General features: G+C 77.1%; 28 protein-coding genes (1 of these 28 running past the window's edge). 22 read left to right on the top strand and 6 right to left on the bottom strand.

Annotated features, from left to right (window positions below):
* The 5 genes from ACWGB8_RS06555 to ACWGB8_RS06535 form a co-directional block, all read left to right on the top strand.
* On the top strand, positions 1 to 8572 hold the 3' portion of the coding sequence (locus ACWGB8_RS06555; RefSeq protein ID WP_452210882.1) for a WXG100-like domain-containing protein. Its footprint begins 7736 nt before the window's first position; 8572 of the gene's 16308 nt are visible here — the last part of the coding sequence; the start codon falls outside the window, past its left edge; the stop codon is at positions 8570 to 8572.
* 74 nt (positions 8573 to 8646) lie between these two features.
* A complete protein-coding gene (locus ACWGB8_RS06550; protein ID WP_452210881.1) occupies positions 8647 to 9123 on the top strand; it encodes a hypothetical protein in 477 nt (158 codons plus the stop codon).
* Between the two features lie 178 nt (positions 9124 to 9301).
* Positions 9302 to 10792, top strand: coding sequence for a hypothetical protein (locus ACWGB8_RS06545; protein ID WP_452210879.1), 1491 nt, complete (start codon positions 9302 to 9304; stop codon positions 10790 to 10792).
* A 92-nt stretch (positions 10793 to 10884) separates the two neighbouring features.
* Positions 10885 to 14295, top strand: coding sequence for a right-handed parallel beta-helix repeat-containing protein (locus ACWGB8_RS06540; protein ID WP_452210878.1), 3411 nt, complete (start codon positions 10885 to 10887; stop codon positions 14293 to 14295).
* Positions 14292 to 15623, top strand: coding sequence for a S8 family serine peptidase (locus ACWGB8_RS06535; RefSeq protein ID WP_452210876.1), 1332 nt, complete (start codon positions 14292 to 14294; stop codon positions 15621 to 15623). The genes ACWGB8_RS06540 and ACWGB8_RS06535 overlap by 4 nt, the downstream gene beginning before the upstream one ends.
* A gap of 104 nt (positions 15624 to 15727) precedes the next feature.
* On the opposite strand, the gene ACWGB8_RS06530 is transcribed toward ACWGB8_RS06535, so the two are convergent.
* A complete protein-coding gene (locus tag ACWGB8_RS06530) occupies positions 15728 to 17191 on the bottom strand; it encodes a MinD/ParA family ATP-binding protein (protein WP_452210874.1) in 1464 nt (487 codons plus the stop codon).
* 437 nt (positions 17192 to 17628) lie between these two features.
* On the opposite strand from ACWGB8_RS06530, the gene ACWGB8_RS06525 reads away from it, so the two are divergent.
* Both ACWGB8_RS06525 and ACWGB8_RS06520 read left to right on the top strand, forming a co-directional pair.
* Positions 17629 to 17997, top strand: a complete 369-nt coding sequence (locus ACWGB8_RS06525) for a hypothetical protein (protein WP_452210873.1) — start codon at positions 17629 to 17631, stop codon at positions 17995 to 17997.
* A 335-nt stretch (positions 17998 to 18332) separates the two neighbouring features.
* Positions 18333 to 19055: a sigma-70 family RNA polymerase sigma factor gene (locus ACWGB8_RS06520; RefSeq protein ID WP_452210871.1), complete on the top strand. Its 723-nt coding sequence runs from the start codon at positions 18333 to 18335 to the stop codon at positions 19053 to 19055.
* 7 nt (positions 19056 to 19062) lie between these two features.
* Here the strand turns inward: ACWGB8_RS06520 and ACWGB8_RS06515 are convergent, their stop codons facing one another.
* Entirely contained in the window at positions 19063 to 22311 is a 3249-nt protein-coding gene (locus tag ACWGB8_RS06515) for a BTAD domain-containing putative transcriptional regulator (RefSeq protein ID WP_452210869.1), read from the bottom strand.
* Positions 22312 to 22594: 283 nt separating this feature from the next.
* Here ACWGB8_RS06515 and ACWGB8_RS06510 point away from each other — a divergent pair, with 283 nt between their 5' ends.
* The 10 genes from ACWGB8_RS06510 (at position 22595) to ACWGB8_RS06465 (ending at position 45227) form a co-directional block, all read left to right on the top strand.
* The gene (locus tag ACWGB8_RS06510) at positions 22595 to 25786 is read left to right on the top strand and encodes a BTAD domain-containing putative transcriptional regulator (protein WP_452210868.1); all 3192 of its coding nucleotides are present in this window, start codon (positions 22595 to 22597) and stop codon (positions 25784 to 25786) included.
* 362 nt (positions 25787 to 26148) lie between these two features.
* Entirely contained in the window at positions 26149 to 28641 is a 2493-nt protein-coding gene (locus ACWGB8_RS06505) for an ATP-binding protein (protein WP_452210866.1), read from the top strand.
* Between the two features lie 85 nt (positions 28642 to 28726).
* The gene (locus tag ACWGB8_RS06500; protein WP_452210865.1) at positions 28727 to 29860 is read left to right on the top strand and encodes a serine/threonine-protein kinase; all 1134 of its coding nucleotides are present in this window, start codon (positions 28727 to 28729) and stop codon (positions 29858 to 29860) included.
* 311 nt (positions 29861 to 30171) lie between these two features.
* Entirely contained in the window at positions 30172 to 31641 is a 1470-nt protein-coding gene (locus ACWGB8_RS06495; protein ID WP_452210863.1) for an MFS transporter, read from the top strand.
* 202 nt (positions 31642 to 31843) lie between these two features.
* The gene (locus tag ACWGB8_RS06490; protein ID WP_452210862.1) at positions 31844 to 33382 is read left to right on the top strand and encodes a non-ribosomal peptide synthetase; all 1539 of its coding nucleotides are present in this window, start codon (positions 31844 to 31846) and stop codon (positions 33380 to 33382) included.
* Between the two features lie 291 nt (positions 33383 to 33673).
* Positions 33674 to 36925: a non-ribosomal peptide synthetase gene (locus ACWGB8_RS06485; protein WP_452210860.1), complete on the top strand. Its 3252-nt coding sequence runs from the start codon at positions 33674 to 33676 to the stop codon at positions 36923 to 36925.
* The gene (locus ACWGB8_RS06480) at positions 36922 to 38100 is read left to right on the top strand and encodes an acyl-CoA dehydrogenase family protein (protein ID WP_452210858.1); all 1179 of its coding nucleotides are present in this window, start codon (positions 36922 to 36924) and stop codon (positions 38098 to 38100) included. The genes ACWGB8_RS06485 and ACWGB8_RS06480 overlap by 4 nt, the downstream gene beginning before the upstream one ends.
* 179 nt (positions 38101 to 38279) lie before the next feature.
* Positions 38280 to 40181 carry an AMP-binding protein gene (locus ACWGB8_RS06475; protein ID WP_452210857.1) on the top strand — a complete coding sequence of 634 codons (1902 nt, stop codon included), beginning with the start codon at positions 38280 to 38282 and terminating at the stop codon, positions 40179 to 40181.
* Positions 40182 to 40239: 58 nt separating this feature from the next.
* Positions 40240 to 42234: a non-ribosomal peptide synthetase gene (locus ACWGB8_RS06470; RefSeq protein WP_452210856.1), complete on the top strand. Its 1995-nt coding sequence runs from the start codon at positions 40240 to 40242 to the stop codon at positions 42232 to 42234.
* Positions 42231 to 45227 carry a condensation domain-containing protein gene (locus ACWGB8_RS06465; RefSeq protein ID WP_452210854.1) on the top strand — a complete coding sequence of 999 codons (2997 nt, stop codon included), beginning with the start codon at positions 42231 to 42233 and terminating at the stop codon, positions 45225 to 45227. The genes ACWGB8_RS06470 and ACWGB8_RS06465 overlap by 4 nt, the downstream gene beginning before the upstream one ends.
* Positions 45228 to 45323: 96 nt before the next feature.
* On the opposite strand, the gene ACWGB8_RS06460 is transcribed toward ACWGB8_RS06465, so the two are convergent.
* Complete coding sequence (locus ACWGB8_RS06460) at positions 45324 to 46472, bottom strand: winged helix DNA-binding domain-containing protein (protein WP_452210853.1); 1149 nt, start codon at positions 46470 to 46472, stop codon at positions 45324 to 45326.
* A gap of 232 nt (positions 46473 to 46704) precedes the next feature.
* On the opposite strand from ACWGB8_RS06460, the gene ACWGB8_RS06455 reads away from it, so the two are divergent.
* On the top strand, positions 46705 to 48957 hold the full coding sequence (locus tag ACWGB8_RS06455; protein ID WP_452210850.1) for a SpoIIE family protein phosphatase: 2253 nt from the start codon (positions 46705 to 46707) through the stop codon (positions 48955 to 48957).
* Positions 48958 to 49027: 70 nt separating this feature from the next.
* On the opposite strand, the gene ACWGB8_RS06450 is transcribed toward ACWGB8_RS06455, so the two are convergent.
* Complete coding sequence (locus ACWGB8_RS06450) at positions 49028 to 49822, bottom strand: metal-dependent hydrolase (protein ID WP_452210848.1); 795 nt, start codon at positions 49820 to 49822, stop codon at positions 49028 to 49030.
* A 284-nt stretch (positions 49823 to 50106) separates the two neighbouring features.
* Here ACWGB8_RS06450 and ACWGB8_RS06445 point away from each other — a divergent pair, with 284 nt between their 5' ends.
* From ACWGB8_RS06445 to ACWGB8_RS06435, 3 genes are all read left to right on the top strand, one after another.
* Positions 50107 to 51711, top strand: coding sequence for an alpha/beta hydrolase (locus tag ACWGB8_RS06445; protein WP_452210847.1), 1605 nt, complete (start codon positions 50107 to 50109; stop codon positions 51709 to 51711).
* Between the two features lie 173 nt (positions 51712 to 51884).
* Positions 51885 to 52802: an AurF N-oxygenase family protein gene (locus tag ACWGB8_RS06440; RefSeq protein ID WP_452210846.1), complete on the top strand. Its 918-nt coding sequence runs from the start codon at positions 51885 to 51887 to the stop codon at positions 52800 to 52802.
* Between the two features lie 40 nt (positions 52803 to 52842).
* Positions 52843 to 54471: an FAD-dependent oxidoreductase gene (locus ACWGB8_RS06435; RefSeq protein WP_452210845.1), complete on the top strand. Its 1629-nt coding sequence runs from the start codon at positions 52843 to 52845 to the stop codon at positions 54469 to 54471.
* Between the two features lie 54 nt (positions 54472 to 54525).
* On the opposite strand, the gene ACWGB8_RS06430 is transcribed toward ACWGB8_RS06435, so the two are convergent.
* Together ACWGB8_RS06430 and ACWGB8_RS06425 are read right to left on the bottom strand one after the other, a co-directional pair.
* On the bottom strand, positions 54526 to 55269 hold the full coding sequence (locus ACWGB8_RS06430; protein WP_452210843.1) for a Mut7-C RNAse domain-containing protein: 744 nt from the start codon (positions 55267 to 55269) through the stop codon (positions 54526 to 54528).
* A gap of 113 nt (positions 55270 to 55382) precedes the next feature.
* A complete protein-coding gene (locus tag ACWGB8_RS06425) occupies positions 55383 to 55688 on the bottom strand; it encodes a hypothetical protein (protein ID WP_452210841.1) in 306 nt (101 codons plus the stop codon).
* A 15-nt stretch (positions 55689 to 55703) separates the two neighbouring features.
* Between ACWGB8_RS06425 and ACWGB8_RS06420 the strand changes: the two genes are divergently transcribed.
* A complete protein-coding gene (locus ACWGB8_RS06420) occupies positions 55704 to 57602 on the top strand; it encodes a protein kinase domain-containing protein (protein WP_452210840.1) in 1899 nt (632 codons plus the stop codon).
* The last annotated feature ends 69 nt before the right edge of the window (positions 57603 to 57671 follow it).

The following is a 57671-nucleotide window of genomic DNA, read 5'->3' as shown; positions in this document are numbered from 1 at the left end:
CTACCCGCGGGAGATCCGCATCGGCACCGGTGAGGGCACCCAGGTCGCTCCGCTCTGGCCGGACGCCGGCGGGGACCGCTTCGCGGCCTTCCCGATCGTCCCGCGCCCCGAGCCGCACGACGTCACCGCCCACGTGGCGGAGCACTGGCCGCACCCCGAGGGCACACCCGTCCCCGAGCAGGCGCACCAGGTCGCCGACCTGTTGCGCAGGGCCCGCGACGGCGAGATCCGCCTGATCACCGCCTACTACGGTGCGAGCGCCGGCGACACCGTCGACCACAGCACGATGTTCGACCGCCTCCGCACGGCCGTGCAGCAGCTGGGGGGCGCCGCCCCCACCGTGCTGGTCCGCCTGGGCGGAGCCGCGCCGACCGGCGCCGACCTGGCGGTCCTCGCCGGACTCGCGGGCACCCCGGCGGGCGAGGTGCGCACGCTCGGACTGGGCCGCGTCACACCGCCCGTGATGGAACTGTTCCAGCGCTGGTCCCGGCTGGTGGTCACCGAGGGTGCCAACACCTGGCAGGAGATCCTCACCCTCGGCACACCGGGCATCTCGGCCCGACCCGGTGGCGACACCCGTCCATGGACGACGGCCTTCGACGACCCCGGATCCCACGGTGGCGGTCAGCGGATCGAGGCGGCTTCGCTGGCCCTGTCGAGGGGCCAGGAGGACGACATCGCCACGCTCGCGGACTTCATCCGCGACCTGGAGGCCGGCGACGGGCCGGTCACCCCGTACCTCGACGCCTGGCGCAGCGCGCTCACCGCCCCCGAGAACGACCAGTTCCGCCGGGCGCTGGACCAGTTGCTCGGCCCGATCCCCGGCGCCGAGCACTTCGCCCTGCCCGACCAGCAGCCGCAGCCCCGCCCGGACTCGCCGCTGTCGGCCGAGCGGCGGGCGGCGCTGCGGGACGCGGTGGTGCACCACGAGGGCTCGGGGGCGTTCCGGCTGGACGATCCGGCGGCCTCGCCGGAGGTGCGCCGGCGGCTGGCGGAGAGCCTGGACCGGTTCCCGGTGGACGAGCGGTTCTTCACCCTGGCGATGCACGCCGACGGTGACGGCGTCCCGCGTTGGCGGGACAGCGCGCTGACGCCCGCCGAGTTGGCCGACCTGCTGGTCACGCTGCGCGAGGACGGCGTGTGGGACGGCAGCAGGCCGCTGCAGCTGGCGGCGTGTTCGGCGGCGCGTGACGGTGACGCCTCGTACGCGGCGCAGACCTTGCAGGCGCTGCACGAGCGGCTGCCGGGGCTGGACCTGGAGATGTACGCGGCCAGTGGCGTGCTGTGGTTCGTGCCGGAGGTGCGGGCGCCGCACGTGGCGGACACCGCGGGGCCGGGGCATCTGGTGGTGGCAAAGCAGCCCGGCTTCGACCGCCACGGCCGGCCCGTCCTGGTCGAGGGCGGCAGCTGGCTGCACCTGAGCCTGCCGAAGGACGCGCCGCCCGCGGCCGCCCCCGCCGTGCAGCCGCTCGGTGCCCATCTCCCGGTCGGCACCGGCCGCCCGGTCACCGCGACCGACGCCCCCGCCGGCTACACCGTGCTGCGCACCGACCGGGACGCGGCGGGCACCACCGTGCGCACGGACGAGGAGGCCGTCGCACTGTCCGGGAGGAAGCGGGTCGGCGAGGGATCGCAGGACGCCGTCAAACGACCCAGGGTCGTGGAGGAGCAATCGACGGACTCCGACACCGACATGACGTCCAGCAGCGACGAGAGCCGGAGCGACAGCGACAGCAGTGACGAGGGCGGCGACACGCCGACCCCCTACGACCGGCTCATGGCCGGAGCGGAGGCCCGCAGGCTGCGGCTTGAGGCGCAGATCGAGCAGTTGGTCTCCGACGCCACCACCGTGCCCGCCAGGCTGAGGGCGACGGAGCGGCTCTCCGATGCGCTCGCCGCGCTCATCCGCCTCGGCCCGATCCGTTCGCCGCACACCGTGGACGCGGTGCGGCTGTTCGGCTTCCCCACGGCCGATCTCGCCGCGCTGGAAGGCCACCGGAACCTGCTCCTCGGCAACCCGCCCGCCCGACTCGGCGACGCGGCGTTCGCCGACCTCCACACCCGGGTCACCGCGCGCTTCAACAGTCAGGGCGGCAGCTTCACCGACAACTGCGAGTACCGGGCCCACGCCCTGGCGGAGATCGTCCACGAGCTGTACCCGGAGGTGGGTCGACACGAGCTGTTCAAGGTGTGGGCGATCCCGGAGCACGTGGGCGCGACGCTGCACCCGGAGTACCGCTGGGGCCACCACGTCGCCCTGCTGGTCCGTACCGAGGAGGGCGGTCGGGTGATCGACCCGCTGCTGTTCCCGACCCGGGCGGCCGCCGTCGACGAGTGGTCCGCTGCCGTGAACCCCGGGCAGCAGACGCCGATGCACACCATCGAGGCGTCCTGGGAGTTCCTGGGCCGGCCGAACCGGATGACGCTCGTGCCGGACACCGTGAGTGCGGACTCGGCGACGGACCACCGGCCGCAGATCGACGCCTGGAAGCACCCGGCCGGCCTCCTGCCCATGGACGGCGTGCTGCCCTTCGCGACGAACGGGCCCGTCGTCCGCACCGACCTCACCCCGGAGCTGCTCGCGACGCTCGACACCGACGGCGGGACGACCGACCCGGTGCGCGCGAACCTCGGGGTGTGGAAGGCCCTGCGGGGCGAGGTGCTGCAGCCCGGGCCGCCGCCCCGCCAGGCACCGGACACCGCCGCTCCGCAGCCCGGCCCCGACGCCGCCCCCACCGACCGGGAGGTCGTGCAGCAGCTGCGCGCGACGGTGCACCTGGGGCCGTCCGCCGGCATCAGGTTCTACGGCACCGGCACCGAGGGGCTGCAGGCCGTCGCGGGGCGGCTGGGCGAACCGGGCGCCACCGCCCTGCTGTTCACCACCGACCGGGGCCGGATCGACCGGATGTACACGCTGCTGCGCGCCGGCGACGGGCGGGTGCTGGCCGCCGACCCGCTGCTGCACACGGTGACCCCGGTCGGCGAGGTGCCCGCCCCCGACCGCCGGGCGAGCGTCTTCGCGCACGTCGAGGACGCCGCGGGCACGCCGCGGCCGGACGACGGGCGGTTCCCCGAGACGCTGTACTGGGACGAGGCGACCGACGGGCCCGAGCACGGGTTCGTCGCGGACCCCGCCCGCCCGTCCCGGAAGCTCACGGAGCTGGAGGGCTATCTGAACGTCGGCGGCGTCCTCCGGCGGGCGCGTCTGCTGCCGTCCGAGGTGATCAGCCGCGACGGAGAGTTCCTGACGCCGCGGCAGGCCGAGAACTGGCTGGCGCGGGCCGGGGTCCTGCTGGAGCCGCGCGACGTGGCCCCGCTGCTGGACTTCCTGGCACACGGCCCGCAGCGCGACTACGGCTCCGACGACCAGGCGCGGTTCCGGCAGGACGCGCTGGTCTTCAACGGCGAGCAGCAGCTGAAGGAGCAGGAGTTGCTGCTCGGCGCGGTGTCGGGCGCGGGCGCGTGGGTGGAGCGCACCTACCCGCCGGAGCGGTTCCGGTACCTGGGGCTGGGGCGCAGCCCCGCCGCGATCGTCGCCCACCTGCAGCAGCGGCACGCCGCGGTGTCCATGCCGCTGTCGAGCTTCCGGCCGGGGCCGCTGGATCCGGCGTCGGTGATCGCGGACGGGATGAGGACCGACCTCGGGGTGCCCCGGCCGAAGCCGACCGGCACCCAGTACGAGAGGCTGCAGCAGCACTTCGACCAGGCGCTGGGGACCTTCACCCCGGAGTTCCTGCACGGGCGGGACGTGCTGCTGATCGACTACGTCCAGGGCGCGCAGTCCCTCGTGGCGGCCCAGTACTACATCCAGGACCACCTGAGGGCCCGGGGGTTCGAGGGGAAGGTGGTCGCGCTCGCGTTCCACCAGGCCGTGGACGCGGGCCGGGTCCACAAGCTCGCCTCGGCGATCGGCGCGCCCCGGAACTGGTGGCAGGAGCCCCGCGACGCGCTGTTCAGGACCGGCGAGCGCCAGGAGTGGGCGGAGAGCTTCGTCCGCGTGTCGCTGGGTCCCGAGGGGCCGCTCGGCGATCTGGGGGAGGTACTGGGCCAGGCGTTCCGCAGGGAGCTCTTCGACGAGTACGCGCAGTACGGTTCGCTCAAGATCCTGGAGGCGGACGCCGCGTGGATCGGCGACGTGCTGCGGACGCTGGAGGCGGACGGCGACCTGCTGGGCGCCGACGGACCGCTGGGCGACCAGGGGCCCGTCCTGAGCGGGAGCCTGCGGGACGAACTCGTCGCCACCCACGACCCCGACCACGGGTCACGGATCACGGACGAGCAGCGGCAGGCCCTGCGGGGCATCGTCGACGAGGCGCTGCAGGGAGCCGACGAGCAGACCAGGTCGGCGATGGGCGGACTGCTGGACCGCCTGGAGCAGGCGTACGCGGCGGTCACCGTGCAGGCGAAGCGCGACCGTATCGAGGAGATCGTCGCGGGCGCGCTCCGGGACGGCATCGAGCACGGCGGGGCGCCGACCGCCTACCAGGTGCTGTGGGACGAGATCCGCCGCTTCAACGAGCAGTCGCTCTGGGGCACCCACCCGCTGGGCGAGCCGCTGGCCGCGTTCGGCGGCCCGGCCCGGGGGCGCTGGCTGAGCGATTCGGCGATGACCGCGGCCACCCGCAGCTCCCTGGCGGACGCGCTCTCGCGGCTCCCGGAGCGCGAGGGCGTCTTCCTGGTGGCCTTCCACACGGAGGCGACCAGCCGGCTCCCGCTGCGCGACGGGAGGGAGCTGGGCCCGAACGATCTGGTGGCCCTGCTGGCCGAGCTGCACCGGACCGGGGAGTGGAACGGGACGGACACGCTGCAGTTCGTCGCCTGCGGGCTCGGCACCGCGCGCGACGCGGACTTCGTGCCCGAGGTCATGCGCCTGCTGAGGGAACGCGGGCTGGGCGGGTCCGCCCTGGCCGCGGACCGGCCGGTGTGGTTCGTCCCGCGGGCGGACGGCACCGAGGGTCCCGGTGACCTCGTGGTCGCGGACCGGGTCGGCTACGACCGTGCCGGCCGGCCGGTGTTCACCACCGGCGGCCACTGGACGGAGTACCGGGCGGCGGACCCGGAGCAGCCCGGTGCCGCGCCGACGGTGGCGTCCGTCGTCCACGGGGCGTACCGGGCCGCCGAAGGGCCCGGGGAGGACCGGCCGCAGGGCTGGTCCCCGGTCGACGGGCACCAGGTGGCCACGGAACGGCCGGGCCGCGGAGCCCCGTTGCAGGACCGGCCGTACCCGGGGGCGATGAGGTTCGGCGACCCGGCGGACGACACCGCGGTGACGACCCGGGCGCGGACCGACGAGCCCGTCACCGCGGACCTGATCGAGCTGGTGCTGTCGGGCCGATCGACGGCGCCGGACCCGCGGTCCGGACCGCCCGCCCCCCGCCCCGACACCGACGGCCCGCGTCCGGACAACCCGCGCCCGGACAACCCGCGCCCCGACAGCCCGGGCCCCGACGTGCCGCCGGCCAAGCGGCAGCACACCATGGACCGCACCGCCGTCCCGCCGGCCGACCGGGGCGCGGTCGCGCCGACGCCCGACCGGCACCGGGCCCTGCTGGAGCACCTGGCCGAGGTACGGGCCGTACGGCCGGACGAGCCGCCGGCCGTCACCACGGAGCTCCTCGCCCGGCTCAACCCGGAGCGCGACGCCGCCAACTGCCTGGACGCCAACCTGGCGCTCTGGGACACCCTGGACGGCGACCCGCACCCCGCTGCGACCCGGGCCGACGGCCTGCCGGAGCGCGACGGCGTCTGGGAGGTGTCCCGCCGCCTCGGTCCGGCCTGGCACTACGGCACCGGCCCGGACGGGCTGCGGGCGGTCGCCGACCTGGTGCGCTCGGGCGGTCCGGGCACCCGGGCGCTGGTGCTCGCCGCCGAACACGGCACGATCGGCCACGCGTACACGCTGCTGCACACCGCCGACGGGAGCCTGCTCCTGGCCGACCCGCAGCAGCACACCGTGACCCCGTTCGACCGGGCCGCCGACCCGGCCGACGGGGCGAGCATCTGGGCGCACGTGGAGGACGCGGGGCACGAGCAGCTGCGCGGAGACGGCCGCTACGACGAATCGCTCTACTGGAACCCCGACACCGGGGCGCCCGACCACGTGTTCGGCATGGCGGACCCGCCGCGGCTGTTCGCCCGCAACCCCTTCCTGGAGCACAGCGACTGGAGGTCGAGGGCGGAGGAGTTCGAGCTGGCGGTCGCGGGCTACGCCTTCCGGCAGGCCCGGGGCGAGTGGTCGGCCGTCTCGCTGGCCCTGCGCCGTCTGCACACCGTGCTCAGCACCCACTACGGGCAGGCCTGGAACGACGACACCCACCTGCGGGAGGTCTTCACCCACGACGACGTGACCAGCTCCGGCCAGATCCGGCACGCGGGGCTGACCACCGCGGACATCCGGGCGATGATGGCGACCGGGAACCTCCGGGAGCAGTACACCGCGTTCTACAACGCCGCCTACTACCGGACCGGCGGGCCCGGAGAGGTCGCCGACGGGGTCGGTACCTTCAAGTCGGTGCTCCAGGACCTGTTCTCCCGGCCCGATCTGGGGGCCGCCCGGGACCTGGGCCTCGACGTGGCGAAGCTGGAGCCGTACCGCGATCAGCTGTACGGGCCGAAGCGCCGGTTCGTCGAGGCGGTGCTGTCGACTGTCTCGACCCGGCAGGCCGGGAACTTCTCGAACGACCCGTTCGCGCTCGGGAACCTGTTCGGCCGGGTGGCCGGGCTGGTCGCGAACACCGGCGAACTCGCACGCAGCCAGCACATCCGCTCGCCGCGCCCGGACGAGATGCTGAGCCCGAACCGGCTCAGCCCCGCGCGCTTCCTGCGGGCCGGGGCCTCGCTGAGCCCGCGCGAACTCGCCCTGCTCACGGAGCGCGAGGGCCTGCCGACGGTGCGCCGCATCGAACGGGAGATCCCGGTCGATGTCGTGCCGCGGCACCCGAACGGCACCCCGGACCGGGCCAGGCTCCTGCAGGAGCTGCCCGACGCCGTCGACCTGCACTACACCCTGGCCGAGGAACCCGCCCCCGACGGCCGGGTCGTGCTGACCGGGGCGACCGTCACGTTCGAGGGCAGGGAGATCCTGCGCAACCTGCGCGAGGGCGATCTGAGGGACGGTCCGGACGACGGCCCCGACCTGCCGCCGCTGCAGGGGCCGGAGTACCCGCTGGGCTCCATCGAGGGCGCGGCCCGCTACCAGCTGGACGAGAGCGGCACCTGGTACCGCGACCTCGCCGGCCGGGGCATCCCCGTGATCGGCGGGCTCTCCGGGACGACGACCCGCATGCTCAGCGCCTTCGACTGGCTCGGCGTCCCCGGGGCGCGGCGCGAGGACTTCGTCGTCGGGCTGGTCGGCTGGATGCTCCTGCCCCGCGACCACTCGCTCTACGAGATCCTCCGGGGCGCCCAGATCGCCGGCTTCCACGGGGTCGACGGCAAGACGTTCGACCTGACCGACGCGATGGCGATGTACCGCAGCCTCGACGCCCTGGGGCCGGAGTTCACCCGGGCGGCCCTGCGCGAGATCGCCCCGGACCGCATGCTGCCGCACGAGCACCTCTACTCCCAGGGGTGGAGGCAGGACGGCGGGGACGGCGCGCTGCACGCCCTCGGACGCGAGGCCGTCCGCGAGGCCGAGGAGTTCTACCAGGAGATCGTGGAGGGCGACCGGGACGACGACCCGTTCTTGCAGCGCTGGCTGAACGGGCGCCCGAAGGAGGAGCTGCTGGCGGACTTCCGCCCGCTCCACCTCCTGGCCGTCCGCGCCTACAGCGGGAACGACCACAGCCTGATCAACCGGATGCTGGAGTTCACGCGGGGCACCGCGAGCCGGCTGCCGCTCGTCGACGAGACGACCGCGATCCGGGGCCTCCTGGACGAGACGGTCCGGGCGAAGCTGGCCGACCGGACCCTCGACGTGCCGAACATGTTCTTCACGGACCCCGCGGTGCACGCGCTGTTCGAGGAGCACACGCCGGCGCAGCCGCCCGCTCCGACGGACCCGCCCGCCCGCCCCAAGCACCTCGTCGTCAAGGACATCAACGCACGGCTCCAGCAGCTCCTGCCGTCCGTGGTCACCGAGACCAAGCTCCACGCGATCATGCTGACCGAGGCACTGGAGGCGCTGCCGCCCGCCGGCGGGGTCGTCTACCGCGGTGACTGGGCCTGGGGCGGCGAGGGCAGCGGCGGCAGGTTCCTGAGCGATCTCCTCGACCGGGACACCCTCACCTTCCACACCTTCGCCAGCACCAGCACCGGCCAGGACGTCGCCGAGGGCTTCGCCCAGAAGGCCCCGGTCGGCGCGCACAGCCACCGGGTGCTGTACCGGCTCACCCTGCACGGGATCAGCGGACGGGACATCAGCTACATGTCGAGCAAGCCGATCGAGCAGGAGGTGCTGCTGCTGCCCGGGGCGCGGTTCCGGGTCACCGGGCGGACGAAGGTCGTCGACCCCGGCGACGACCGCAGCAAGGACTACGTGCTGATCGAGGCGGTGGAGGTGGTGCCGCCCGGCGCGGGCGGCGGCCAGGGCGGTGGTCAGAGCGATGGCCAGGGTGGCGGCCAGGGTGGCTGAACGGCGGCCGGTGCGGTGGCCGTTCCCGTGGGTGGGCGCCCCCGTGGGTGGGGCCGGGCGAAGGGGAAGCGGACGTGGAACGGGACGGGCAGCAGGGCGGGTTCCGGCTCGCGGCGGTGTTCGACACGGTGGACCCGGTGCGCGGGCCGGGCTTCGCGCCGGACCGGCCGGCCGTCGCGGACCCGGCCGAACTGGCGGTGCTCACCGCGTACCTGCGGGGCGGGGAGCCGGTGCTGATGACACCGGCGCTGATGGACGACGTGCTGGACGCCTCCCGCACGGGCGTCGTGCCGCTGAACTACCGCACCGACGGCGAGTGGATCTGGACCGACACCGTCACCTACTACCTGGAGGAGTACGCGGTGGCGCCCGAGGCGGGCCTGCTGGCGCACGTCCGGGCCGGGGGAGTGGCCGGACCCGGTCCGGACGCGGACACCGTGGCCCGGGCGGCGGCCTTCGTCCTGGACCCGCCGGAGCCCGCCGAGGCCGTGTGGCGGGCCGACGGCGACGGGCCCGCCGGGGCGGGCCGCGGCAGCGCGCCGACCGGCTGAACCCGGAGCGGGCCGCCGCCCGTGGGTACGGGAGGGACGTGCCCGCCGCGGTTTGTGGGACCGAGGGCGGGCGCGTCCCCCGTCGAGCACCGTCGTCGAGCGCCAGGGGGCCACAGTGGGCAGGGACCGGAACGGCCGTGGGGAACAGCCGGACACTCCGGACGGCGGCGGGTACCGCTTGCCCGCCGCCACCTGGGTGGTCCCCGGCGCACAGGCCGCCGAGGCGTCCGGGTCGGCGGACCCGGACTCCCCGGCGTCCTCGGGGCCCGCGGGGTCGTCCGGCTCCGCGGTGCCCGACGGTGCGGTACCCGCGCTGACCGGGGCGGAGGCGGCTGCTGCTCCCGTCTCCGCCCGGTCGGCCGGGGTCACGACGGGGGCGGTTCCCGAGGTCGCCGGGTCCGCCGCGGCGGAACCCGCGCCCGCCGCGGCCACGGCCACCGCCACGGCCACCGCCGCTGCGGCGGCCGGTGCGACGGCCACCACCACCGCGGCGGCCGGTGCGACGGCCGCAACCGCCACGGCCACCACCACCGCCGCCACGGTCACCACCGCCGCCGCTGCGGCGACCGCCACCACGGGCGGCGGGCCGCCGGCCTCCGCCTCCGAGGAGGACGGCCCGCGCCGGATCTCCCGGCCGATGATCGCCGCCGCGGCGGTCGCCGGGGTGGTGCTGGTCGGCCTGCCGCTGGTCTTCTCCCACCTCGGCGGCGAGGAGAAGAAGCCGAGCGCGGCGGGCCCGACCCCGGCCGGGTACAGCCGCACGGACGGCGGCGGCGAGGGCTTCGTCCCCGCCGTGGACGCGCACGGCAACGTCGGCGGTCCGGCGCTGCCCGAGAGCGGCACCCCGCAGCCGCCGACCGACGGGGCCACCGTGCCGGGCGCCCCCGCCCCCGCCGGGGCCCCGACCGACGGCAGCACCGCGTCGGCCGCCCCCGGGGCTCCGGCCGCCGCGGGCAACCCGGCCGGTGCCCGGCCCGGCGGCGGCGCCGGAGCGGGCGGCGGGCAGCCGGCCGACTCCCGGCCGACGACCGCCCAGCAGCCCGCCCCCGGGCAGCCGGCGCCGAACCAGCCAGCGCCGCCCGCCCAGTCGCAGGCGCCGGCCCCGGCCCAGCCCCCCGCCCCGGTCCAGCAGCCCGCCAAGTCCGCCGCGCCGACCTACCGGGCCGTCGCCGGGGTGTTCTGCACCGGCGGGAACACCACCACCCAGCAGTACGGCTGGTTCGACCGCGGCCAGGAGGGCTGGCGCACCAGCACCGGCGGCTGGAGCGGCGACGGCTGCAACGGCAAGTACAGCTCGGTGCCGATGTCCGGCGACGCCAGGAAGGACGACGGCAACTCGGTCGTCTGGACCTTCAACACCGCCCCGCTGGTGACCGGCAGTTGCAAGCTGTCGGTGTACGTCCCGGCCTCCGGCGACGTCAAGGAGGTCGGCGGCGCGCCCACCCACTACAGCGTGCAGCGCAAGTCGGCCCCGGGCACCGGGACGATCGGCGACTTCATCGTCAACCAGGTCGGCCAACGCGGCCAGTGGGTCTCCGTCGGTACGTACCCGCTCGCCGAGGGCAAGATCGCGGTGATGATGCACACCCGCGGCCAGGACTGGCAGGGCAGCACCAAGACGTACGCCCACCACGCCGCATCCGCGGTCAAGGCGGACTGCACCGGCTGAACCGGCCGAACCGGCCGCGGTTTCACCCTCCCCGGCCCCACCACCCGCACCACCCCGGCACGGCAGCCACGAACGACGGAGGAGAACGCACCATGACGCGCCATGTGCTGACGGTCTGTGCGGAGCAGCGCGACGGCGGCTACCGCACGATCGGCGAGGCGCTGGAAGCGGCGCGCAGCGGAGCGGTGATCAGCGTCCGGCCCGGCCGCTACGAGGAGAACCTGGTCGTCACCAAGATGGTGACCATCACCGCCGAGGAGGCCCGCGGCAGCGTGCGCATCGTGCCCCGCAGCGGCCCCGTGGTCCAGGTCGTCGCCGAGGCCGTCCAGCTCACCGGGCTCGTCCTGCAGGGGCGGGACGAGGAACTGCCCGCCGTCGACGTGCCGCGCGGACAGGCCGCCCTGGAGGACTGCGAGGTCGCCGGCAACTCCTGGACCGCCGTGCTGACCCGCCTCCAGGGCTCGCTGGCCATGCGCGGCTGCCGGGTCGTCAACCCGGCCGGCGCCGGAATCGTCGAGACCTCCAGCGGCACCAGCACCATCGAGGACTGCGTGATCGAGCACCTCGGCAGCTCCGCCCTGGTGATCGGCGAGCGCGCCGACCCGGTCGTCCGCAACTGCGTGCTGCGCGACGCCCGCGGCAACGGCATCTGCGCCAACGGCGAGGCCCGCGGCTCCATCGAGGACTGCCGGATCTCCGCCACCGACAAGCCCGGCATCGCCCTGGAGGAGAACAGCTCCACCCGGGTGCTGCGCACCGCCGTCGACGACACCGCGCTCGGCATCTACCTGGCCTCCGCCAACCGCGTGGTCCTGGAGGACTGCACGGTCGCCGGCAGCCGCGGCCACGGCCTGGTGCTGGCCGGCGGCACCGACCCGCTGGTGCGGCGGCTGCGGACCGCCCGCACCAAGGGCAACGGCATCCACGTCACCGGCCGCTCCCGGGGCAGCTTCGAGGACTGCGAGGTGTCCGGCGCCGAACCGGCCGGCCTGTTCGTCGAGGAGTCCGCCACCCCCTCCCTGGTCCGCACCGCCGTCCGGGACAGCGGCGGCGCCGGGGTCGAACTGGTCGGCTCCAGCGCCCCCGAGTTCGACCGGCTGGAGGTCCGGGGCGCGGCCGGCGCGGGCGTCAGCGTCCGCGACGGCGCCAACCCGCTGCTGCGCCGCACCGACGTCGCCGACGTGCGCGGCCACGGCGTCGAAGTGCTGCGCGAGGGGCGCGGCCGGCTGGAGTCCTGCGTCCTGGCCGGCACCGGGAAGGCCGCGCTGCGGGTCGCCGACGGCGGACACACCCAGGTCGGCGCGACCACCGTGCGCGGCTCCGGCGCGGCCGGCGTGGAGGTCGGCCGGGGCGGCACCGTCGCGCTGCGCGACTGCGACGTGGCCGACTCGGCCGGCGACGGCGTCCTGGTCGAGGACGGCGGTGACCTGACCGCCACCCGCTCCCGCTTGCACGGCAACCGCCGCAACGGCGTGCTGCTCGCCGCCGGCGCCCGCGGCGCCCTCAACAGCTGCGAACTGCTCGACAACACCCTGGACGGCCTGCGGTCCGACAGCGACGAACCCGTCCGGGTCACCGACTGCACCGTCGCCGGCAACCGCGGCAGCGGGCTGCGCGGCGGCGGGAACGGCACCCGGCTGGCCGTCGAGAACCTCACCAGCCGCGACAACGCCCGCGCCGACGCCTACGGCACCGCGACCGCCGCCGGCGCCCCCGGCCGCGGCACCCCCGCCCCGGCCGGCGCCGACGGCCCGGGCGGTTCCGACCGGGGCGGTTCCGACCGGCGCGGGTCCGAGGGCGCGGGCGGCCCCGCCGGCCAGGGTGCCGACCCCGCCGCACCCGCCGACCCCGAGGGCCCGCAGGCCGCCCTGGAAGCCCTGGTCGGCCTGGCCGGCGTCAAGGAGCAGGTCGCCACCCTGGTCAACCTCAACAAGCTCGCCCGCCGCCGCCAGCAGGCCGGCATGCCCGCCCTCCCGATGGGCCGCCATCTGGTCTTCGCCGGACCGCCCGGCACCGGCAAGACCACCGTCGCCCGCCTCTACGGCGCGATCCTCGCCGAACTCGGCGTCCTGCGCAGCGGCCACCTCACCGAGGTCGCCCGGGCCGACCTGGTCGCCCCCATCGTCGGCGGCACCGCGATCAAGACCACCGAGGTCTTCCGCGAGGCCCTCGGCGGCGTGCTGTTCATCGACGAGGCGTACACCCTGGCCGCCGGCGCCGGCGGCAACGGCCCCGACTTCGGCCGCGAGGCCATCGACACCCTGGTCAAGCTGATGGAGGACCACCGCGACGACGTCGTCGTCATCGTGGCCGGCTACGAGGAGGAGATGCGCGACTTCCTCGGCACCAACCCCGGCCTCGCCTCCCGCTTCAGCCGCACCGTCGAGTTCCGCAACTACGCCCCCGACGAACTCGTCACCATCGTCGGCCACGCCGCCGCCGGGCACGGCTACGAACTCGCCGACGACACCCGCGACGCCCTGCGCACCCACTTCGAACGGATGCCCAGGGGCGCCGACTTCGGCAACGGCCGGGCGGCCCGCAAGGTCTTCGAGGAGATGGTCGACCGCCAGGCCTCCCGGCTCGCCGCGCTCACCGAGGTCACCGACGCCGACCTCGCCCTGCTGCTCCCCGCCGACCTCGGCGAACCGGCCGCCGGCCGGGGCGGCGGCGCGGACGGCCGGGCCGGACTGCTCGACCGGCTGCACGGCATGGTCGGCCTCGCCGCCGCCAAGGAGCAGGTCGAGAACCTGGTCAACCTCATCACCCAGGCCCGCCGCCGGGAGGAGGCCGGCCTGCCGACCGCCCGGATCAGCCACCACCTGGTCTTCGCCGGACCACCCGGCACCGGCAAGACCACCGTGGCCCGCCTCTACGGCGCTATCCTCGCCGAACTCGGCGTGCTGCCCGGCGGCCAACTCGTCGAGACCGCCCGCGCCGACCTGGTCGGCCGCTACATCGGCCACACCGCCCAGCTCACCCGCGAGGCCTTCGAACGCGCCCGCGGCGGCGTGCTGTTCATCGACGAGGCGTACACCCTCACCCCGCGCAACGGCGCCGGCAACGACTTCGGCCAGGAAGCCGTCGACACCCTGATGAAGCTGATGGAGGACCACCGCGACGAGGTCGTGGTGATCGTGGCCGGCTACGAGGAGGAGATGCAGGGCTTCCTCGCCTCCAACCCCGGCCTCGCCTCCCGCTTCTCCCATCAGATCGCCTTCGAGCACTACAGCCCCGACGAACTCGTCACCATCATCCGGACCCTGGCCGAGGAGGCCGGATACGTCTGCGCCCCCGAGACGCTGGCCGCGCTCGGCGGACTCTGCGCCGCCGTCCCGCGCGACCGCAGCTTCGGCAACGGCCGCTTCGCCCGGCAGACCCTGGAGGCCATGATCACCCGCCAGGCCGGCCGGCTCGCCCGACTGGACGTCGGCGACCTGTCCGAGTTGAGTCTGCTGCTGCCGCAGGACATCCCGGGCAGCCTGCTCGGGAGCGCGGCGTGACCCGCCGACGGGCAGGCGCCGCCGCGCTGGCCGCGCTCTGCTGCTGCGCCGTCCTGGCCACCCGGCCCACCGTCGCCGCCGCGGCGGGTGCCGACCCCGGGGCGCTTCCGCCCATCGGCCAGACCACGGCCGCCGTCCGGCAGGACGGCTGCGTGAAGCCCTCCGACAAGGTCGTCGACCGGACCCCGTGGGCGCAGGCCCTCCTGCGGCCCGAGACCGCCTGGCAGCTCCACCGGGGCGCCGGGGTGACCGTCGCCGTGGTCGGCTCCGGCGTCGACGGCGCGTCCGGCGTCCTGGGCAACCGGCTCGCCCCCGGCACCCGGCTGCACGGCCCCGGCGGCGCCGACCGGGACTGCGTCGGCCACGGCACCTTCCTGGCCGGCCTGATCGCGGCCCGGCAGCAGGACGGCACGGGCTTCGCCGGGATCGCCCCCGAGGCCAGGATCCTGCCGGTCGCCGTCACCGACGACACCGGCGCCACCTCCGCCGACCTGCTGGCCCGGGGCATCCGGGCCGCCGCCGACGGCGGGGCCCGGGTGATCGCGGTCGCCGTGCCCGTCGCGGCCGGCGGCGACGACCTGGCGAAGGCCGTCCGGTACGCGGGCGACAAGGGGGCGCTGGTCGTCGCCCCCGCCGCCCCCGACCCCGGCGTGGCGCCCGCCGGGACGACCGTCGGCGAGGTGTTCCCCGCTGCCTACCCGGACGTGCTGGCCGTCTCCGACCTCGCCCCCGGCGGCACCCTCCCGGCCCGCGGCACCGGCGGTACGGGCGGCGCGAGTGGCACGGGCGGTTCCGGCGGTGCGAGTGGCGCGGGCGGTTCCGGCGGCGCGGACGGCGCACCCGGGTCCGCGGCCCGGCCGGCCGGCCGGATCGACCTGGTCGCCCCCGGCACCGCCATGACCGGCCCCGGTCCCGGCGGCAAGGGCCACTTCACCGGCTCCGGCCCGAGCTACGCCACCGCCGTGGTGGCCGGCACCGCCGCACTCGTCCTCGGCTACCGGCCGGAGCTGACCCGCGCCCAGCTCCTCGACCGCCTCAAGGCCACCGCCTACCACCCCGGCACCGCCCTGCCCGACCCCTGGCTCGGCTGGGGCACCGTCGACCCGTCGGCCGCCGTCGGCGCCGAACTGCCGCCCCCGGTCGCCGCCACCGCCCGACCCGCCCCGACCGTCGCGGCGCTCGCCCCGCCGACCCCGGACCCGGCGGGCGGCCAGGCCGCACTGCTGGCCGGCGGAGTGCTCGCCGGGACGGCCCTGGCCGGCGGCGCGGCGGCCGTCCTGATCCGGGGCCGCCGCCGCAGCTGGCAGCCGGGCCGCTGGAACGGGTAGGACCGGACAGGGCCTGGCCGGCCCGGGCGGCCCGCCGCGGTGGTTGCGGTGGTCGGTCCTTGGCCGCCCGGCGGGCCGCGACGCGGCCCGCCCGTGTCACGGCCTCAGGCCAGCAGGGACAGCCCGCCGGTGACGGCGGCGGCGAGCTCCAGGTACGCCCGGTGCGTCCGGGAGCGCAGCCTCGCCGGATCGAACTCCCCTCCCCGGGCCAGGTGTTCGTCGTACGGGACCACGACCACCGCGCGGCAGCGGCCCGTGAAGTGCCCCACCAGATCGTCCACCCCGACTGTCCGGCCCGCCTCCCGGACGCCGGAGACCACCGTGATGCTGCGGGCCGCCAACGCGCCGTAGCCGTTGCCGTACAGCCACTCCAGCGTGGTGTTCGCGCTGCTCGCGCCGTCGACGCCGGTGCTCGCGGCGACCACCAGCTGGTCGGTGACGTCCAGGACCCCGCGCGCGGCGTCGTCCAGCAGGCCGGTGCCGCAGTCGCTCACCACGAACGGGTACTGCCGCTCCAGGACGCCGATCAGCCGCCGGTAGCCGTCCGGGCCGAGCCCGTCCACCCCGGCCGGCCCCGGCACTCCCGCCAGCACCTCCAGCCCGCTCGGCGTCCGGGAGGTGAAGCGGCGGGTGTCCAGGTACCCGGTGATCACGGGCGCGGCGGCCAGCAGGTCGTGGGTCGTCGCGAGGTTCTCCCGGCGGATCCGGCGGCCCAGCGTGCCGGTCCCGGGCACCGCGTCGACCGCCACCACCTTGTCGTTGCGGGACTCCGCGAGGACGGCGCCGAGCCCCAGCGCCGCCGAGGTCTTGCCGACGCCGCCCTTGAGTCCGACCACGGCCACCCGCACGCCTCCGCGCAGCGGCGCGCGCACCGCCGCGAGCAACTGCCGCTGGTCGCGCTCGGCCTGCCCGAAGCCGCCGCGCCGTCCCCCGGTGAGGGCGGTGCGGGCGGTGCGCTCGGCGCGTCCGGTCAGGCCGGGGAAGCCGAACGGCCCTCGGCGCCGGGAGCCCGGCTCGGACTTGGCCGCGGGCACGGCGGGCACCGTGGGTACGGCGGCCACGGCAGGTGCCGCGGGTAGGGCCGGTACGGCGGGTGTCGCGGGCACACCGGGCGTGAGCGGTACCGAGCGGGTCACCGCCGCGACGACCGTCGCCCTCGGGGGGACGACTGCGACGGCGGGGGCGGCCGGAGGCGCTACCGCCTGCGGGGCGGCGGCCGGGCCGGGGCGGGCCTCCGGCGGCACCAGGACCGTCCCCATGGCGTCCAGCGGCCGGTGCCAGTCGGGTGGCCGGACCGGCCCGCACACCACGGTCCCGCCGGTGGTCCCGGTGGTCCCGGCGCCGCCCGTGGTTCCGGTGCCGACGCCGTCCGTGCCGTCCGTTCCGCCTGCGCTGTCCGCGCCGTCCGTGACGCCCCCGCCCGTGCCGCCCCCGCTCGGGCCGGCCCCGTCCGCCCGCGGGGCCGGGTCCGGCCACTCGGCGGGGGTGTAGTCGGGGGCGAGGGCCCAGCCGGATTCCTCCGTCAGCCGGTGCACCAGCACCCTCGCGCCGCGTTCCTCGGCCGCCATGCGTTCCTCTCCTGTCCGCTGCCGCGGCCCCGTCCGCCGGTGGCACGCAGCGCCCCCGAGGCCGCCGTCGTCGGGACCGTCCGACCTGGGGAACGGGGCGGGCCCGGCGAGCCGTTCACCTCCGCCGCGGCGTGCGCGCGCGGTGAACCGCCCCCGGCCGGGTGCCCGTTGAGGGGGAAGGACGTGATCACCGCCGGCCGCACCCGGAGGATCCGCCGCCCACCGCCACCCGCGCCGCACCGCAGCACACCGCCCGCCGAAAACCGGCTGCCGGGAGCCGCGGCCCTCGGTACCGTCCGGTGGGGACCTGTGTCGCCGCCCGCGGAACCGGGCGCCGCGCCGGTCCGTACGGCCCAGCCCGCACCGTGGCGCCGGGCCGCCGCACAACAGGGGGAGAAGTACCGATGACACCGGATGGGCCGAGAGCGCGTGCGTTCGTGGCATCCCTGGTGGCCCGGCAGACGCCGGCCGAACCGGGGCCGCCCGCACTGCCGGTCCCGCCCGCCCCGGCCGACGAGGTGATCGCCGTCGCCCGGCGGCTCGCCGAACGCGGCGGGCCCGCCGAACCCGGTCGGCCCGATCGGCCTGCTGGGCGCGGCCGGTCGGGCGGGCGTGACCACGCGGCGCCGCCGCCGGAGCTGGTCCGGCTGGCCCGGGCCCTGGTGGTGGACGAGCACCCGTCCGCACCGAGCTGGTCGGAGGCCGACCGGGTGCTGCTGGCCGCCTGGGTGGCCGTCCTGATCGAGCAGCAGGGGGAGGACGGCGTCCAGGAGCTGATCGCGGCGCTCGGGCCCGCGCCCGGCTGACGCGCCGCCGGGACGCAGCGACCCGGGCCGCGTGGGGACGAATCCCGGACGCGTCGGTCCCGAGCCGGTCCGGTCCTGAGCTGGTCCGGCCCGGGTCGGCCCGGTCCGTGTCGGAGCGAGTAGGTCCGAACAGGCACCCGCGCGGGCCGGGGCCGCTGCCCGTTCGGACCGGCACGACTGCCCGTCCGGCCGACAACCGGAACGGCACCCTCGCCGACCCCCGCCGGACGTTGGCGGGACGTTGGCCGTTCCTTGGCGGCCCCCGGGAGGGTGGCGAAGCCGCCGGGATTCCCCGGTCGGCCGTGCCGTGTCCAGCCGGACCTGAGAGGTCGAGCGTGTCCCAGCCGTCCGTCGCCCCGCCCGTGTCACCCGCCCGCCCGGCCGCCGCCGGACCCGCCCCGGCGCCCGCCCGCCCCGTGCTCGACCAGGAGACCCTCGCCGAGCTCTACCACCTGCACGGCGGCTACCTGCTGCGCGCCCTGCTGCGGGTGACCGCCGACCGCGGCAAGGCCGAGGACATCCTCCAGGAGACCCTGCTGCGCGCCTGGCAGCACCCCGAGGCGCTGGCGAGCGGCCCCGACCGGGCCCGCCCGTGGCTGCTCACGGTCGCCCGCCGGATCGCCATCGACCACTACCGGATGGCCGCCGCCCGCGCCCGCGAGGTGATGGGCGACACCCTGGAGGACCGGCCGCTCGTCGCGGACCCGTACGAGCAGGTCGTCGCCTCCCGCGACATCGGCCACGCCCTGGACGAACTGCAGCCGCACCACCGCGAGGTGCTGGTCGAACTGCACCTCAACGACCGCTCGGTGGCGGAGGCCGCCGCCCTGCTCGGCGTGCCGCCGGGCACCGTCAAGTCCCGCAACTTCTACGCGATCCGGGCGCTGCGCCCGGTCCTCGCCGCCCAGCCCGGCTACGCGCCGCCGCAGGAGCGCGCCGCACAGCGGGACCTCGCCGCCTCCGGTACGCCCCACCGGGCCGCCACCCGTCCCGCGGCCGCCCGTACCGCCCCGGCGCGGGCGGGGGCCGGCCGCACCGGGGCCACCGAGGCCGCGTGACGGACGGTCAGTCCGCCCGACCGGTGCCGGTCCGCGCCCGCAGTACCTCCTCCAGGATCCGGCCCGCCGCGCTCGCCGCACCGGCCTGCTCCCCGAACCGCCGGTGCAGGTCGACGGCCGCCCGCAGGTGCGCGACGGCCTCCGCCGCCCGGCCCAGCGACAGCAGGTGCAGCGCGTAGCCCTGCTCGCCGTAGGCGTGCAGGTGCAGCAGCCCGCTCTCCTCGCAGGAGGCCAGCAGCCGCCGCCAGGCCGGTTCGCAGGCGTCCCGGTGGCCGAGCGCCTGCAGGGCCTGCACCTCGGTGAGCTGCGCCCACACCACGACGACGGCGCAGCGGTGCCCCGGCAACCGGGCGGCGGCCTCCCGCGCGTGGTCCAGTGCCGCCGACGGGTCCTCCGCCAGCAGGCCGATCGCGGCGGCGTGGGCGAGCACATGGGCGAACTGCCGCGGATCCCCGGCCGCCTCGGCGAGCGCCACCGCCACCACCGGCCGTGCCTCGGCGGGCCGGCCGCGCAGCGCGGTGGCCATCGCCAGCGCGGCCAGCGCGCGGACGTGCACGGCGCCGTCGGCGGGCGTGGTGGCCGCAGCGGCGCGCTCGGCGGCCGCGACCGCCTCCTCCCGCCGTTCGAGACCCATCAGGGCGTCGGCGAGCGCGACGCGCAGCAGGGCCGCGCCGGTGCGGTGGCCGCAGCGCTCGGCGGCGAGGACGCCGGCGTGCAGGCACTCCAGCCAGGCGGTGAGGCGGACGGTGCCGTAGTACAGCGGGCCCGCCAGCAGGGCCAGCCGCCAGGCCCGCCCGGCGGCGGTTGCCTCGTCCGCGTCCCGCACGCCCCGGGAGGCATCGACCGTGGCTCCGGTTGTGTCGGCTGCGGCTGTGGCGGCTGTGGCGGCTGTGGCGGCTGTGGCGGCGCCGGCTTCGGCCGCTTCGGCCGCTTCGGTGACGAGGGCGCGGATCGCCGGTTCCTCGGCCCGGAACCAGGCGAGCGCGGCGGCCGGGCCCGGCGTGGCCGGGTGTCCCGCCGGAGTGGCGCCGGCGGGCGCGTCCCCGACCGGCGCTGCCTGGGCGGGCCCCGGGCCGGCCGCCGCGGCGGGGCCGTCGAGGGCCGGTGCGAGCCCCGGGTCCAGCTGCTCCCCGTACTGCCGGACGGCCGTCAGGTAGTGGTCCAGCAGCCGTTCGCGGCCGAGTCGGCGCTGCCGCTCCGGTTGCCCGGCCGCCAGCTCCGCCGCGAACAGCCGCACCAGCCCGGGCCGCCGGTAGCGGCCGGGCGCGGTCTCGACGAGCAGCTGGTGGTCGGCCAGCTCGCCCAGCGCGGTCCGGGCGGCGGCCGGCCCGGTGCCGAGCAGCGCGGTGGCGGCCGGCACGTCCACCTCCCGGCCCGGGTGCGCGGCGAGTGCGACCAGCAGCGCGGCGGCGTCGGCGGGGAGCCGCCGGTACGACGCCAGCAGCGCCGACCGCATCCCGATCCCGCCGCCCTCCAGGACGGACAGCCGGGCGCCCTCGTCGGCCAGTTCGGCCGCCAGGCCGGCGAGCGTCCAGTGCGGCCGGGCGGCCGGCCGCGCCGCGGCGACCCGCAGGGCCAGCGGCAACCCGTCGCAGTACCGGACGACGCGGGCGGCGGCGTCCGGCTCGGCGCGCACCCGGTCGGGCGTCAGCACGCCTTCGAGCAGCCGCAGGGCGTCGTCCTCGGGCAGCGGTTCCAGCCGGAGCAGGGCCGCGCCCTCGGCGACCACCAGGTCCGGCAGCGTGCGGCGGGCGGTGACCACGGCGGCGCAGTGCGGACCGGCGGGCAGCAGATCGGCGACCTGGTCGGCGCTGTCGGCGTCGTCGAGCACCACCAGCAGCCGCAGCGCGGTGGTGCGGGACCGGTAGAGGGCGGCGCGGGCGGCCCGGCCCTCGGGGAGTTCGGCCGCCGGGACGCCCAGCGCGAGCAGGAACCGGCCGAGCACCTCGGCGGGGTCGGCCGCCCCGCCGGCCGGACTGCCGTCGACGGAACCGCCGTGCGCGGGACCGGCGGTGTCGCCGGAGCCGCGGCTGCCGCGCAGGTCCGCGAAGAGCCGGCCGTCCGGGAAGGCCCCGGCCGCGTGGTGCGCCCAGCGGACGACCGTGGCGCTCTTGCCGACCCCGGCCGGGCCGACCACCAGGAGCAGCCCGTCGCCGCCGGGCCCGCCGTGGTCGGGGCCGTCGCCGTCGGGCCCGTCGCCGCCGTTGCCGTCCGGCCCGGGGCCGCACTCGCGGTCCAGCCGACCCGTCTCGTCCGCCCGGCCGACGAAGCCGACCGGGCGCCGGGGGAGCAGGCACGGCACCGGGCGGACGGCCGCGGGCTTCCCGGGCCGGTCCGCTCGGAGGCTGTCCTCGGGGGCGTCGTGCGGGGCACCGACCGGACCGCCCGGGCCGTCCCCCGAGCCGTCCGCCGATCCGTCCCCCGGGCCGTGGGCTGTGGCGCCGGACGGGCCATCGGATGGGCTGTCGGACGGGACCGTGTTGGGCCGCCGTGCGCCGCCGCCGGCCAGCACCTCCGCCAGGGCCGTCCGCAGGTCGGGGCCGGGCCCGATGCCCAGTTCGGCGTCGAGCAGCTCCCGGCTGCGGTGGTAGACCGCGAGGGCGTCCGCCGGCCGACCGGCCTGGTGCAGACAGCGCATCAGCAGCGCTGCGGCCTCCTCGCGCAGGCCGTCCGCCCGGACGAACCGGGCCAGCGGTGCCGTGGCGGTCTCGCCGGAGCCCTGCCGCAGGTGCAGCCCGGCCCAGTTGAGCAGCGCCGTGTCGCGGGCCTCGTCCAGTCGGGCCACCGCGTCCCGGTGCGGGTCGGTGTCGGGCAGGTCCGCGAGGGCGGCACCGGCCCAGAGGGCGAACGCCTGCTCCAGCAGCCCGATCGCCGCGGCGTCGCCCTCCGGCGTACCCGGTGCGGAGCGTTGGGCGGCCGTGGCCACCAGGGTCTCGAAGCGCAGTGCGTCCACCTGCTCGGGCGGGCCGGAGAGCAGATAGCCGGGTGCCCGGGTGTGGACGGCGAACGGGCCGCCGGCCAGCAGCTTGCGCAGCCCCGCGACGTGCCCCTGCAGCGCGGCCCGGGCCGTCAGCGGGGGCCGCTCGCCCCAGAGCAGCTCGCAGAACGCCTCCACCGGGACGACCCGGCCCAGCCGCAGCGCCAGCAGGGCCAGCACCGCGCGCCGCTGGGAGCCGGCGGGCGCGAGGGCCCGCCCGTCGGCGGTCCGCAGCTCGACCGGTCCGAGGAGTCGAATCCGCACACGTCCCCCTGTCACGTTCCGCACCGTACCGTCGGGCGGCGGCCGCGTCCTTCGCCGGGGTCGCAGCACACCCGACCCGGCCGGGTGCCCGACCGGACCGGCGCCCGACGGTTCGGCATCCGATCGGACCGGCGCCCGACCGTCCGGAAGCCCGACGGCCCGGGTGCCCGTGTGCGCGCGGTGCACTCGGACCTCTATCGTCTGACGCCGCGACCGGCAGTCCGGTCGTCGAGGTGACGGGCGGGTGCGACCGGGCGGCGGGGCCCGGGGCGGCACCGCCGGGGCGAGGAGGCGACGGATGCGGATCGAACTGCTCGGGCCGTTCACCGTGCGGTACGACGACGGTGGCGCCGCCACGCCCCCGTCGCCCAAGCGCCGCGCCCTGCTGGCCGCCCTCGCCGCCCGCCTCGACCGGCCGGTGCCCGTCGACGAGCTGATCGAACTCGTCTGGGACGGCAGCCCGCCGCCCACCGCCCGCGCCGCCCTCCAGGGCCACGTCGCCGCGCTGCGGCGGCTGCTCGACGACCGCCTGGTCCTGGCCACCCGCGGCACCGGCTACCTGCTGACCGGCGACCCCGGGCAGGTGGACGCGCTGCGCTTCCGGCAGCTCTGCGCCGGGGCCGGGGTGCAGCTCCCGGACGGCACCCCCGGCGGCCCGGCCCCGTACGGACCCCCGGCCGACCACGGCGGCCCGGGCCGCTACGGCTCCGATCTCCGGGGCCTGGGCCACCACGGCTCGGACTTCCGCGGCTCGGACTTCCGCGGCCCGGACTTCCGCGGCCCGGACTTCCGCGGCCCGGACCACCGCGGCCCGGAGGACCGTGCGCTGGGCCTGCTGCGCTCGGCACTCGACCTGTGGCGCGGCCCCGCGCTGGGCGGCTGCGGCTCCGCGCTGCTGTGCGAACGGCTCGCCCCCGGCCTCACCGAGCTGCGGCTGCGCGCCCTGGACCGGCTGGCGGACGGCCTATGCCGGGTCGGGCGGGGCGGTGAACTCGTCGCCGAACTCACCGAGGCCGTCGCCGCGCACCCCGCCCACCGGCAGCTCGCCGACCGCCTCCGCAGCTGCCTGGACCAGGCCGAACGGCGATCCGGGACTCTGTCCGAGCACCCGGTCGAGCACCGGACCTTCGGCTCGACCGGACACCGGAGCGGACCTCAGGACCCGCCGCCCGCCGTCCCATCGCCCGTTCTTCCGTCACCCGTTTTCCCGTCGTCCGCTGTCCTGCCGTCCGCCACCCCGTCGCCCGCCGCCCTCTCGCCCGCCGCTCCGAGGACCGCGGCCCCGCAGGCCGAACCCGCGCCCGCGCCTGCCACCGCCCGCTCCGCGCCCACCCTCGCCGGCCCGGCCGCCGCCGTTCCCGCCACGGCGGCCCGGCTGCCCCGCGGCGACCGCAAGTTCGCCGGCCGCGCCGCCGAACTCGCCCGGCTGGACGACACGCTCGCCCCCGGCCGGGAGCGGCGTCCTGTCCTGGTCAGCGGCCCCGCCGGCGTCGGCAAGAGCGCGCTGGTCCGGTACTGGGCGCAGCAGGCCGCCGACCGGTTCCCCGACGGCATCCTCCACGCCGATCTGCGGGGCTTCGCCGAGGCCGGACCGCGCGACCCGGCGGACGTCCTCGCGCAGTTCCTCACCGCCCTTGGCGAGGACGCCGGGCAGCTGCCCGCCGGCACCGACCAGCGCTCCCACCGCTACCGGGAGCTGCTGACCGGCCGCCGGATCCTCGTCGTGCTCGACGACGCGTCCTCGTACGAGCAGCTCGTCCCGCTGCTGCCGGACCCGCCGCCGGAGCACGCGCCGGACGGTGCCGCACCTGTCGCCGTGGTCACCAGCCGCAGCCGGCTCTGCGAGCTGGTGGTGCACGAGGGCGCCCTCCCGCTCCCGCTCGGCGCCCTCACCCCTGCCGATGCCCGGGGGCTGCTCGTCCGGGCCCTCGGGCCCGACCGGGTGGCGGCCGAACCGGAGTCGGCCGCCGCCCTCGCCCGGCTCTGCGGCCACCTGCCGCTCGCGCTGCGGCTGGCCTGCGCCCGGCTGGCCGGCCGCCCCGGCTGGACGCTCGGCGACCTGGCCGCCGCCCTCGCCGACGAACGGACCCGGCCCGCCGCCACCGTCCCCGCCGGCGGGGGTGTCGCGTCCGCCGTCGGGGCCGCCCTGGACCTCACCCTCCGGGCCCTGCCGCCTGCCGCGGTGCGCCTGTTCGCCCTGCTCGGCCTGCACCCCGGTGCCACCGTCGACGTGCCGACCGCCGCCGCCCTGGCGGCCGTCCCCGCCGCCACCGCCCGCGAGCTGCTGAACCGGCTGGACGCCGTCCACTTGGTCGAGGAGGAGGTGCCCGGTCGCTACCTCCGCCGCGAACCGGTCCGGGTGCACGCCTCCGGTACGGCCGCCGGGCTCCCCCACGAGGAGCGGCTCGCCGCCGTGGACCGGCTCACCGGCCACTGCCTCGCCGCCACCGCCGCCGCCTGCACCGCCCTGCACACCGGCGACGGTCCGCCCGCCGACCTGCTGCAGACACCGTGCGGGGCCTCCGCGCCCGAACTGCTCCCCGGTCCGCTCCCCGGTCCGCTCCCCGGTCGACCCCCGGGGGCCGGCCGGGCCTCGGCCGGTGCCTCCCCGCTGCCGTCCGGCTGCGCCGCGACCTGGTTCCGCGCCGAGGCGGACACCGTGCACGCCCTGGTGCAGCTCGCCGCCGAGCACGGCCGGGACGCCACCGCCTGGCAGCTCGCCCATCGGGCCGCCCTGCTCCACGAAGCCGTCCGGCCCGCCCGCGGACCCGGTGCCGGGCCCCGGACCGGCGGTGGAGGAGAACCCGCACCTGACTGCCGGGCGCAGCGCCGCTCCACCGCCGAGGCCGGCCTGCGCGCCGCCCGCGCCTGCGCCGACCCGGCCGCCGTCGCCCGGCTGACCGCGGACCTGGCGGTCGTCCGTACCGAACAGGGCGACGAGCGCGCCGCCGCGCAGCTCACCGACGCCCTCGCGGCGGCCGACCGGGCCGGCGACCCGCTGCTGCGCCACCACGCCCGCGCCCGGACCGCCGCCGCGCTGACCGCGACGGGCCGCCCCGACCGGGCCGTCCCGCTGCTCACTGACCTGGTGGCCGAGGCCCGCACCCGGGACGCCCGCCCGCCCGCCGAGCCGGGACCGCTCGCCCGGGCCCTGGCCGCGCTCGCCGAGGCCCTGGCCGCCACCGGCAGCGCGGTCGACGCGCTGGCCGCCGCCGACGAGGCCCTCCGGCTGCTGGCCGGCTCGCCCGGCCGGATCGAGACCGTGCTCGCCGCCCGCAGCCGCGCCCGCGCCCTGCAGGCCCTCGGCCGTCCCGGTGCCGCGCTCGACGCCGCGAACCTGGCGCTCGCCCTCGGCCGGGTCCACGGCGACCCACGGGTCCAGGCCCGCTCGCACAGCCTGGTCGCCGACCTGCTCGACGCCCTCGGCCGCACCGACGACGCCCGGGCGGCCCGCGAGGCGGCCGGGGCGAGCGCCGCAGCCACCCGCTGACGGACCGCCGGACCCCGACCGGCCGGATTCGGCCGGGCCCAGACCGCGGGACCGCACGACCGCCGGGCCGCTGACCGGCCCGACCGCCGGCCGCCGACCGGCCGGATCCGGCCGCCCGTCCGGGCCCCCGCCCTGCCCGAACGGGCAGACCGCGGGGGCCGGACGGACAGAAGGCCGCCGACGCGGCGGGCACGTCCGGTCCGCGGCGGTCCGGGAAATCCCACAGGCAGAAGCACAGGCAGTTCTGCGGGCGTCGCCGTCGGCACTTCCGCCGGCACGCGGTGCCCTGCCGCAGCTCGTGCATACTTCTGCCCATTGCCGACCGGTGAGAGACCACAACTGTGCGTAGTGAGGGGCGAGGCATGGCAACCGGGGCATCCACCGGCGGAACTGCCGGTACGAGCGACGACTTCTGCCTGCTGCTGGCCGAATCCCGCCTACGGGCCGGCCTGACCCAGGACGAACTGGCCCGGGCCGCCGGCGTCAGCCTGCGCGCCCTGGGCGATCTGGAACGCGGCCGGACCCGCGGCCCCCAGCGGCGGACCGTCCAGGCCCTGGCCACGGCGCTCGGCCTCGACCCCGTCCGGGCGGCGGCGCTCGAACAGGCCGCCCGCAGTGGCCGGCCCCGTCGCGCCCCCGAACCCGCGCCCGCACCGGCTACGGCCGCAGCCGTCCCCACGGCCACCGTCGTGGCGGTTCCCACCGGCGGAACTGCCGACCGCAGTGCCGACGGAACCGCCCACTCCGCCCCCGGCGCCGCGGGCACCGCCCACTCCGCCCCCAGCACCGCCGACACCGACGCCGACTCCGCCGACACCGCGGGCACCGACCCCGACGACCCGGCCGCGCCGCCCGCCGAGACCGGCCCCTGCGCCCTCGCCCTGCCCCGCGACATCGCCGACTTCACCGCCCGCGACGAAGCCCTCGCCTTCCTCGGCGACCTCGTCCGCGACGAGACGCCCACCCACCCCCGCATCGTCCTGGTCAGTGGCCAACCCGGCCTCGGCAAGACCGCGTTCGCCCTGCACGCCGCCCACCACCTGGCGCCCCTGCTCCCCGACGGCCAGCTCTCCCTCGACCTCGGCGGCATGTCCCCCGCGCCGCTCGGCGCCCGCGACGCCCTCGCCCAGGTCCTGCGCGCCCTCGGCGTCGCCGACGGAGCCGTCCCGTCGGCCACCGAGGAACGCGCCGGCCTCTACCGCGCCCTCGTCCGCGAACGACGGCTCGTCCTCATCCTGGACAACGCCGCCGACGAGGCCCAGGTCCGACCGCTGCTCCCCGGCTCCGGACCCGCCCTCACCATCATCACCAGCCGCAACGCCCTGCCCGGCCTCGAATCGGTGCACCGCCTCTCCCTGGAGAGCCTCACCCCGGCCGAGGCCGCCGTCCTGCTCGGGCGGATCGCCGGCCCCGAACGGGTCGCCGCCGAACCCGAGGCCACCGCCGAACTCGCCCGCCTCTGCGGCTACCTCCCGCTGGCCCTGCGGATCGCCGGCCAGCGCCTGGTCGCCCGCCCGCACCAGCCGGTCGCCCGCCTCGTCCGCCAACTCGCCGCCCAGGAACACCGCCTGGACGTCCTGGAGGCCGGCGACCTCGGCGTGCGGACCGCCTTCACGCTCTCCTACCGCCGACTGCCCGAGGCCACCCGGCTCGTCCTTCGCCGCTGCGCCCTCACCGCAGGCCAGGACTTCACGGCCGACACCGTCGCCGCCCATACCGGACTGACCGTCCCGCAGACCGACCGGCAGCTCGAACTCCTCACCGACGCCGGGCTGCTGCACGCCGCCACCGCCGACCGCTACCGGATGCACGACCTCGTCCGGCTCTACGCGGGCGAACGCCTCGCCGAGGAGGAGGACACCGCCGCGCTCGACGCCGACCGCGACCGGGCGGGCGACCGCCTGCTTCGCCGAGCCATCGCCTGCGCACTGCGCTTCGACCCCGAGCACGACGGCGACGCCCCCTCCGCCGACCCCGACCCGGCCGGCGCCCCCGAGACCGACGCGGACGCCGCCCGCTGGGTGCAGGAGGAGCACCCGGAGTGGCTGGCGGCGCTCCGCCGCGCCCTCGCCACCGGCCGCCACCGCCAGGTCATCGACACCGCCGAGGCCATGCACTGGTTCTCCGACCGCCTGATGCGCTGGGACATCTGGGGCGAGGTCTACGGCCTCTCGGTGGAGGCCGCCCGGGCCTGCGGCGACGTCCGGGCCGAGGCCGTCCACCTCAACTACCTCGCCTGGGCCTGCGTCAGCTGCCTGCACCAGTACCGGCGTGGCGTCGAACTCGCCCAGCAGGCACGTGAGTTGGCCCGCCGCCTCGGCGACCGCGAGCAGGAGGCGTGGGCCCTCGCCTACAGCGCCTCCGGCCTGCGCCGGCTGGCCCGCCACGCGGAGGCCGGCGAGGCCTACCGGCAGTCCGCCGACGCGTTCGCCGGCCTGGCCACCCGGCCCGCCCGGCTGGGCCGACTGGTCACCCTCCGCGGCGCCGCCAACTGCCTGCGCGACACCGGGCGGGGCGACGAAGCCGCCGACACCCGGCGGTTGGCGCTCGCCGGCTCGCTCGACCTGGTGGCGGAGTGGGGTTCGCCGAGTGCCCACCTGATGGCCGCGCTCACCGCCCACGAACTCGGCCTGGACCGGGCTGCGCTGGGACGCTGGCCCGCCGCCGAAAAGGCGTACCGGCAGGCCCTGGTCCACTTCGAGGCGGCCGGACGCCCCGAGGCCACCGCCGAGACGCTCACCGAACTCGGCACCGCCCTGGTCGAACAGGGCCGCGCCGACGAGGCCCGCGCCGTCCTCTCCGACGCCCTGACCGACCTCACCGCCGACCACGACCGGGCCACCGGGCACCGGTAGTCGCCGTCACCCACCGGGCGGAGGTCCGCGCCGCTACTGTTCCTGTGCACAACGGCGTGCGTCGGTCGGCGGGCGGGGGCGGAACGTGGAACACCGGGCGCAGCAGGGGCAGTCGGTCGGGGGCCGCTACCGGCTCGTACGGACCCTCGGGACGGGCGGCATGGGCCGGGTCTGGGAGGCGCACGACGAGCAGCTCGACACCCGCGTGGCGGTCAAGGAACTGGCCCTGTCCACCGTGATGACGCCGCAGGAGCGCGCGGAACGCCTGGAACGCGCCATCCGCGAGGCCCGGAACGCGGCGCGGCTGCGCGACCACCCCGGCATCGTCACCGTGCACGACGTCGTCCTGGAGGACGGCGTGCCGTGGATCGTGATGCAGCTGGTTCCCGGCACCACCGTGCAGCAGCGGCTGCGCGCTGAGGGCCGGCTGCCGGTGGACGCCACCGCCCGGGTGGCCCGGGCGGTGCTGGAGGCCCTGGCCGCGGCGCACGGCGAGGGCATCGTGCACCGCGACATCAAGCCCGCCAACGTGATGACGACCACCGACGGGCGGGTCCTGCTCGCCGACTTCGGCATCGCGGTCAGCCGGACCGACGTCCGGCTGACCGGCACCGGTGAGGTCGTCGGCTCCGCCCCGTACCTCGCCCCCGAGCGCGCCCTCGGCCAATCGGACGGTGCGGCCGGCGACCTGTTCTCGCTCGGGGTCACGCTCTACGAGGCCGTCGAGGGCGTCTCCCCGTTCGGCCGGTCGACGGTGGCCGGATCCCTGTACGCCGTCGCGCACGAGGCCGCGCCGCCGATGCGCCACGCGGCCCGGCTCGGGCCGCTGATCACCGGTCTCCTGGCGAAGGACCCCGCCGTCCGCCTCACCGTGCCCCAGGCCCTGGCCCTGCTGGACGAGGCCGAACGGGCCGCGGCGGCGGGGGAGTCCGGCACAAGGGAGTCCGGCACGAGGGAGTCCGGCGCGGTGGCAGCGGGTGCAGCGGGTGCAGCGGGTGCGGCGGGTGCGGGTGCGGGTGCGGGGGAGGTGGGTGGTGCGGGACGAGCAGCGGCGCAGCGCGGAGAGCGCTGGTGCCGCGGCCCCCGAACTCACCGCCGAGGAACAGTCCCTCGCCGGCCTCTGCACGGTGTGACGCCCCTCGCAGCCGAGGTGGTCCTCGACGGCGTCGCCCGGCGGGGCCGTGCGGCGCATCCGTGCTGGTCGGCGGTCCGGCGTTAGCACGTTGCCGTCAACGGGAGGTGACTGACTGTCACCACTTTGCATGATCCAGCCATGTTGAAGCCGTTCGTCCGGTGGCGGGCGGAGGGATGACCGAATACCGGACACCCCCCGGGGAGTCCTGATGTCGCCTTTACGGAGCCGCGACGCCCCTGGTCCCACCGGCGCCGTAGGTGGTCAGGGCACCGTGAAGGCCGCTCGATGACCCGGCGGGTCGGCCGGGAGGCGCTGGGTTCCGGCCATCCTCAGGGACGACCGGAATCGATCCTGACGGTTGCCCTGTGGCGAATATGTGACGGACAGTCGTACAGATGAACGACACGCCTCACCCGACGCCACACCGCCTGCTGGCCCACCGCGACTTCCGGCGCCTGCTCGGAGGAGCCGCCGCGGCACAGGTGGGCACCCAGGTCACCCTGGTGGCCCTGCCGCTGATCGCGGTGGTGGAGTTGGACGCCACACCGCTCCAGGTCGGACTGCTGACCGCCGCCGAAACCGCCGCCTTCCTGCTGGTGGGCCTGCCCGCCGGCGCCTGGGTGGACCGGATGCGCAAGCTTCCGCTGCTCATCCGCGCCGACGTGGTGCGCTGCCTGGCGATCGGCTCGATCCCGCCGGCGGCCGCCCTCGACGTGCTGACGATGGGGCAGCTCTACCTGGTGGCCCTGATCACCGGGGTCGCCACCGTGTTCTTCGACGTGGCCCACCAGTCCTTCCTGCCGCACCTGCTGCCGCGCGAACACCTCGTGGCCGGCAACGGCGCGCTGGAGACCGTGCGCTCCTCCGCGCAGATCGCCGGACCGGGCCTCGGCGGCGGACTCGTCCAACTTCTGGGCGCGCCCCTCGCGGTCGTCGCCGACGCCGTCGGTTACCTGGTCTCGGCGGTCATGCTGGTCGGCATCCGCGCCAAGGAGGCGCCGCCCGAGCCCGTGCCCGGACGGTCGCTGCGCGCGGAGGTCGCGGAGGGCGTCCGCTTCGTCGTGCGGCACCCGCTGCTGCGCATGATCGCCGCCGCCACCGCGACGTCGAACCTGTTCGGCGCCGTCCTGATGGCCGTGCAGACCGTCTTCTGGGTGCGCGTCCTGGACCTGTCGCCCGGGGCCATCGGCGTCCTGCTGTCGGTCTCGGCCGTCGGCGGACTCGGTGGCGCGCTGTGCGCGGGGTGGCTGGCCCGGCGGATCGGCCAGGCCCGGCTGATCTGGCTGTCACCGCTGGTCACGGCACCGTTCGCGGTGCTGTGGCCACTGTCGAACGGCTCGTTCGGCGTGGTGCTGTTCGCGGTCGGGTCCGGGGTGTCGCTGTTCGGGGCGGTGGTCTACAACGTCGCCCAGGTGAGCTTCCGGCAGACCGTCTGCCCGCCCGACCTGCTCGGCCGGATGAACGCGACCATGCGCTTCCTGGTCTGGGGCACCCTCCCGCTGGGTGCGCTGGCCGGCGGCGTGGTCGCCGACACGGCCGGGCCGCGCACCGCACTGTGGCTCTGCGCGGTCGGGTTCCTGCTGGTGCCCGTTCCACTGCTGCTCTCGCCGCTGCGCGGTCTGCGCGACCTGCCGGCGGGCGCCGGCGACGGGGCCGCGGCGGACGGCGGGGCTGGTGCCGGAGCCGGTACCGGTGCCGGGGTTGCGGCCGATGCCGAAGTCGGTGCTGAAGTCGGTGCCGGTGTCGGACGAGGTGCCGGTACTGGTGCCGGTGTCGAGGAGGGCCCCGGAACCGGGGCCGAGGACGGGGGAGTGCGGACGGGGGTGGACGCGCGCGAGAAGGCGGCGACCGAGCCCGCCTCCTGAACCCTCGCGCCCGACTTCGCGACCGCTCGCACCCGGCCCCTGCCGACCACCCCCAGCCCGCATCCCGCCTCCGCCCCCCACAGCCGTCCGCCCCACCGGACCCGCCGCCCACCGGGGCGCCGGGGTGCCCCGGCACGGCCGGGGCCGGTCCGCTCCATCCACAACTGCCCCGATACATCCCGATCCGAAAGCGGAGAGAACCGTGCAGTCCAGCATCACCGCCGCGTACCTCGCGCGCTTCCGGACCGTCGCCGCGTCCGCCGGCTCGGCGGAGCTGCTGCCGCTCACCGGTGCCCAGCGCCGCTTCCTGCTGACCCGCCGGATGGACCCGCAGGGCCGCCCCGACGTCGTACCCCTGTTCTTCGCCTTCCCCCGCGGCACCGTGGACCTCGACCGGCTCCGCCTCGCCGCGCTCCGGACCGCGGCCCGCCACCCCGCGCTGCGGGGACGCTTCGAAACCGTCCGTGGCACACCCGTCCTGCGGCTCGACGGACCGTCGGCGCCCGAGGACCGGGGAACGGTTGGGGGGACGGGCGGCCGGGTCGAGGTGTCCCGGGTCGAGGTCGCGCCGGGAGCCACGGCCGAGGAAGCCCTGCGGTCGGCCCTGCTCGACTGGCGGGCCGACGGACCCGTGCTGCGCCTGCTCCTGGCCGCCGGCCCGGACGCGGACGAGGAACTGCTCGCCGTCGCCCTGGACCACGCCGCCTGCGACGAGCAGTCGCTCGGCATCGTCACGGCCGACCTCGGCACGGCGTACGGGGAGCTCGGCACACCGTCCGGATCTGACCGCACGTCGTACGGCGAGGACCGCACACCGTCCGCCGTACGCACGCCGTACGGCCGCACACCGTGCGACGAGGACCGCACACCGTCCGCCGTACGCACGTCGTACGGCGCACGGACGTCGTACGGCGAACGCACGGCGGACTCCGCACGCACACCGTGCGGTGACGCCGACGAGCAGCGCGGTGACGACGGGCTGGCCGCCTATCGGGAGGCCGTGGATCTGCAGCTCGCCGCCGAGGCCCGCGCGGCCGGTCCCGCCGCGCACGCCCACTGGGCCGCCCGCCTGGGCGTCCTGGCCGGCGGCAGCCCGCCCGCCCCGACCGCCGCGCCCGGGAACGCGCAGGCGGAGCAGCCGCAGCCCACCGGGATGGTCACGTACCGCCTCCCCGCCGCGAGCGGAGCGGCCCGCGGCGCCGTGTTCCCCGCGCTGCTGGACGCCGTCTCGATCGCCGCGCACCGGCTGCTCGGCACCGAGCGGACGCTCGCGCTGGGCTACCCGTGGGGCGGACGCCCGCCCGGTGCGCCGCCGGTGCTCGGCTGCTTCCTCAACACGCTCGTCCACCCGGCCCCGCCGGTCCCCGGCAACGGGGTCCGCGACCTCGACGCCCTCGGCGAGTCGTGGTGGGACGACCTGGACCACGCCGACACCCCCTTCGACGAGGTGGTGCACGCCGCCCGGGCGGGCGGGGCCCGCTGGTCCGGTGCGCTGGACGGACTGCTGACCTTCGAGGACCTGCAGCGGCGTCCGCCGCTCACCCTCGACGGCGTGGCCGGCCGGGAGACGCACCTCACCGGCCGTCCGCTCGCCGCGCCGCTCGCCGTCTCCGCCTCGCACGGCGACGACCTGCTGGTCCGGCTCGCCTGGGACCGCGACCGCTGCACGGACGCCGCCGCCGAGGCCGCGTTCGAGGACCTCCTCGCCGCCCTCCGCCACCACCTGGGCGGCCCGGCCTGAGCCCACCGCCGCCCCGCACCCGCCTGCCCGCCCCCGCCGGACCCGCACCCCGATCCCCGCGCGCACCCCGATCCCCGCGTGCCACCCGTACCACCACAGCACGACCCCGCACCACAGCACGACCCCGCACCACCGCAGTACCCCGCACCACCCGGGCCGTCCGGGCCACCCGAGCCCCACCCGGCCACCACCGGACCGAGCGCACACCCGCACTCCACCGGGCCCGAACACCTCCGGGTCCGACCCGTCCGACCGAACACGCACCCGCCCGCCACCGCAAGGGAAACGCCCATGTTCGCTCTCTCCTCCTCGCAGGAGATCGTCTGGCTGCACGAGCAGATGCTGCCGGGCAGTCGCGCCTACAACTTCACCGCCGCCCTCGACCTGTGGGGCACGCTCGACACCGATGCGCTGCGCGCCGGCCTGGACGCCGTGGTGGCCCACCACCCGGGCCTGCGCCTGGAGCTGGTCCCCCGTCCGGAGGGGCTGCCCGGTCAGCGGGTCGCCGGGGACGCCGGGGTGCGGCTGCGCACCAGCGACCTGTCCGGGGAGTCCGACCCGGAGGCGGCGTTCCGTACGCTGCTCGCCGCCGAGGCGGAGGAGCCGTTGGACACCGAGCAGGCTCCGCTGCTGCGCTGGCACCTGGTCAGGGTCGCCGACGACCACCACCGGCTGATCCACGTCGAGCACCACCTGATCCACGACGGCCACTCCTTCGCCGTCCTGCTCCGCGACCTGTTCACGGTCTACCGGGCGCGGGTGCTGGGCGAGGAGGTGGAGCTGTCCTCGGCCCCGTCGTACGAGGAGCACGCCCGTTCGCTCGCCGACGGTGCGGCCTCGGGCGACCGCGAGCGCAGCCTGGCGTTCTGGAAGAAGGAGCTGGACGACGCCCCGCTGAGCGTCGCCCTGCCCGGGCTGGCCCGGCCGGGCGCGGTGCGCCGGCACCGGGGCGGGCAAATGCGCCAGTCGATCGGCGCGGACCTGGCCGAGCGGCTGCGCGAGCGGAGCGTGCAGGACGGGCACACCCCGTTCAGCACCCTGCTGACGCTCTTCGCCGAGCTGCTGCGCCGGCACAGCGGCCACCGGGAGCTGGTGGTCGGCACGGCGGTCGGCAACCGGCCGGTGGGCTTCGAGGGCACGGTCGGCATGTTCGTGAACACGGTGCCGCTGCGGCTGCGGCTGGACCCGTCGGCGAGCGGTACCGACGCGGTGGACGAGGCGACCGACGTGCTGATCCGGGCGCTGCCCCACCAGGACGTCCCGGTGCAGGAGTTGACCCGGTCGCTGGGCCTGCACACCACGGGTGCGGACAACCCGCTGTTCAGCGTGATGTTCAGCGCGCACGACGCGCCGCTGCCCGACATCCAGGCGCCGGACCTGGAGGTGTCGCTCTATGAGGGCTTCAACACCGGCACCACCCGCTTCGACCTGGACCTCGTGCTGCTGCCGGACGACCGCCGGGTGGTCGGCGAGAAGCACGGCGCCGCGGGCATGACGCTGGTCTGGGACTACGACGCCGACCTGTTCGCCGAGGAGACCGCCGGGCTGCTGGCCGGACGCCTGCTGGACCTGCTGCGCGCCTACCTCGACCGGCCCGAGGCGGCCCTGGCCGACCTCGCCCCGGCCACCGCCAAGGCCGCCACCCCGGCCACCGCCGAGGCCACTACCGCCCCGGCCGCCACCCGGCCCGCCGCCGCTCCCGCCACGCTGGACCCGGCCGCCGCCCACGACCCCGGCTCCCTCGCCGTGATCGCCGGCGGCGAGCGGCTCACCTACGGCGACCTGGACCGCCGGGTCGGCGCCCTCGTCGACCGCCTCACCGCCGCGGGCGTGACGCCCGGCCAGGTGGTCGCCGCCGTGCTGCCCCGGGGCGTCGACAGCGTGGTGACCCTGCTGGCCTGCCTGCGGCTCGGTGCGGTGTACGCGCCGCTCTCCTCCGAGGACCCGGCAGCCCGGCTCGGCCTGCTGCTGGACCGCCTCGCTCCGGCCCTGGTGGTCGCCACCCGGCAGAGCGCCCTGGCGCTGCCCGCCGACCGGCCCGTACCGGCGCTGCTGGACGGCCCGGCGTTCCCGGCCGCGCTGCCGGGCGCGGTGCACGAGGGCGCCGCGTACGTGATCCACACCTCGGGGTCGACCGGGGTGCCGAAGCCGGTGCTGGTCGGCCGCGACGCGCTGGCCGGCTGCACCGCGGCGCTCGCCGAGCGGTACGGGCTGGGCGCGGCCGACCGGGTGCTGATGTTCGCCCGGCCGTCCTTCGACGTGGCGCTGGAGGAGGTGCTGCCCTCGCTGGCCGCCGGGGCCGCCCTGGTGCTGCCGCAGCGTGAGGTCCCGACCGGGCCGGAGCTGGTCGCGGTGCTGGCCGCCCGCGGCGTCACCGTCGCCAACCTGCCGACCAGCTACTTCCTCGCCGTGCGGGAGGAGCTGCGCGAGGCCCTGGCGGACGGCCGCTGGTCGCCGCGCCTGGTGGTGCTGGGCGGCGAGCGCCTGCCCGCCCGTGTGGTGCGCGGCTTCGCGGCGGGCGGCGGGGTCACCCTGGTCAACGCGTACGGGGTCACCGAGGCCACCATCACCTCCACCGTGCACGAGATCACCGACGCCGACACCACCCCCGCCGTTACCACCCCCGCGGACGCGCCCATCGCCACCGTGACCGCCGACGCGACCACCACGGCCCCGGCCGCCGACGACGGCGCCGAGATCCCGCTCGGCACCGAGCTGCCCGGCGTGCGGGTGCACGTCCTGGACGAGGGCCTGCGCCCGCTGCCCGCCGGCGCGGTCGGGGAGCTGGTCATCGGCGGCGAGCTGCTGGCCACCGGCTACCTCGGCCTGCCCGAGGTCACCGCCGCCCGCTTCGTCGAGGTGCCGGCGCTCGGCGGCGAGCGGGTCTACCGCACCGGCGACCGCGGCTACCGCGACCTGCTCGGCCGGCTCTGGTTCCTCGGCCGCCAGGACAACCAGGTCAAGCTGCGCGGCCACCGCATCGAGCTGGAGGAGATCGAGGCGGCGGCCTCCGCCGAACTCGGCGGACGCTCCTGCGCGGTGGTCCTCCAGCAGGACCCGGCCGCCGGGCCCCGCCTGGTCGGCTTCCTGGAGGGCGCCGAGCAGCCCGACCAGGCGGCGCTGCACGCCGCGCTCGCCGAGCGGCTGCCGCGCGGCGTGGTGCCGGCGGTCTGGACGGCGCTGCCGACCATGCCCGTCCTGCCGGGCGGCAAGCCCGACCGCACCGCGCTGGCCCGGCTCGCCGCCGACCTGCCCGCCCCGGGCGCGGCCGGCACCGCGGCCGCCACCGGGGACGCGGCCGGCGCCGCCGCCTTCGACGGCCCCGGCGAGGCGATGGTCGCCGAGGCGTGGCGTGAGGTCCTCGGCCACGACCGCTTCACGGCCGACTCGCACTTCTTCGAGGTCGGCGGCCACTCCCTGCTCGCCGCGCAGCTGGCCGCCTGGCTTGAGCCGCGCCTGGGCAGCCGCCCGGCCCTGCGCACCCTGTTCCGCAACCCCGTGCTGGCCGACCAGGCCCGTGCCCTGACCGGAGGCGCCAAGTGAGCTCCAGCCCGTCCGCCGTCCTGGAGGCCGGCCACCGCGAACTGGTCGAGGCGTTCGAGAGCTTCGTGCGCCGCGAACTCGTCCCGCTGGCCGCCGAACTGCCCGAGACCGCCGACCAGGTGCCCGCCGACCTGCGCGCGTACGTGCGCAAGCGCTCGGCCGCCCTCGGCTTCTACGCCGGCGACTACCCGGAGGAACTCGGCGGCTCCGGCATGCCGTTCACCGCGGTCGTGCTGCTGCACCACGCGGCCGGCCGCAGCGGCTGCACGCTGGCGCCGTACGCGCTGGCGGGCTCCGACGGCCCGAGCCCGCTGCTGCGCAGCGGCACCCCCGAGCAGGTCCAGCGGCTGCTGGTGCCGCTGGTGCGCGGCGAGTCCGCGCGCTGTCTGGCGCTCACCGAACCGCACGCCGGCTCGGACGCGTTCCGGCTCACCACCACGGCCGTGCGCTCCGGCGACGGCTGGGTGCTGAACGGCCGCAAGACCTTCGTCAGCAACGCCGACCGCGCCGACCTCGCGCTGGTCGTCACCGCCACCGACCTCGGGGACGGTGCCGGCCCCACCACCGGGGCCACCGCCTTCGCCGTCCCGATGGACACCCCGGGCCTGCGGATCGGCCAGCGCTACGAGGGGATGTCCGGCGAGCCGCTGTTCGAGCTGCTGCTCGACGGGGTCGCGCTGCCGGCGGACGCCGTGATCGGCGGCGAGGAGGGGGTCGGCGCGGCCACCGCCCTCGCCATCGACAGCCTGTCGCGGGGCCGCCTGGTGGTCGCCGCGATGTGCAACGGCATCGCCGAGTACGCGCTGCGCCTGGGCGTCGAGTACGCCCGTGAGCGGGAGGCGTTCGGGCAGCGGATCGGGGCCTACCAGCACGTCCAGGAGCACCTGGTGGCGACCCGGGCCGAGGTGGAGGCGTCCAAGCTGCTGACCCTGGCCTGCGCGCGGCTGGTCGACGACGGCACCGAGGCGCCGGAGAACGCGGCCCTCGCCAAGCTGACCGCCTCCGAGACGGCCGTCCGCGCCGTGGACCGCTCGCTGCAGGTGCACGGGGCCACGGGCTGGGTGCGCGGCCACCCGCTGGAGTTCCTCTACCGGTACGTCCGGCAGATGACGATCATCGAAGGGACCTCCGAGGTCCAGAAGGTGATCGTCGCCAGGGCCATGGGCCTGGGCTGACCGACCGGTCGACCCGCCGCCCACCCCCGGGACACCGCCGACCCTTCGGAGACGGCCCGTCCCTCGGGACACCGCCCGTTCCTGGGGACACGCCGTCCTTCGGACACCGCCCGTCCTTCGGACACCGCCCGTCCCTCGGACATCGCCCGCCCAACGGACACCGCTCGGAGACCACCACCATGACCCTGACCGAGAGCCTGCCCAGCGTCGCGCACGGCCGCCCGCACCGGGACGGACCGGTGCACGCGCTCTTCGCCGACTGGGTGCGCCGCACCCCCGACGCGCCCGCCCTCACCGACGCCGGACACACCTGGAGCTATGCCGAACTCGACCGGCTCGCCGACGCCCTGGCCGACGCGCTGCGGCCGCGGGTGCGCCCCGGCGACCTGATCGCCGTCTGCCTCGACCACTCGGCGGCGCTGGCCGCCGTCACCCTGGCCGCCGCCCGGCTGGGCGCCGCCCATCTGCCGCTCGGCCCCCGCCCGGGCGAGCGCCGGCTGCAGGCCGTCGCCCGGAACCTCCGGGTGGCCTGCGTCGTCGGCGACCCGGCCCTGCTGCCGCCCGCCCACCGGGACGGCGAGCACCTGCCGCTCGCCGTCCCCACCGAGGGCGCCAACGCCGCCGCCGAGGTGGTCGCCGCCTTCGCGCCCGCCCCGGAGGACGCCGCGGGCGCCCCCGCGGGCACCCACTACGCCGTGCTGACCTCCGGCTCCACCGGCACCCCGAAGGCGGTGGCGGTCGGCGAGGCGTCGCTCGGCGCCCTGCTGGGCTGGTACCGGGAGCTGACCGGCCTCGGCCCCGGCGACCGCCACAGCCTGCTGATCGGCGTCGCCTTCGACCCGCACCTGATGGAGCTGTGGGGCACCCTCACCTCGGGCGCCACGCTCTGCGTCGCCCCCGACGCGGTCCGCTGGGACCGCACCGTGCTCACCGACTGGTGGCGCAGCGAGGGCATCACCGTCTCCGTCCTGCCCACCCCGCTCGCCGAGCCGCTGCTCGACCGGGCGTGGCCGGCCGGCCTGCCGCTGCGCCACCTGGTGATCGGCGGCGACCGGCTGCGCCGCGCCCCCGGGCCGGACGTCACCGCGACCGTGCACAACGCGTACGGTCCGGCCGAGGCGACGGTGGTGACCAGCGTGCACACCATGGCGCCCGGCGGCGGCCACGGCGAGGGGGCGCCGCCCATCGGCCTGCCGATCGCCGGTGCCGTGGTGGCGGTGACCGATCCGGACGGCCGCCCGGTGCCGCGCGGCGAGGCCGGTGAACTGCGGGTCGGCGGACGCGTCCTGGCCCTCGGCTACCTCGACCCCGAGCTGACCGCCCGCCGCTACGTGCCCGCGCCGGAGGGCCTGGGCGACGCGTCGGCGGCCGGTGCCGGGGCCGGTGCCGGGGCCGGTGCCGGGGCCCCTGCCGCGGGTCCGGGCCCCGACCGCGTCTACCGCACCGGCGACCGCGTGGTGATGCGCCCGGACGGCGTGCTGGAGTTCCACGGCCGACTGGACGACCAGGTGAAGGTGAGCGGCGTCCGGATCGAGCCCGCCGAGGTCGAGGCCGCCTTCGAGCACGACCCCCGGGTGCGCCGGGCGGTCGTCGCGGCCCGGCCCGGACCGGCCGGGGGAGCGCAGCTGGTCGCGTTCGTCCAGCCCGCCCCCGACGGCCCGGTGCCGGCCGCCGCCGACCTGCTGCCGCCGCTGCGCGACTGGCTGCCCGAGCAGGCGGTGCCCGCGCTGGTCCGGCTGGTCGACGCCTTCCCGCTGGACGCCAACGGCAAGGTCGACCGGGCGGCGCTGCTGGCCGCCGAACCGGTCGCCGCCGCGCCCGCCGAGGAGGGCGGCAGCGACGCCGAGCGGACCGTGCTGCGGCTCTGCCGCGGGCTGCTCGGCCGCCCCGACCTCGGGCTGAACGACAACTTCCTGGCCGCCGGCGGCAATTCGCTCGCCGCCGCCCGGCTGCTGACCGCCCTCGAAGAGGAGTGCGGCGTACGGCTGCGCGCCTCCCAGCTGCTGCGCCGCCCCGACCTGGCGGGCATCGCCCGCCTGGTCGAGGAACGGCTCCCGGACGCTGCAGCCGCCACCACCTGACCGCACGCCGCACAGGGCGCCCCCGGCCGCTACCGGGGGCGCCCGGAAGGGAACCACCATGTCCGCGTCCGGCTCCGTGACCGCACCCGCACCTGCACCCGCCGCCCCGCCCCTGCCTAGCGCCCCGCCCCTGCTCGCCGTCGCTGCCGGCGTCGCCGCCACCGCCGTCCCCGGCCTGATCGCGGCGCGGGCCGAGCAGCACCCCGACGCGCTCGCCGTCACCGACGGCTCCACCGTCCTGACGTACCGTCAACTCGTCTCGTCCGCCGCGGCCCTGGCCGAGGAGCTGGCCGCGCACGGGATCGCCCCCGGCGAGGCCGTCGGCCTGCTCGCCGCCCGCTCCACCCGCCTGGTGGTCGCCCAGCTCGCCGTCTGGTGGGCCGGCGCCCACGGCGTCCCGCTGGACGCCGCCTACCCGGCGGCCCGTACCACCGCGATGATCGAGGACGCCCGCGTGCGGCTCGTCCTCGGCGACAAGGCGCTGCTGGACGCCGCCCGGCCGGCCGGGGTGCCGACGCTCGCGCTCACGGAGCCCGACGCCGACCGGACCGCCGACCGTCCGGCCGCCGCGCCCGCGAACGCCGGACCGGACGCGGTGGCGCTGGTCATCTACACCTCCGGTTCCACCGGCCGCCCCAAGGGCGTGCAGGTCCCGCACGGGGCCGTCGCCGACCTGGTGACCGCCGCCGACGCGATCGCGCTGCACCCCGGCGACCGGGTGCTGCTCCACTCGCCCGCGACCTTCGACGCCTCCACCTTCGAGATGTGGGCCCCGCTGGTGCGCGGCGCCGCCGTCGCGGTCTCGCCCGCCGAGCGGCCCGGCGCGGAGGAACTCGCCCGGGACGTCGAGCGGTTCGGCGTCACCACGGCGTTCCTCACCACCGCGCTCTTCCACCACCTGGCCGCCCGCCGCTCGCGGATCTTCGGCGTGCTGCGCACCCTGGTCGTCGGCGGCGAGGCGCTGGCGCCCGAGCACGCCGGCGCCGTCCTGCGGGCCTTCCCGTGGCTCCGGCTGGTCAACGCCTACGGGCCCACAGAGGCCACCACCTTCACCACCCTGCACCCGATCGCGCCGGCCGACTGCACCGGCCCGGTGCCGATCGGACGTCCGTTCGGCAGCGCCCGCACCCACGTCCTGGACGAGCACGGCACCCCGGTGCCGCCCGGCACCCGCGGCGAGCTGTGGATCGGCGGCGGGCGCCTCGCCCTCGGCTACCTGGACCGCCCCGAGCTGACGGCGGAGCGCTTCCGCGAGCTCCCCGGCCTCGGCCGCGCCTACCGCAGCGGCGACCTGGTCTCCGAACGCCCCGACGGGGCCCTGGACTTCCACGGCCGGGTCGACGACCAGGTCAAGGTGCGCGGCTTCCGGATCGAGCCCGGCGAGATCGAGTACGCCCTGCGGCAGCAGCCCGAGGTCGCCGACGCGGCCGTGGTGGTCCGCCGGGCGGGCCGGGAGGACGCCGCCCTCACCGCCTGCGTGGTGCCGGCCGAGGGGCTGCGCCCCGCCACCGAGACCCTGCGCCGCCGCCTGGCCGACCGGCTGCCCGCACACCTGGTGCCGACCGCCTGGACGCTGCTGGACGCGCTGCCGCTCACCGGCACCGGCAAGGTCGACCGCCGTGCCCTCGCCGCCGACGGGCCGGTCACCGCGCAGCCGGCCGAGCCCGCCCAGCCCGCCGGTCCCGCCGCCGCCCCGTTCGCCGAGCCCGTCACCGAGCCAGCCGTCCCGCGGGCCGAGGTCGCCGAGGCCGCCGAGCCCGCGACCGGTGCGCTCACCCCGATCCAGCAGGTCGTCGCCGACGCCTGGTCGCGGGCCCTGGAGCGCCCGGTGACCACCCCCGGCGCCGACTTCCTCGCGGAGGGCGGCCACTCGCTGCTCGCCATGTGGATCGTCGACGACCTCCGCGAGGACCTCGGCGTGGAGCTGTCGCTCGGCGACTTTCTCGGGAACCCCACCGTCGCAGGACAGGCCGCCCTGCTGGAGCGCGCCCTTCTCGCGGCCGAGGACGAGCCCGCCCCCGTGCCCGCCGCCGTACCGGAGGAGACCCGATGACCGGCACCGACGAGGCCGCCCGGCAGAGCGCCCTGCTCCAGCGGGCCCGCCGCCGCAGCGGCACCGCCCGCCCCCGCCCGGCCGCCCGGCCCGCGACCGCCCCCCAGGACGTCCCGCCCGCCCCGGTGGGCCCGGCCCCGCTCTCGCACGCCCAGCAGCGGATGTGGCTGATGGACCGGCTCGGCCAGGGCGGCGCCCTGTACAACGTGCCGGTCGCCACCCGGCTGCGGGGCCCGCTCGACATCGCGGCGCTCGCCACCGCGCTGACCGCGCTCACCGCCCGCCACGCCGTGCTGCGCACCCGCTACGGGCAGCGCGACGAGCAGCCGTACCAGGAGGTCCTGCCGCCCGCCCCGGTGCCCGTCCCGGTGCGGGACGCCGCCCCGGAGCAGGCCGCCGCGCTGCTGCACGCCGAGGCGGTCCGCCCGTTCGACCTCGCCGCGGGACCGGTGCTGCGCGCCCTGGTCCTGCGGCACGGCCCGGACGACCACACCCTGCTGCTGACCGTGCACCACATCGCGGTCGACGGCGGCTCGCTGCCCGTCGTGGCCGCCGACCTGGCCGCGCTCTACGCCACGGCGCGCACCGGCCGCCCCGCCGACCTGCCCGAGCCCGGCCTCCCGTACGCCGAGTACGCCCGCCGCGAGCGCGCCCGCGACGCCGAACTGGCCCGCGCCGCCGACGACCTGGCCGCCCGGCTGGTCGGCGCCCGGACGCTGCCGCTGCTGCGGCCGGTGCCGACCGGCGCCCGCGAGCCGCGGGCCGGACTGCACACCGCGCCGCTCGGCACCGGGGTCCTGGACGGGCTGCGCCGGATCGGGACCGAGCACGGCGCCACCCTGTTCACCGTCGTCCTGGCGGCGGCCCTCGCCGCCCTGCACCGGGCGAGCGGGGAGACCGATCTCACGGTCGGCTTCGCCAGCGGGCACCGGGCCCGCCCGGAGCTGCGCCGGACGGTCGGACTGGCCGTCAACACCCTGCCCGTCCGCGCCGGCCTCGACGGCGACCCGGCCTTCACCGAGGTGCTGGCCCGGACCAGGGAGGCCCTGCTGCACGCGCAGGACCACCACGAGGTGCCGTTCGACCTGGTGCTCCAGCGGCTGGGCGCGGAGGCCCGCGGGGAGCACGGCAGCCCGCTGCTGGCCGTCACCTGCGACCTGGTCGGCCCGCCCGCCGCGCTCGCCCTGCCGGGGCTGGACGCGGAGGCCGTCGACCTCGACCTGGGGCTCGCCAAGTTCGGCCTGGCCCTGGCCGTCGAGGACGGTCCGCAGCCGCGCTGCCTGGTCCAGCACGACCTGGCGGCCCTGGACGCGCCGGCCGGCGCCCGGCTGGCCGCCGGGTTCGCCGCGCTGCTGACCGCCGTCGCCGCCGAACCGGGCCGCCGCCTGGGCACCCTCCCCGGCGAGCGCCTCAACGACGCCCCGGCACCGGCGGACTCCGCACCCGCAGCCCCGTCCGATGCCGCGACCGCCGCAGCGACCGCCGACGCATCGCCCCCCGCCCCGCCCGCCGACCGCCCTGCTGCGGCCGACCACCCCGCCGTGGCCGCGCTGCTCGCCGACCCCCGGGTCGGCGAGGCCGTCGTCCTCGCCCGGGCCGGCCGGGCGCCGCTCGCCTACGCCACCGTGCACGGCCCGGTGGCGCCCAGCGGCGCCGACCTGCGCGCCGCCCTGCGCCGACGGCTCCCGGCCGCGCACCTGCCGCTCGCCGTCACCCTGCTGGACGCCCTGCCGCGGCGCGCCGACGGCACCGTCGACCCCGCCCGGCTGCCCGGCGCACCCGCCACCGCAGACCCGGCCGGCCCGGCAGGCCCCGCCGCTGCGGACCCGGGCCCGCTGGACGCCGTCCGGACGGCCTTCGCCGAACTGCTCGGCACCCGCCCGCAGCCCGACGGCGACTTCTTCGTCCTCGGCGGGCACTCCCTGGTCGCCGTCCAGCTCGCGGAACGCCTGCGCAGCCGGACCGGACTGCCGCTCACCGGCCTCGACATCCTCGAACGGCGCACCCCCCGGGCGCTCGCCGCCCTGCTCGCCGAGCGGTCGGCCGAACGCCGGGCCGCCTCCGCCCGACGCACCGGCCCGCGCCCCGGCGGGGTGCGGGAGGGCACGGTGCTGCTCACCGGCGGCACCGGGGGCGTGGGCGCCGCCGTCCTGCAGGAGCTGATGGCCCAGGGCCGGCCGGTCCGCGCGCTGGCCCGGCCCGAATCGGCGCACCTGGTCGCGCTGGACGGCGTCGAGGTCGCCGAGGGCGACCTCGGCGACCCGGACAGCCTGCGCCGCGCCGTCGAGGGCGTGGACGCGGTCATCCACTCCGCCTGCACCTTCACCGAGCACGCCACCGACACCGCCGCGATGCGCGCGCTGGTCGACGGCTGGCGGGGCAGCGCCTTCGTCTTCGTCAGCAGCATCGACGCGTACGGGCGGCCCGCCGGCGCGGAGGTCCCCGAGGGTGCACCGGCCGAACTCCCGCTCAGCGCCTACGGGCAGGCGAAGCTCGACTGCGAGCGGATCCTCTTCCAGGCGGCCGGGCGGGACGGCCGCGGCACGGCGGCGTCGGTGCGCTCGCCGATCGTCTGGGGTCCGCACCGCCGTCTGCGGGACCAGCTGCGCTGGGGCTCCACCGGCGCGCTCTTCCAGGCCGTGCAGGCCGGCCGGGAGGTCACGCTGCCGCCGGTCGGTGCGGACGACCCCTGGTACGGGATCTCCTGGGTGCACTCGGCGGCGCTCGCCCGGGCGCTGACCGCCTGCACCGACCCGGCCGGCCCCGCGGCGGGCCGGGTGGTGAACGCCGTGACCGGCCACCTGTCGTGGACGGAGTTCACCACCGGGCTGATCGGGCTGCTCGGCTCCGACGCGGCCGTCCGGCACCGGGGCGACGCCGACCCCGAGCTGCTGCGCCCGTGGCACTACCGGGCCGAGGCGCTCGCGGGCCCGCTCCGTCCGGAGCCGGGCGAGGACTGGCGCACCGTCCTGGCCGGGATGCTCACGCGCTGACCCGCCGGTACGCGCCGGCCCGCAGAAGCGCACACCGGCCGCCCGACTGTGCACGCGGGCCCGCCGGGACGGATCCCGGCGGGCCCGCGCGCGCGTTCAGGCGCCCAGGAGGCGGGTCTCCGTCACCGGCAGGCCCTTGACCCACCAGTGGTCGTAGCGGCGGTAGGGGTGCGGGTCGCGGTCGGCGAGCAGGGCGGTGAGCGCGGCGGCCTCCTCGCCGAGGGCCCGCCAGTCGGCCTCCGGCAGCGGGTGGAAGGCCCCGGCCTCGATCGCACCGCCGACCGGGCGCCAGACGCCGGCCACCCGGCCGTCCACCAGCAGGGACGGCAGGACGTCGCCGTTGATCCGGATGACGTGCTTGCGGTACTCCGGCGGGACGAGCCGGCTGCGGTCGTCGTGGGCGAGCAGGGCGCTGTCCCACATCGCCATCAGCCGGGGCGGGGCCGGGGTGTCGCCGTCCGGCCGGGGGGCGTCCGGCAGGTCGTACAGCACGGTGCCGTCCGGGCCGGTGAGCTGTTCGAGCCGGTCGCCGAGGGCCTGCAGGGCGGCGCGGACCCGGCCGCGCTGGAACAGCCCGAACCGGGCGATGTCCGCGACCGAGGCCGGCCCGAAGCCCGCCAGGTGGCGCAGGACGAGCACCTGCAGCCCGGCCGCGGCGGCGTCCGGGTCGGCGAGGACCGGCCGGTCGGCCGCCGCCAGGTAGGACTGCCGCCGGCTGTCGTAGCGCCAGGGCGTCCCGCCGGGCGCGTGCCAGAGCGGGGCGTACTGGCGCAGCAGCCGCACTGCGGTCGGCGGCAGCGCGGTACCGGTCCGCTGCTCCAGCAGGGCCTGCAGTTCGGCGGTGGTGCGCGGCCGGTCGGCGTACCCGAGCAGGTCGGGCAGCAGGGCGTCGGCGTCGGCGGAGGTGAGGCCGGAGGCGGTGAAGCGGGCGTCGCCGAGCCGGGAGCCGCGCAGGGTGGGTTCGACGGCCTCGCGGAAGGTCCGGTAGTCCTCGGCGTGCACGGTGTGCAGGGTGATCCGCATCAGGGTGGACCGGACCGCCCGGAAGCCGGTGAGCGCGGCGTCGAGGTCGGCGGGGTCGAAGCCGGCGAGCCGGTTCCACAGTGCCAGGTACGCCGAGGCGGGTTCCTGGGACTGGAGGGCGACCACCCGGCGCAGTCCGTCGGCGGCGTCGAGCGGCTCGCGGGCGAGCAGCAGTTGCCGGGCGAGCGTGGCGCGGTTGAGCGCGCGTGCGGTGATCGTCATGCGGCGATTCTGCCGCTGCCCCCCGACACTCCCGCCCGGGCCCCGTACCGGCACCCGGACGGACCCCGCCCGAGCCGCCCGGCCCGGCCCGCCTCCCGTACCGCGCGCCCCCGCCCCGACCGCCGACCGGTCCCCGACCGCTGACTGCTCCCCGGCCGGGCGTCACCCGCGTGCGGGGCGCGGTGGTCCGGGTGGACGATGAAGAGATCGGTGCGACCCGGGGAGGTGGAGCATGGACGACCGCCGCTTGCCGTTCCCCGACGGCGTGGCCGGCCTGCTGGTCGACGGCGGCGGGCGGGTGGTGGGCTGCACGCCCGCCGCCGAGGAACTGCTCGGGGTGCCCGCCGGTGCGCTGTGCGGCCGGGCGGCGCACGAGCTGCTGCCGGGCGCGGAGTCGGTGGCGGCCTCCGGCGGCGTCACGGTGCGCGGCGCCGACGGCCGGGAGACCCCGCTGGACGTCCGGGTGCTGACCCTGCGCGGCGCCGACGCCCACGATCCGCAGTCGCCCCGGCGGCTGCTGCTGGCGGTGCCGTCCGCCACCGCGGCCCGGCAGCGGCAGGACGAGGCGTTCACCCGGGAGCTGTTCCTGCAGAACCGGGTCGGGCTGGCGGTCTTCGACGAGAACCTGCGGCTGTCGCGCACCAACACCCACCTGCTGCCGTACACCGGTCTGCCGGGGGAGCTGAAGGGGGCCCGGCTCGGCGACTTCCTGATGGCGCAGGACGCGGCGGCGGTGGAGGCCCGGCTGCGGGTGGTGCTGGACACCGGGCAGCCGCTGGTGTTCGCCGAGGAGCTGGTCCGCACCCAGGTCAACCCGCGCGGCGGCCGGGTGCTGGCGATCTCGGCGTTCCGGCTGCTGGGCGACGGCGGGGCGGTGATCGGGGTGACGGCGCTGTTCACCGACGTCACCGAGCAGCACCGGGCCCAGGAGCGGCTGGCGCTGCTGCACCGGGTGACCGCGGCGATGGGCGGCACCCTCGCGGCGAAGAGCGTCGCCCAGGAGCTGGCCCGGGCACTGGCGCAGCACTTCGCGGACAGCGCGGCGGTCGACGTGGCGGCCACCGTGCTGGCGGGCGACGAACCGCCCGCCGACGGCGACTGGCCGGCCCCGTTGCACCGGACGGCCGTGGTGGGCGCGGTGGCGGCCGAGGGCATTCCGGGCGACAGCTGGGTGATGACCGTGCCGCTGCGCTCGCGCGGCCTGCCGCTGGGGCGGATCACCGTGCGCCGGGAGGCGGGCCGGGACGAGTTCGACGCGCAGGACCGGGCGCTGCTCGCCGAGATCGCCGACCGGGCCGCGCTGGCCCTGGACAACGCCTACCGCTACACCCGCGAGCACCGGGTGGCGGTGGCCCTGCAGCGCAGCCTGCTGCCGCCCGCGGAGCGCAGCATCACGGCGGTCGGCACGGCCAGCGTCTACCTGCCGGCCGACCGGGGCGGGGTGGGCGGTGACTGGTTCGACGTGGTGCCGCTGTCCTCCACCCGGGTGGCGCTGGTGGTGGGCGACGTGGCCGGCCACGGTCTGCACGCCTCGGCCAGCATGGGCCGGATGCGCACCGCCGTCCGGACCCTGGCCGATCTCGATCTGGAGCCGGACGAGCTGCTGGCGCACCTGGACGACCTGGTGGCCCAGTTGCTGGCGGAGGCCGAGTTCACCGACGGGGGCGGCCCGGGGGTGCCGAACGGGCACCCCGGTGCGGGGGCCTTCGGCGGCACCTGCCTGTACGTGGTGTACGACCCGGTCGCCCGGACCTGCGTCGCGGCGAGCGCCGGGCACCCGCCGCCCGCGGTCACCCGGCCGGACGGCACCAGCGCCTACCTGCCGGTGGTGCCGGGCCCGCCGCTGGGGGTCGGCGGGCACCCCTTCGAGGCGGTCGAGACGGTGCTGGAGCCCGGGTCGGTGCTCGCGCTGTACACCGACGGCCTGATCGAGCGGGGCGAGGGCGACATCGACGAGGGCATGGCGGAGCTGCTGCGCCGCCTGGTGCACGTGGGCGATCCGGCCCAGCCGCTGCGCGAGGCGGGCCGGCGGATCACGGCGGGCCTGCCGCCGACCCGGCTGCGGGACGACGTCACCCTGCTGCTGGCCCGGACGAGGGCGGTGTCGCCGGACGACCTGGCGTCCTGGACCATCGACCCGGACCCGCGGGTGGTGGCCCGGGTGCGGGCGGACGCCACCGCGCAGCTCACCGCCTGGGGGCTGGCCGAGCTGGCGTTCACCACCGAGCTGATCCTCAGCGAGCTGGTGACCAACGCGATCCGGTACGCCGGGGGGCCGGTGACGATGCGGATGATCCGGGCGGCGACGCTGATCTGCGAGGTGTCCGACGGCAGCAGTACCCAGCCGCGGATGCGGCGGGCCCGGCTGACCGACGAGGGCGGGCGCGGCCTGTACCTGGTGGCGCAGCTGGCGGCCCGCTGGGGGAGCCGCTACACGGCGCGGGGCAAGACGATCTGGACGGAGCAGCCGTTCCCGGGGCTCTGACCCCCGGCGCTCTGACCCCCGGCGCCCGTGGCCGCCGTGAGCCGTCGCCTGTCAGCCGGGGAAGCCGTCCTCAGCCGAGGAAGCCGAGCGCCCCCGCCGCCCCGACGCCGCCGAGCGCCATGAACACCGGCATCAGGATCTTGATCTCGACCCGGCTGCCGGCCCGGAAGCGCAAGCTCTTCGGCGGGCCGACCGGGTACCACCGGCGCCGGCCGATCGGGATCGGCCACAGCACCGGGCAGCCGGAGACCGTCAGCGCGTCGCCGATGCAGTGCACGAGGGCGCCGAGCACGATCGGCAGGCCCACCCACAGGTACTCCTGGCCGGGCTCGGTGAACAGCCAGCCGGCGCCGTTGCCGGGCCGCTCCAGGATCTCGGCCAGCATCCAGGCGCTGCACGCCCCGAGCAGCCAGACCAGGACGTCGCTGGAGACCCGGGCGTGCCGCCACAGGAGGCCCTCGATGGCCAGCACCATGTGGACGAACAGCACCCCGAGGACGCCCCACCGGCCGCCGTAGACGCAGATCGCCGCTGCCCCCGCGCCGCACAGCAGGGCCCATGGCCAGGTGTGGGTGAGGGTGCGGTGGCCGCCGGAGCGGCGCGGGTCCTTCTTGCCGCGGGTGGCCTGGTAGACGGAGTACGAGAGCTTGTCGATGATCTCGCAGAGCACCCGGGAGATCGGCCCGAAGGCGCGGGATATGGTCGCGGCCTTGTGGTCGAGGTCGGGGGCGAGGGCGGCGCCCGCGCAGATCAGCGCGCCGGCGAGGAGCACCGGCCAGGGCATCGGCCGGTCCCAGGCGGCGGCTGCGGCGCCGACGCCCAGCCAGGCGGCCGCGCCGGAGAGCGAGTGCGCTGGTCCCATCATGGCGGTGTCCGCCCCTCGTGTCGGTGTGCACAGGTCGTCAGGTGCGCCGGACGGGGCACCTGACGGTCCCGCAGCATATCGACGTGTGCCCTTGTCTCCCGAACTCGCGTACGTACCCCGGCCTGCGCCGGGGTGCCGGGGAGCGGGTAGGGCGGTGGCCGGCAGGGGGTCGGCGCGCCTGGTCGCGGCGTGGCGGCGCGTGCACCAACTGCCCGCCCACGAAGCGTTTTTGATCATTCGAAAGGTCTATGCCAATAGGGGCTGCACTCCCTATGGTCCAGACCATGTGGAGAACCGTACGCACAGTACTCTGCGGCGGCGCGGCCCTCGTGCTGGCCGCCGCGGGCGCGCCGGCCGTCGCCGCCCCGGCCCAGGCGTCGCCGAAGCCGCCCCGCCTCGTCTGGACCGACTGCCCGCCCAACCCGCTGCCCGACCCGACCGACCCGAACCTGCGCTGCACCACCCTGCGGGTGCCGCTCGACCACCGCCGCCCGTCCGGCCGGACGATCGAGATCGCCGTCAGCAAGCTGTCGACGGCCAAGCCCGGCCTGCGCCGCGGCGTCCTGGTGCACAACGGCGGCGGCCCCGGCGTCCCCAGCCTGCACCTGCCGGCCCTGTACGCCGCCGCCTACCCGCAGGAGGTGCTCGACCGCTACGACCTGGTGAGCTTCGACCCGCGCGGGGTCGGCCGCAGCACGCCGGTCACCTGCGGGCGCACCCCGGCCGAGGTGCCCAACGAGGAGTTCATGCCGTTCCCCGCGCCGGACGGTTCGATCACCGCCAACGTGGCGTTCGCCCGCGAGCTGGCCCGCGACTGCATCGAGCACTCCGGCGACCTGCTGCCGTACATCACCACCGCCAACACCGCCCGCGACCTGGACCTCGTCCGGGCCGCGCTCGGGGAGCAGCGGCTGTCCTACCTGGCCGGCTCCTACGGCAGCTACCTCGGCGCGGTGTACGCGACGCTCTACCCCCGGCGCACCGACCGGATCGTGCTGGACGCCAACGTCGACCCGACCGGCAGCGTCTGGCCCAAGGCGAAGGCGCTCTGGGACCCGGGCACGGAACTGCGCTTCCCCGACTTCGCGGAGTGGGCCGTCGAGCGCAACGCGGACCTCGGCCTCGGCGCCACCCCCGCGCAGGTGCGCCAGAACTTCCTGGACCTCGCCGCCCGCCTCGACCGGACCCCGGCCACCCACCCCGACGCCGGACGGGTGAACGGCAACCTGTTCCGCGCGATCTTCCGCCTGTACGCGTACCACACGCTCTACTTCCCGCAGATCGCCTCCTGGTGGCGCTGGCTGGAGCGCGGCGGGGAGCTGCCGGTCTGGGGCACCATCCCGGTCACCGACGGCATCCCGCAGGACAACGACGTCGCGGCGCTGCTCGCGGTCACCTGCTCGGACAGCCGCTGGCCGTCCGACACCGGCTACTACCAGCGGAAGGTGGCGGCCCACCGGGCGGCGTACCCGCTGATGGCCGGCATGGGCGCCAACCTGTGGCCGTGCGCCTTCTGGCCGGAGCCGGTCGAGCCGCCCGTCCGGATCACCGACCGGGGGCCCGCCAACATCCTGCTGGTGCAGACCCTCCGCGACCCGGCGACCCCGTACTCCGGCGCGCTGGCCATGCGCGGCGCCCTCGGGCAGCGGGCGCAGCTGGTCACCGTGGACAGCGGCAACCACGGGGCGTACGACCCGTTCACGCCGTCCTGCGCCACCCGGGAGACGCACCGCTTCCTCGCCACCGGTGCGCGTCCGGCCCGCGGTCTGTCCTGCCGCCCCGACCCGGCTCCGGAGGCGGCTGCGAAGTCGGCCGCCCCGGCCGGCCGGCTGACCGCGCCGCTGCTCTCCGGTCCGCTGCTGGCCCCGCGCAGCCCGGCCCGCGGCTGAGCCCGGGCGTCCTCGAAGCGGTCCCCGTCGCACCCCGCGGCGGGGACCGCCGCCGTTCACGGGCCCCGTGCGGGGAGCGCGTGCGCGGGGGGTTCTCGGGGAGCGGAGCTTATTGTACTCTCCGTCTAATAAGCGGCCCGGAGGGCAGGGCCGGCGCACGGCGGGAGGCGGGCATGGCTCGGATCGGCACGGCGGCACGGACCCACGGACACACGGCGGAGGACGACGACGTCTCGGCGCGGCTGCTGGCGTCGGCGGCACGGCTGTCCTACGACCCGGCGACCGAGATCGACTGGGAGGCGCCGCTCCCGGAGGACGGCTACGGGCTCAACCCCGAGTGGAGCACCCTCTACGGGACGCCGCTGTGGGACGAGATGACGGAGCAGCAGCGCATCGCGCTCACCCGGCACGAGGTCTGCTCGATCATGCACACCGGGATCTGGTTCGAGATGATCCTCCAGCAGATGGTGCTGCGCGACCAGTACCTGAAGGACCCCGGCAGCTCCGAGTTCCGGTTCGCGCTCACCGAGATCGCCGACGAGTGCCGGCACTCCCTCATGTTCGCCCGGGCCTGCGAGAAGATGGGCGCCCCCGCCTACCGGCCGGCCCGCGTCCTCGCCGAGGCCGGCCGGGCCTTCAAGGCCCTCGCCCGGGGCGAACTCGCCTACGGCGGGATCCTGGTGGCGGAGGAGGTGCTCGACGTCATGCAGCGCGACTGGATGCGCGGCGAGAACGTCCTCGACATCGTCCGCGCCACCTCGCGGATCCACGTCGTCGAGGAGTCCCGGCACATGAAGTTCGCCCGCCAGGAGATCCGCGAACGGCTGCGCGGGGCCGGCCCCGCCCGCCGCCGGGCCGCCGCCACCGGCATCGCCGCCGGCGCCTACGTCATCGTCAGCAGCATGGTCAACCGCCGGGTCTACGCCGCGGCCGGCCTCGACCCCGTCCGGGCCGTCGCCGAGGTCCGAGGCAACGAGCACCGCAAGGCCATGATGCGCACCAGCTCCGCGCACCTGATGGCCTTCCTCGCCGAGACGGGCCTGCTCACCCGCTCCGCCGCGGCCCTCTACCGCCGCGTCGACATGCTCTGACCCGCCCGGCACCCCCACACCCCGAGGACCCACCCCGGCTATGGCCTACGCGATCACCCGCACCTGCTGCAACGACGCCTCCTGCGTCTCCGTCTGCCCGGTCAACTGCATCCACCCCACCCCCGGCGAACCGGGCTTCGGCAGCACCGACATGCTGTACATCGACCCCGCCGCCTGCATCGACTGCGGGGCGTGCGCGGACGCCTGCCCGGTCGACGCCGTCGTCCCGGTCGACCGGCTCAGCGGCCCCGACGCCGTCTTCGGCGCGCTCAACCGCGACTGGTTCCTGGACCACCCGAGCGACCACGCCTGGGGCGCCCCCGCCTTCCCGCGCAGCCTGCCGCACGGCTTCGGGGCGCTGCGGGTGGCCGTCGTCGGCACCGGCCCCTCGGCCGGCTACACCGCGCAGGCCCTGCTGCGCGCCACCGGCGCCGAACTCACCCTGATCGACCGCCTGCCGGTCACCGGCGGCCTGCTGCGCCACGGCGTCGCCCCCGACCACCAGTCGACCAAGCGGATCGCCGAGAGCTTCGCCGGGGTGCTCCACCACCCCGGACTGCGGGTCCACCTCAACGTCGAGGTCGGCCGCGACCTCGACCACGCCGAACTCGCCGCCCACCACCACGCGGTCGTCTACGCGGTCGGCGCCGCCGCCGACCGCCGGCTCGGCCTGCCCGGTGAGGACCTGCCCGGCAGCCTCCCGGCGACCGCCTTCGTCGGCTGGTACAACGCCGACCCCACGGTGCCCGCCGACGCCGTCGACCTCGCGGCCGAGCGGGCCGTGGTCGTCGGCAGCGGCAACGTCGCCGTCGACGCGGCCCGGATCCTGCTGCACGACCCGGAGCACCTGGCCGCCACCGACATCGCCGACCACGCGCTGGCGGCCCTGCGCGGCAGCCGGGTCCGCGAGGTGGTGCTGCTCGCCCGCCGCGGACCGGCGGACGCCGCCTGGACGCGCCCCGAGTTCCTGGCCCTGCGCGAGCTGCCCGGTGTCGACCTCGTGGTCGCGGACGGACCCGGGGTGCGCGAGGCGATCGCCGGCGCGGCCCCGGGCTCCAAGGCCGCCCTGCTGGCCGGGCTCCCGCTGGAGCCCCACGACGGGGGGCGGCCGCCGGGGCCCGGCCGCCGCCGGCTGGTGCTGCGCTTCCACTGCGCGCCCGCCGAACTGCTCGGCGAGGACCGGGTGGCGGGCGTCCGGACCGACGGCGGCGAGGTGCTGCGGGCCGGCCTGGTGGTCCGCTGCATCGGCTACCGGGGCGTGCCGGTGGCCGGGCTGCCGTTCGACGAGGCCGCCGGGGCCGTCCCGCACCGGGGCGGCCGGGTGCTCGACCCGGCGACCGGGCGGCCGCTGCCGGGCAGCTACCTGGTGGGCTGGGCCAAACGCGGGCCGTCCGGCGGGATCGGGGCCAACCGGGCCTGTGCGGCGGAGACGGTCGACGCGCTGCTGGACGACGCCGCGGCCGGCCTCCTGACCGCCCCGACGGGCACCCGCGCGGAGTTTTCCCGGCTGGTGCGCCGGCGCCGCCCGGACGCGGTGGGCCTGCGGGGCCTGCGGGCGATCGACCGCACCGAGCGGGCCCTCGGCGAGGCCGCCGGGCGCCCGCGGGTGAAGCTCGCCACCGTGCCGGCGCTGCTGGCCGCCGGGCGGGGGAGGGCCGCCGGGCGGTGAACGCCGGCGCGGTCCCGGACGGGCTGCCCCGGCGTTCATCGCCGGCCGTTGCCGTCAGCGCCCGAACTCCGCGACGGCCTCCGCCACGATGGCGCTCAGCTGGGCGTGGTGCGCGCCGCGCCAGTACACCTGCGAGCAGTCGGCGCACTGGGCGAAGACGTCGTACGAGCGCTCGGTGCCGTCCTCCAGCCGTTCGCGGACCTCGGTCTTGGCGGCGTCGTGCAGCGTCCCGTTGCAGGCGGTGCACCTGGTCCACGGGGCGAGCGGGGGCGCGAACCGGGAGAGCACGTCCCGCAGTTGCTCGGCGGGGCGGTGGCTGTACACGTAGGCGCCGGCCCACAGTTCGCGGCGGTGGAGCAGCCCGCGGTCGCGGGAGAGCAGCACCCGCCGCTCGGCGGCCGAGCGCGCCGCCAGCGCGGGGTCGCCGATGTCGGTGCTCTCGTACGCGGCGTCGACGCCGAGCAGCCGCAGCCGGCGGGCCAGCGTCCCGAGGTGGACGTCGAGCAGGAAGCGTGCGGGCCCCGGGAGTTGCTGCGGCCGGACCACGCCGTGCACCGAGATCCGCTCGCCGTCCACCGGGACGTGCGAGGCGGGGACGCCGGTGCCGGCGCCGGTGCCGTCGCCGCCCTCCGTGCGCAGCGCGCCGACCTCGGTGAGCGGCACGCCGAGCGATTCGACGACGTGCCCGAGCGTCGAGCTGCCGTCCGTCCGTACGGCCGACCACCCGGTGCGCCGGCGGACGCCGACGAAGGGGCGCAGGTCGGGAGCGAAGTCGATCCAGATCTCCGGCTTGTCCACGCGACCAGCATGCCAGCCGGGGCGGGGCCGCCGTCCAGGGGCCCCACCGTCCGGGCCCACCCTCCGGACCCACCGCCCGGGCCCGCTGTCTGCTGCCCGGGGCTCGTTCCGGGTCAGCCCAGGGCGGGGCGCAGCAGGGCGGTGAGCAGGGTGCGGGGGCGCTGCTCGTCCCAGGCGGGGTCCTCGAAGGAGAGGCTCATCAGGCCGGAGGTGACCACGTCGACGGTGTCGGCGAGGAGGGCCCGCCGGTCGGGGTCGTCCGCGAGTTCGACGGTGTGCCGGGCGACCCGCTCGTCCCAGAAGGCCGGGAGTGGTCGGCGGGCGGGGTGAGGGATCGTCAGGAGGTGTCCGGGTCCCGGTGAGGGGCGCGGGCCGCTCTGGCAGACTGTTCGAATCCCGGTCCGACCGGACCGGAACATGACATGGGGGCGCGGATGACGGGGCGGGGGACCGTGCTCGGCGGTCGCTACGAGCTGACCGAGCGGATCGGTGGCGGGGGCATGGGCTCCGTCTGGCGCGCCGACGACCAGGTGCTGGCGCGGCAGGTCGCGGTCAAGCTGCTGCACTCCGAACTGTACGAGGACGGCACCTTCGCCGAGCGCTTCCGGCGCGAGGGGCAGCTGATGGCCGCCCTCAACCACCCGGGGATCGTGGACGTCCACGACTACGGCGAGAGCGGCGAGGAGGGCGCCGACGACCGCATCGCCTACATCGTCATGGAGTTGATCGACGGCCGGCCGCTCAACGACGTCCTCGCCGAGAGCGGCCCGATGGCGCCCGAGCGGGCGCTCGCGCTGCTGGCCCAGGCCCTGGACGCGCTGAACACCGCGCACAACCAGGACATCGTGCACCGCGACCTCAAGCCGTCCAACCTGATGGTCAGAGCCGACGACCGGGTCAAGGTGACCGACTTCGGCATCGCCCGGGCGATGGCCGCCACCAAGATCACCGCCTCCCACACGGTGCTCGGCACCGCGCTCTACATGGCGCCCGAACAGGCCGAGGGGAAGTCCACCACCCCGGCCTCCGACCTCTACTCGATCGGCGTCGTCTGCTACGAACTCCTCACCGGGCAGCCGCCGTTCTCCGGCGAGACGGTGCTCGAAGTGGCGCTCAAGCACATCCGCGAACCGGTCCCCGAGCTGCCCGAGGTGCTGAGCCCGGCCGTCCGCGCCTTCGTCTCCACCGCGCTGGCCAAGAAGCCCGAGGACCGCTACGCCGACGCCGGGGTGATGGCCGCCGCCGCCCGGGCCGCGATCGAGGGCCGGATGACGACCGCCACCGCCGCCCTGCTGGCCCGGGCCAAGGAGGCCCAGGAGGTCGCCAAGGCCGACACCGCGGACGCCCCGGTGGTCCGCAACCGGCCCGACGGCGAGAAGCCCCGGCGCCGCACCGCGCGCCGCCTGCTGGTGCCCGTCATCATCCCGGTGATCATCACGACCGGGGCGGGCACCGCCCTACTCATCGAACGGGCCCCGGACCAGCGGGCGGGCGCCGCGCCCGCACCGCAGCAGACCGTCGCGGCCTCCACCCCGGCGGACGGGACGACCCCGCCCGCGACCGGCACGCCGTCCGCCACCGGGACCGCGACCGCACCCGCCACCCCGACGCCCACCGACAGCGGCGCCCCGACCACCCCGGCCGGCGAGCAGCCCGCCTCGGGCGTCCAGCCCGGCCAGCCGCTGCCGCCCGGCACCGGCGGCGGCGTGGTCGGCGGGCAGAACACCGGGCACGGCACCGGCAGCGCGAGCGGCGGCGCCGCGGGCGGCAGCGCGACCGGCGGCGCGAGCAGCAGCGGGGGCGGCAGCAACCCGGCGCCGAACCAGCCCGCCCCGCCGCCCGCCGGCGGCAACAACGGAGGAAACAACGGCGGCGGGGGCAGCCAGCCCGCCCCCACCACCCCGCCGAAGACCGCCGAGCCGAGCGTCCCGCAGGGCTGCGGCGGCAACGGCTGGGGCTACATCACCAACGTGGGCTCGGGCCTGCGGCTGGGCCTGGCGCAGAACAACCTCTCCGCCGGCAACAAGGCCGTCATGGGCGGGGCGACCGCCTACGGCTGGATCCGCGAGGTCAACCCCGGCAACTGGTACTACATCCACCCGTGCAACCTCGATGCCCCGGCCCTGGTCCAGAGCGCCACCGACGGCGCGGTGACGCTCAATCCGGGCTTCAGCTTCCTGAACAACTGGGCGGTGGTCGGCACCGGCGGCGGCACGCACACCCTGCGGGACTACCAGAGCCAGAGCTGCCTGACCGACAACGGCGCCGGGAACCCGGTCACCATGACCAAGTGCACCCCCGGCAACAAGGCCCAGGAGTTCCGTCTGTCCTGAAGCCGACAGGGTATGCCGACGGGCGCCGGCCGCGGGGGGGGCCGGGGCCCCGCGGCGGGCGCGGGGCGG

It is taken from the genome of Kitasatospora sp. NPDC054939 (assembly GCF_053610105.1).
Note: the sequence above shows the minus strand (reverse complement) of the source record. Positions and strands in the feature narration are given on the sequence as shown.

Bases quoted from the DNA above. Each gene is read 5' to 3' on its own strand.
- ACWGB8_RS06460 (WP_452210853.1), bottom strand. From the start codon at position 46,472: ATGACGATCACCGCACGCGCGCTCAACCGCGCCACGCTCGCCCGGCAA.
- ACWGB8_RS06495 (WP_452210863.1), top strand. From the start codon at position 30,172: ATGAACGACACGCCTCACCCGACGCCACACCGCCTGCTGGCCCACCGC.
- ACWGB8_RS06465 (WP_452210854.1), top strand. From the start codon at position 42,231: ATGACCGGCACCGACGAGGCCGCCCGGCAGAGCGCCCTGCTCCAGCGG.
- ACWGB8_RS06420 (WP_452210840.1), top strand. From the start codon at position 55,704: ATGACGGGGCGGGGGACCGTGCTCGGCGGTCGCTACGAGCTGACCGAG.
- ACWGB8_RS06455 (WP_452210850.1), top strand. From the start codon at position 46,705: ATGGACGACCGCCGCTTGCCGTTCCCCGACGGCGTGGCCGGCCTGCTG.
- ACWGB8_RS06440 (WP_452210846.1), top strand. From the start codon at position 51,885: ATGGCTCGGATCGGCACGGCGGCACGGACCCACGGACACACGGCGGAG.
- ACWGB8_RS06445 (WP_452210847.1), top strand. From the start codon at position 50,107: ATGTGGAGAACCGTACGCACAGTACTCTGCGGCGGCGCGGCCCTCGTG.
- ACWGB8_RS06450 (WP_452210848.1), bottom strand. From the start codon at position 49,822: ATGATGGGACCAGCGCACTCGCTCTCCGGCGCGGCCGCCTGGCTGGGC.
- ACWGB8_RS06435 (WP_452210845.1), top strand. From the start codon at position 52,843: ATGGCCTACGCGATCACCCGCACCTGCTGCAACGACGCCTCCTGCGTC.
- ACWGB8_RS06475 (WP_452210857.1), top strand. From the start codon at position 38,280: ATGACCCTGACCGAGAGCCTGCCCAGCGTCGCGCACGGCCGCCCGCAC.
- ACWGB8_RS06485 (WP_452210860.1), top strand. From the start codon at position 33,674: ATGTTCGCTCTCTCCTCCTCGCAGGAGATCGTCTGGCTGCACGAGCAG.
- ACWGB8_RS06470 (WP_452210856.1), top strand. From the start codon at position 40,240: ATGTCCGCGTCCGGCTCCGTGACCGCACCCGCACCTGCACCCGCCGCC.
- ACWGB8_RS06510 (WP_452210868.1), top strand. From the start codon at position 22,595: ATGCGGATCGAACTGCTCGGGCCGTTCACCGTGCGGTACGACGACGGT.
- ACWGB8_RS06540 (WP_452210878.1), top strand. From the start codon at position 10,885: ATGACGCGCCATGTGCTGACGGTCTGTGCGGAGCAGCGCGACGGCGGC.
- ACWGB8_RS06425 (WP_452210841.1), bottom strand. From the start codon at position 55,688: ATGTTCCGGTCCGGTCGGACCGGGATTCGAACAGTCTGCCAGAGCGGC.
- ACWGB8_RS06530 (WP_452210874.1), bottom strand. From the start codon at position 17,191: ATGGCGGCCGAGGAACGCGGCGCGAGGGTGCTGGTGCACCGGCTGACG.
- ACWGB8_RS06505 (WP_452210866.1), top strand. From the start codon at position 26,149: ATGGCAACCGGGGCATCCACCGGCGGAACTGCCGGTACGAGCGACGAC.